At 69.2% G+C, this 54,546-nt stretch carries 55 protein-coding genes (1 of these 55 only partly in view); 19 read left to right on the top strand and 36 right to left on the bottom strand.

Annotated elements, in window-relative coordinates; translation table 11 throughout:
- From ACK4I0_RS02930 to ACK4I0_RS02910, 5 genes are all read right to left on the bottom strand, one after another.
- Positions 1 to 267, bottom strand: partial view of a NifU family protein gene (locus ACK4I0_RS02930; protein ID WP_409607830.1) — the 5' end (the start) only. It extends 297 nt beyond the left edge of the window; only the first 267 of its 564 coding nucleotides appear in the window; the start codon lies at positions 265 to 267; its stop codon lies off the left edge, out of view.
- Positions 268 to 354: 87 nt separating this feature from the next.
- Positions 355 to 816, bottom strand: coding sequence for a universal stress protein (locus tag ACK4I0_RS02925; RefSeq protein ID WP_409607828.1), 462 nt, complete (start codon positions 814 to 816; stop codon positions 355 to 357).
- A gap of 88 nt (positions 817 to 904) precedes the next feature.
- Complete coding sequence (locus tag ACK4I0_RS02920; RefSeq protein ID WP_409607826.1) at positions 905 to 5,758, bottom strand: NAD-glutamate dehydrogenase; 4,854 nt, start codon at positions 5,756 to 5,758, stop codon at positions 905 to 907.
- 163 nt (positions 5,759 to 5,921) lie between these two features.
- Positions 5,922 to 6,764: an outer membrane protein gene (locus tag ACK4I0_RS02915; RefSeq protein ID WP_409607824.1), complete on the bottom strand. Its 843-nt coding sequence runs from the start codon at positions 6,762 to 6,764 to the stop codon at positions 5,922 to 5,924.
- 280 nt (positions 6,765 to 7,044) lie between these two features.
- Positions 7,045 to 8,187, bottom strand: coding sequence for an AI-2E family transporter (locus ACK4I0_RS02910; RefSeq protein ID WP_409607822.1), 1,143 nt, complete (start codon positions 8,185 to 8,187; stop codon positions 7,045 to 7,047).
- Positions 8,188 to 8,246: 59 nt separating this feature from the next.
- Between ACK4I0_RS02910 and ACK4I0_RS02905 the strand changes: the two genes are divergently transcribed.
- Entirely contained in the window at positions 8,247 to 9,818 is a 1,572-nt protein-coding gene (locus ACK4I0_RS02905) for a helicase HerA-like domain-containing protein (RefSeq protein ID WP_409607820.1), read from the top strand.
- 167 nt (positions 9,819 to 9,985) lie between these two features.
- On the opposite strand, the gene ACK4I0_RS02900 is transcribed toward ACK4I0_RS02905, so the two are convergent.
- The 3 genes from ACK4I0_RS02900 to ACK4I0_RS02890 all read right to left on the bottom strand — a co-directional run bounded on the left by ACK4I0_RS02900 (position 9,986) and on the right by ACK4I0_RS02890 (position 12,269).
- Positions 9,986 to 10,993 carry an MltA domain-containing protein gene (locus ACK4I0_RS02900; protein WP_409607818.1) on the bottom strand — a complete coding sequence of 336 codons (1,008 nt, stop codon included), beginning with the start codon at positions 10,991 to 10,993 and terminating at the stop codon, positions 9,986 to 9,988.
- Between the two features lie 116 nt (positions 10,994 to 11,109).
- The gene (timA, locus tag ACK4I0_RS02895) at positions 11,110 to 11,748 is read right to left on the bottom strand and encodes a TIM44-related membrane protein TimA (RefSeq protein ID WP_409607816.1); all 639 of its coding nucleotides are present in this window, start codon (positions 11,746 to 11,748) and stop codon (positions 11,110 to 11,112) included.
- A 98-nt stretch (positions 11,749 to 11,846) separates the two neighbouring features.
- Positions 11,847 to 12,269, bottom strand: a complete 423-nt coding sequence (locus tag ACK4I0_RS02890) for an HIT domain-containing protein (protein ID WP_409607814.1) — start codon at positions 12,267 to 12,269, stop codon at positions 11,847 to 11,849.
- Between the two features lie 118 nt (positions 12,270 to 12,387).
- On the opposite strand from ACK4I0_RS02890, the gene mdh reads away from it, so the two are divergent.
- The gene (mdh, locus tag ACK4I0_RS02885) at positions 12,388 to 13,350 is read left to right on the top strand and encodes a malate dehydrogenase (protein WP_409607812.1); all 963 of its coding nucleotides are present in this window, start codon (positions 12,388 to 12,390) and stop codon (positions 13,348 to 13,350) included.
- Between the two features lie 134 nt (positions 13,351 to 13,484).
- Here mdh and ACK4I0_RS02880 read toward each other — a convergent pair whose 3' ends face one another.
- The gene (locus ACK4I0_RS02880; protein ID WP_409607810.1) at positions 13,485 to 14,039 is read right to left on the bottom strand and encodes a YbjN domain-containing protein; all 555 of its coding nucleotides are present in this window, start codon (positions 14,037 to 14,039) and stop codon (positions 13,485 to 13,487) included.
- Between the two features lie 14 nt (positions 14,040 to 14,053).
- Positions 14,054 to 15,175 carry a cell division protein ZapE gene (gene zapE / locus ACK4I0_RS02875; RefSeq protein ID WP_409607808.1) on the bottom strand — a complete coding sequence of 374 codons (1,122 nt, stop codon included), beginning with the start codon at positions 15,173 to 15,175 and terminating at the stop codon, positions 14,054 to 14,056.
- A gap of 147 nt (positions 15,176 to 15,322) precedes the next feature.
- On the opposite strand from zapE, the gene ACK4I0_RS02870 reads away from it, so the two are divergent.
- Both ACK4I0_RS02870 and rarD read left to right on the top strand, forming a co-directional pair.
- The gene (locus ACK4I0_RS02870) at positions 15,323 to 16,369 is read left to right on the top strand and encodes an aspartate-semialdehyde dehydrogenase (protein ID WP_409607806.1); all 1,047 of its coding nucleotides are present in this window, start codon (positions 15,323 to 15,325) and stop codon (positions 16,367 to 16,369) included.
- A gap of 1 nt (position 16,370) precedes the next feature.
- Complete coding sequence (gene rarD / locus ACK4I0_RS02865) at positions 16,371 to 17,315, top strand: EamA family transporter RarD (protein WP_409607804.1); 945 nt, start codon at positions 16,371 to 16,373, stop codon at positions 17,313 to 17,315.
- Here the strand turns inward: rarD and galU are convergent, their stop codons facing one another.
- The 3 genes from galU to ACK4I0_RS02850 all read right to left on the bottom strand — a co-directional run bounded on the left by galU (position 17,316) and on the right by ACK4I0_RS02850 (position 20,099).
- A complete protein-coding gene (gene galU, locus ACK4I0_RS02860; RefSeq protein ID WP_409607802.1) occupies positions 17,316 to 18,194 on the bottom strand; it encodes a UTP--glucose-1-phosphate uridylyltransferase GalU in 879 nt (292 codons plus the stop codon).
- A 110-nt stretch (positions 18,195 to 18,304) separates the two neighbouring features.
- Positions 18,305 to 18,832, bottom strand: coding sequence for an FKBP-type peptidyl-prolyl cis-trans isomerase (locus ACK4I0_RS02855; RefSeq protein ID WP_409607800.1), 528 nt, complete (start codon positions 18,830 to 18,832; stop codon positions 18,305 to 18,307).
- A gap of 55 nt (positions 18,833 to 18,887) precedes the next feature.
- A complete protein-coding gene (locus tag ACK4I0_RS02850; RefSeq protein ID WP_409607798.1) occupies positions 18,888 to 20,099 on the bottom strand; it encodes a threonine ammonia-lyase in 1,212 nt (403 codons plus the stop codon).
- Positions 20,100 to 20,245: 146 nt separating this feature from the next.
- Between ACK4I0_RS02850 and ACK4I0_RS02845 the strand changes: the two genes are divergently transcribed.
- Both ACK4I0_RS02845 and ACK4I0_RS02840 read left to right on the top strand, forming a co-directional pair.
- The gene (locus ACK4I0_RS02845) at positions 20,246 to 20,752 is read left to right on the top strand and encodes a hypothetical protein (RefSeq protein WP_409607796.1); all 507 of its coding nucleotides are present in this window, start codon (positions 20,246 to 20,248) and stop codon (positions 20,750 to 20,752) included.
- Positions 20,753 to 20,836: 84 nt separating this feature from the next.
- Positions 20,837 to 21,037, top strand: coding sequence for a hypothetical protein (locus tag ACK4I0_RS02840; protein ID WP_409607794.1), 201 nt, complete (start codon positions 20,837 to 20,839; stop codon positions 21,035 to 21,037).
- A gap of 19 nt (positions 21,038 to 21,056) precedes the next feature.
- Here the strand turns inward: ACK4I0_RS02840 and ACK4I0_RS02835 are convergent, their stop codons facing one another.
- From ACK4I0_RS02835 to otsB, 9 genes are all read right to left on the bottom strand, one after another.
- Complete coding sequence (locus ACK4I0_RS02835; RefSeq protein ID WP_409607792.1) at positions 21,057 to 21,590, bottom strand: GNAT family N-acetyltransferase; 534 nt, start codon at positions 21,588 to 21,590, stop codon at positions 21,057 to 21,059.
- Positions 21,591 to 21,757: 167 nt separating this feature from the next.
- Entirely contained in the window at positions 21,758 to 22,042 is a 285-nt protein-coding gene (rpmA, locus tag ACK4I0_RS02830; protein ID WP_409607790.1) for a 50S ribosomal protein L27, read from the bottom strand.
- Positions 22,043 to 22,110: 68 nt separating this feature from the next.
- On the bottom strand, positions 22,111 to 22,665 hold the full coding sequence (gene rplU, locus ACK4I0_RS02825; protein WP_409607788.1) for a 50S ribosomal protein L21: 555 nt from the start codon (positions 22,663 to 22,665) through the stop codon (positions 22,111 to 22,113).
- A 152-nt stretch (positions 22,666 to 22,817) separates the two neighbouring features.
- Positions 22,818 to 23,588: a lysophospholipid acyltransferase family protein gene (locus tag ACK4I0_RS02820; protein WP_409607786.1), complete on the bottom strand. Its 771-nt coding sequence runs from the start codon at positions 23,586 to 23,588 to the stop codon at positions 22,818 to 22,820.
- A gap of 46 nt (positions 23,589 to 23,634) precedes the next feature.
- Positions 23,635 to 24,693 (bottom strand): GGDEF domain-containing protein, encoded by a 1,059-nt coding sequence (locus tag ACK4I0_RS02815; protein WP_409607784.1) that lies wholly within the window; start codon positions 24,691 to 24,693, stop codon positions 23,635 to 23,637.
- Between the two features lie 92 nt (positions 24,694 to 24,785).
- On the bottom strand, positions 24,786 to 26,327 hold the full coding sequence (locus ACK4I0_RS02810) for a DEAD/DEAH box helicase (RefSeq protein WP_409607782.1): 1,542 nt from the start codon (positions 26,325 to 26,327) through the stop codon (positions 24,786 to 24,788).
- A gap of 145 nt (positions 26,328 to 26,472) precedes the next feature.
- A complete protein-coding gene (locus ACK4I0_RS02805) occupies positions 26,473 to 27,882 on the bottom strand; it encodes a trehalose-6-phosphate synthase (protein ID WP_409607780.1) in 1,410 nt (469 codons plus the stop codon).
- A gap of 4 nt (positions 27,883 to 27,886) precedes the next feature.
- Positions 27,887 to 29,689, bottom strand: coding sequence for a glycoside hydrolase family 15 protein (locus tag ACK4I0_RS02800; protein WP_409607778.1), 1,803 nt, complete (start codon positions 29,687 to 29,689; stop codon positions 27,887 to 27,889).
- The gene (gene otsB, locus ACK4I0_RS02795) at positions 29,686 to 30,459 is read right to left on the bottom strand and encodes a trehalose-phosphatase (RefSeq protein WP_409607776.1); all 774 of its coding nucleotides are present in this window, start codon (positions 30,457 to 30,459) and stop codon (positions 29,686 to 29,688) included. The genes ACK4I0_RS02800 and otsB overlap by 4 nt, the downstream gene beginning before the upstream one ends.
- A 186-nt stretch (positions 30,460 to 30,645) precedes the next feature.
- Here otsB and ACK4I0_RS02790 point away from each other — a divergent pair, with 186 nt between their 5' ends.
- The 8 genes from ACK4I0_RS02790 to ACK4I0_RS02755 all read left to right on the top strand — a co-directional run bounded on the left by ACK4I0_RS02790 (position 30,646) and on the right by ACK4I0_RS02755 (position 37,361).
- Positions 30,646 to 31,641: an SIS domain-containing protein gene (locus ACK4I0_RS02790; protein ID WP_409607774.1), complete on the top strand. Its 996-nt coding sequence runs from the start codon at positions 30,646 to 30,648 to the stop codon at positions 31,639 to 31,641.
- Positions 31,642 to 31,722: 81 nt separating this feature from the next.
- Positions 31,723 to 33,030, top strand: a complete 1,308-nt coding sequence (locus ACK4I0_RS02785) for a glycosyltransferase family 4 protein (protein WP_409607772.1) — start codon at positions 31,723 to 31,725, stop codon at positions 33,028 to 33,030.
- Positions 33,027 to 34,322, top strand: coding sequence for a glycosyltransferase family 4 protein (locus ACK4I0_RS02780; RefSeq protein WP_409607770.1), 1,296 nt, complete (start codon positions 33,027 to 33,029; stop codon positions 34,320 to 34,322). Before ACK4I0_RS02785 ends, ACK4I0_RS02780 begins: the two co-directional genes overlap by 4 nt.
- A gap of 47 nt (positions 34,323 to 34,369) precedes the next feature.
- Positions 34,370 to 35,518, top strand: a complete 1,149-nt coding sequence (locus ACK4I0_RS02775; protein ID WP_409607768.1) for a polysaccharide biosynthesis/export family protein — start codon at positions 34,370 to 34,372, stop codon at positions 35,516 to 35,518.
- A gap of 6 nt (positions 35,519 to 35,524) precedes the next feature.
- Positions 35,525 to 36,106: a hypothetical protein gene (locus tag ACK4I0_RS02770; protein ID WP_409607766.1), complete on the top strand. Its 582-nt coding sequence runs from the start codon at positions 35,525 to 35,527 to the stop codon at positions 36,104 to 36,106.
- Complete coding sequence (locus ACK4I0_RS02765) at positions 36,103 to 36,507, top strand: acyl-CoA thioesterase (protein WP_409607764.1); 405 nt, start codon at positions 36,103 to 36,105, stop codon at positions 36,505 to 36,507. Before ACK4I0_RS02770 ends, ACK4I0_RS02765 begins: the two co-directional genes overlap by 4 nt.
- 57 nt (positions 36,508 to 36,564) lie before the next feature.
- Positions 36,565 to 37,128, top strand: a complete 564-nt coding sequence (gene def / locus ACK4I0_RS02760) for a peptide deformylase (protein WP_409607762.1) — start codon at positions 36,565 to 36,567, stop codon at positions 37,126 to 37,128.
- Positions 37,128 to 37,361, top strand: a complete 234-nt coding sequence (locus ACK4I0_RS02755) for a hypothetical protein (protein WP_409607760.1) — start codon at positions 37,128 to 37,130, stop codon at positions 37,359 to 37,361. Before def ends, ACK4I0_RS02755 begins: the two co-directional genes overlap by 1 nt.
- A 13-nt stretch (positions 37,362 to 37,374) precedes the next feature.
- On the opposite strand, the gene ACK4I0_RS02750 is transcribed toward ACK4I0_RS02755, so the two are convergent.
- The 3 genes from ACK4I0_RS02750 to ileS form a co-directional block, all read right to left on the bottom strand.
- Positions 37,375 to 38,271 (bottom strand): dienelactone hydrolase family protein, encoded by an 897-nt coding sequence (locus ACK4I0_RS02750; RefSeq protein ID WP_409607758.1) that lies wholly within the window; start codon positions 38,269 to 38,271, stop codon positions 37,375 to 37,377.
- Positions 38,272 to 38,347: 76 nt separating this feature from the next.
- Positions 38,348 to 38,935, bottom strand: a complete 588-nt coding sequence (locus tag ACK4I0_RS02745; protein WP_409607756.1) for an alpha-ketoglutarate-dependent dioxygenase AlkB — start codon at positions 38,933 to 38,935, stop codon at positions 38,348 to 38,350.
- Between the two features lie 117 nt (positions 38,936 to 39,052).
- Positions 39,053 to 42,016, bottom strand: a complete 2,964-nt coding sequence (gene ileS / locus ACK4I0_RS02740) for an isoleucine--tRNA ligase (protein WP_409607754.1) — start codon at positions 42,014 to 42,016, stop codon at positions 39,053 to 39,055.
- 238 nt (positions 42,017 to 42,254) lie between these two features.
- On the opposite strand from ileS, the gene ACK4I0_RS02735 reads away from it, so the two are divergent.
- On the top strand, positions 42,255 to 42,770 hold the full coding sequence (locus tag ACK4I0_RS02735) for a DUF3828 domain-containing protein (protein WP_409607752.1): 516 nt from the start codon (positions 42,255 to 42,257) through the stop codon (positions 42,768 to 42,770).
- Here ACK4I0_RS02735 and ACK4I0_RS02730 read toward each other — a convergent pair.
- Genes ACK4I0_RS02730 through ACK4I0_RS02720 form a run of 3 tightly spaced genes read right to left on the bottom strand, consistent with a single transcriptional unit; the run spans position 42,739 to position 45,072 of the window.
- On the bottom strand, positions 42,739 to 43,701 hold the full coding sequence (locus ACK4I0_RS02730; RefSeq protein WP_409607750.1) for a bifunctional riboflavin kinase/FAD synthetase: 963 nt from the start codon (positions 43,699 to 43,701) through the stop codon (positions 42,739 to 42,741). The genes ACK4I0_RS02735 and ACK4I0_RS02730 overlap by 32 nt on opposite strands.
- A 1-nt stretch (position 43,702) precedes the next feature.
- Positions 43,703 to 44,164 (bottom strand): MaoC family dehydratase, encoded by a 462-nt coding sequence (locus ACK4I0_RS02725; protein ID WP_409607748.1) that lies wholly within the window; start codon positions 44,162 to 44,164, stop codon positions 43,703 to 43,705.
- Positions 44,165 to 44,202: 38 nt separating this feature from the next.
- Complete coding sequence (locus ACK4I0_RS02720; RefSeq protein WP_409607746.1) at positions 44,203 to 45,072, bottom strand: TIGR01459 family HAD-type hydrolase; 870 nt, start codon at positions 45,070 to 45,072, stop codon at positions 44,203 to 44,205.
- Positions 45,073 to 45,172: 100 nt separating this feature from the next.
- On the opposite strand from ACK4I0_RS02720, the gene cckA reads away from it, so the two are divergent.
- Both cckA and ACK4I0_RS02710 read left to right on the top strand, forming a co-directional pair.
- A complete protein-coding gene (cckA, locus tag ACK4I0_RS02715; RefSeq protein WP_409607744.1) occupies positions 45,173 to 47,233 on the top strand; it encodes a cell cycle histidine kinase CckA in 2,061 nt (686 codons plus the stop codon).
- Positions 47,234 to 47,304: 71 nt separating this feature from the next.
- Positions 47,305 to 49,095 (top strand): DUF885 domain-containing protein, encoded by a 1,791-nt coding sequence (locus ACK4I0_RS02710; RefSeq protein WP_409607742.1) that lies wholly within the window; start codon positions 47,305 to 47,307, stop codon positions 49,093 to 49,095.
- 4 nt (positions 49,096 to 49,099) lie between these two features.
- Here the strand turns inward: ACK4I0_RS02710 and ACK4I0_RS02705 are convergent, their stop codons facing one another.
- The 4 genes from ACK4I0_RS02705 to ACK4I0_RS02690 all read right to left on the bottom strand — a co-directional run bounded on the left by ACK4I0_RS02705 (position 49,100) and on the right by ACK4I0_RS02690 (position 50,908).
- Positions 49,100 to 50,074, bottom strand: a complete 975-nt coding sequence (locus tag ACK4I0_RS02705; RefSeq protein ID WP_409607740.1) for a DUF1176 domain-containing protein — start codon at positions 50,072 to 50,074, stop codon at positions 49,100 to 49,102.
- A 110-nt stretch (positions 50,075 to 50,184) separates the two neighbouring features.
- Entirely contained in the window at positions 50,185 to 50,397 is a 213-nt protein-coding gene (locus ACK4I0_RS02700; RefSeq protein ID WP_409607738.1) for a DUF2945 domain-containing protein, read from the bottom strand.
- Complete coding sequence (locus tag ACK4I0_RS02695) at positions 50,394 to 50,525, bottom strand: hypothetical protein (protein WP_409607736.1); 132 nt, start codon at positions 50,523 to 50,525, stop codon at positions 50,394 to 50,396. Before ACK4I0_RS02695 ends, ACK4I0_RS02700 begins: the two co-directional genes overlap by 4 nt.
- A gap of 128 nt (positions 50,526 to 50,653) precedes the next feature.
- Positions 50,654 to 50,908, bottom strand: coding sequence for an Lrp/AsnC ligand binding domain-containing protein (locus tag ACK4I0_RS02690; RefSeq protein WP_409607734.1), 255 nt, complete (start codon positions 50,906 to 50,908; stop codon positions 50,654 to 50,656).
- Between the two features lie 45 nt (positions 50,909 to 50,953).
- Here ACK4I0_RS02690 and ACK4I0_RS02685 point away from each other — a divergent pair, with 45 nt between their 5' ends.
- Together ACK4I0_RS02685 and ACK4I0_RS02680 are read left to right on the top strand one after the other, a co-directional pair.
- The gene (locus ACK4I0_RS02685; protein WP_409607732.1) at positions 50,954 to 51,763 is read left to right on the top strand and encodes an alpha/beta hydrolase; all 810 of its coding nucleotides are present in this window, start codon (positions 50,954 to 50,956) and stop codon (positions 51,761 to 51,763) included.
- Between the two features lie 67 nt (positions 51,764 to 51,830).
- On the top strand, positions 51,831 to 52,502 hold the full coding sequence (locus ACK4I0_RS02680; protein WP_409607730.1) for a bifunctional 4-hydroxy-2-oxoglutarate aldolase/2-dehydro-3-deoxy-phosphogluconate aldolase: 672 nt from the start codon (positions 51,831 to 51,833) through the stop codon (positions 52,500 to 52,502).
- Here the strand turns inward: ACK4I0_RS02680 and ACK4I0_RS02675 are convergent.
- The 4 genes from ACK4I0_RS02675 to ACK4I0_RS02660 all read right to left on the bottom strand — a co-directional run.
- Entirely contained in the window at positions 52,487 to 53,005 is a 519-nt protein-coding gene (locus ACK4I0_RS02675; RefSeq protein WP_409607728.1) for a periplasmic heavy metal sensor, read from the bottom strand. The two genes, ACK4I0_RS02680 and ACK4I0_RS02675, sit on opposite strands and share 16 nt — an antisense overlap.
- Complete coding sequence (locus ACK4I0_RS02670; RefSeq protein WP_409607726.1) at positions 53,002 to 53,436, bottom strand: hypothetical protein; 435 nt, start codon at positions 53,434 to 53,436, stop codon at positions 53,002 to 53,004. Before ACK4I0_RS02670 ends, ACK4I0_RS02675 begins: the two co-directional genes overlap by 4 nt.
- On the bottom strand, positions 53,433 to 54,002 hold the full coding sequence (locus ACK4I0_RS02665) for an RNA polymerase sigma factor (protein ID WP_409608089.1): 570 nt from the start codon (positions 54,000 to 54,002) through the stop codon (positions 53,433 to 53,435). The genes ACK4I0_RS02670 and ACK4I0_RS02665 overlap by 4 nt, the downstream gene beginning before the upstream one ends.
- A gap of 66 nt (positions 54,003 to 54,068) precedes the next feature.
- Positions 54,069 to 54,546 (bottom strand): EF-hand domain-containing protein (locus tag ACK4I0_RS02660; RefSeq protein ID WP_409607724.1); only part of this gene is annotated, 478 nt, incomplete at its 5' end.

Genomic DNA, 54,546 nt, shown 5'->3' with positions numbered 1-54,546 from the left:
ATGGTCCATCATCGTCGACAGCACCGGCGCCTTGATGGCGCTCCAATCCGGGCCGTCGGGCTTGCGCGTCACCGAGACATAGTCGGCGCCCAGGAAGACGGCCTCGACGCCTTCAAGCTCGAACAGAGCCTCGGCCAGCGGCGAACCTGCGGCGCCCGCGGCCTCGTCGATGGTGCGGTAGTCGCGCACCGCCTGGGGCGACACCTCGCGGCCGGGCAGGAACTTCAGGACGTCCGGGTTCGGCGTGACTTCGGTCTGGATGAACATGGTCGCTAAGTGCGCCTTGCCCGGCGCCTCTTCAACCCCCGATGGCCTCAGGTCGCGAGCCGCCGCGCGGCGAGCCTAGGGCCAGAACTATGCCAAGTCCTCGATGTCGGATTCGGTCAGTTCGCCCGGCACGATGGTGATGGGCAGCTTGCGGCCGGTGAAGGCGCCGCCAGCCTTCATCACCGCTGAGACCAGCGGGCCCGGCCCACGATGGCCGGCCGCCAGCACCAGAATCTTGATCTCGGGATCCTCGCCCACGACCTTGCGGATCGCGCCCTGGGGATCGCCTTTTTCGATCAGGAAGACGGGCGGCGCGCCCGAACGCTCGGCCGCCTCTTCGCCCAGGCGGTTCAGAAGCACCTCGGCCTCTTCGCGCTGCTGGCGGTCGATCTCGTCGCGCGCGCCGGACCAGTGAGCGTCCGACCCGTCGGGAATGACCCGCAGCAGCACGACCCGGCCGCCCGTCGAGCGGGCGCGCCGGCTGGCGAAGCGCAGGGCCGCATCGAACTCAGGACTGTCGTCCACGACCACCAGGAACTTGCGCGGCATCAGGGCTCCCCCGCCAAAAGGCCGCGCATCATGCCTGCGACCGGCCGCCCGCGCGAGGGGCGGCCGGTAACGCCTGCGTCAGCCGCGCTCAGCGGATAGCCTGCGCCGCGACGTCGCGGATGGCGGCGTTGGCGATGGTCAGCTTGGCGAAGGTCCAGCCCGAGCCCGAGCCCTCGATCTGATCCACCGAGGCGCGCAGGCCCTCGACCACGGCCAGACGCTCGCCGATCCAGGCGTCGACCGCAGCCTCGGCCGACTGTTCTGTAGCGCCGACGCTTTCGCTGGCAGCCTGGGCGACGGCGCGGGTCAACATCACCTGCTCGGCCATCAGGTCGCCGATCAGGCGGCGCACCGCCAAGCGGTCGTAGTGGTCCGCCGACGGCACGGTCGAGGCCGCGGCCCGCAGCCGGTCGAAGTCGAAGGCCGCGCCGACCTGGTGATACAGCCGCGCCATGGCCGGCGCCTGCCAACCGGCTTCGCGCGCCAGATCGCCGATGTCGGCGGTGGCGACCAGCGGCTTGAGCAGGGCCACCTCGGCGGCCAGCGCGTCGGGCGCGCCCAGATCGGTGAAGGCCTTGACCCGGCTCTCCAGCCGGCCCTTTTCGAACTGGCTCAGAACATCGCCGCCGGCCTGACGCAGGGCGTCGGCAGCGGGGCGATAGATGTCGATCAGCTCGCCGACCGACATGCCCTGTTTCGCCCGGCGCGCCAGCCAAAGCGTCTGACGACGCAGGACCATGGCGATCTCGGAATAGAGGGCGGTCTGGGCCTCGGCCGTGATCTTCAGATCCAGCGCCGAGACCGCGTCCCACGCCTCGTCCAGACGGAACACCCGCCGCGCGGCCTCGAACGCCACGACCAGGGCGGTGGTGTCGCACTCGGCCGAGATGCGCAGACGGTCCGGGAAGGTCGGGCCGCACATATTGACGATTTCATTGGCCATGACGGTGGCGATGATCTCGCGCCGCAGGCGGTGCCCCTTCATCTCGGCTTCGAAGCGGGCGAGCGGTGCGGGGAAGTAGCGCACCACCGTCTCCTCGAAGAAGGGATCCTCGGGGGCCTCGGACGCTACGATGTCATCCGAGAGCTCCAGCTTGGAATAGGCCAGCAGCACCGCCAGTTCGGGCCGCGTCAGGGCGGAGCCGTGGCTCAGCATCTCGGCGATGCGCAGGTCGTTGGGCAGACCCTCGACCTTGCGGTCCAGCTTTCCGGCCGCGCCCAGCGCCTGCATGAAGCGCTGCTGCGCCTCCAGACCCCGCGCGCCCTCGGCCTCGACCAGGCTGACGGCCAGGGTCTGGTCGTAGTTGTGGGCCAGCACCTTATGGCCCACCTCCTCGGTCATGGAGGCCAGCAGCGGGTTGCGATCCTCGCTCTTCAGCGCGCCCGAGGCGATCGCGCCTCCGGTCAGGATCTTGATGTTGACCTCGTGGTCGGAGCTGTCGACCCCGGCCGAGTTGTCGATGGCGTCGGTGTTGATGCGCCCGCCGTTGCGCGCGAACTCGATGCGTGCAGCCTGGGTCAGACCCAGATTGGCGCCCTCGCCCACCACCTTGGCCCGAAGTTCGCCTGCGTCGACGCGGATGGGATCATTGGCCTTGTCGCCGACCATCAGGTCGGTCTCGGCCGCCGCCTTGGCGTAGGTGCCGATGCCGCCGAAATACAGCAGCTCGGCCGGCGCCTTCAGGATCGCCTTCATCAGGCCGGCGGGGTCCAGGACCTCGTCCTCGATCTCCAGCGCCTGACGGATTTCGGGGCTCAGCTCGATCGACTTGGCCGAGCGCGAGAAGACGCCGCCGCCTGATGAGATCAGGCTCTTGTCGTAGTCCTGCCAGGACGAGCGCGGCAGTTCGAACATCCGCTTGCGCTCTTCCCACGACCGGGCCGGATCGGGATTGGGGTCGATGAAGATGTCGCGGTGATCGAAGGCGGCGACCAGCTTCGTCGCCTTGGACAGCAGCATGCCGTTGCCGAAGACGTCGCCCGACATGTCACCCACGCCGACGGCGGTGAAAGGCTCGGACTGAATGTCTTTGCCCATCTCGCGGAAGTGGCGCTTGACCGCCTCCCAGGCGCCGCGCGCGGTGATGCCCATGACCTTGTGGTCGTAGCCCGCCGAGCCGCCCGAGGCGAAGGCGTCGTCCAGCCAGAAGCCGTAGGATCGGCTGACGCCATTGGCGATGTCCGAGAAGGTCGCCGTGCCCTTGTCGGCGGCCACGACCAGATAGGGGTCGTCATCCTCCCAGGCCACGACATGGGCAGGCCTGACCACCGCGCCGTCCGCGGTGATGTTGTCGGTGATGTCCAAAAGGCCCGACAGGAAGGTCTTGTAGCTGCGGATCGCCTCGGCCTGCACCGCGTCGCGGTCGCCGCCGCGCGGCAGCTGTTTGGGATAGAAGCCGCCCTTGGAGCCGACGGGCACGATCACCGCGTTCTTGACCTGCTGCGCCTTCACCAGGCCCAAGACCTCGGTGCGGAAGTCGTCGCGGCGGTCCGACCAGCGCAGACCACCCCGCGCCACCGGGCCGAAGCGCAGGTGAACGCCCTCGACGTGCGGCGCCCAGACGAAGATTTCGCGATAGGGCTTGGGCAGCGGCAGGTCGTCCAGCTCGCGCGAGGCGATCTTGATCGAGATGTGCGGCTTGGGCGCGCCGCTCTCGTCGGTCTGGAAATAGTTGGTGCGCTTGATGGCGCCGATCAGCGAGGCGATGCGGCGCAGCGCCCGGTCGTGATCCAGGCTCTTTACGTCCTGAAGCAGGCCGACGATCTTGTCCTGCAGTTCGGCGACGGACGCCTCGCGGTCCTGCACCGATCCGCCGTCCGGGCCGAACTTGGCGTGGAACAGCGACAGCAGGGCGCGCGCGACATCGGGATACTCCCGCAGAGCCTCTTCCTGAACCGCCTGGGTCGGGTCCATGCCGGTCTGTTGGCGATAGTGGGCCAGGGTCCGCACCAGGGCGGCCTCGCGCCACGGCACGCCCAGCTCCAGCACCAGGCGGTTGAAGCCGTCGCTCTCGGCCGTGCCGGTCCACACCGCCGAGAAGGCCTCTTCGAAGGGGCGGGCGATGTCGTCGAAGCTCAGCGATTCACCCCGCGGATCTTCCAGCAGGAACTCGTGAATGTGAATGGGGTCGTCGCCGGTGGGGCGGATGGCGTGGCCCCACTCCTCAAGCGTCTTGAGCCCCATGTCCGCCAGGATCGGCAGGACATCCGACAGCGGCACGGCCTCGCCGCGCCGATAGAGCTTGAAGCGGAACTGCAGGCAACTGTCGCCGGCGTTGCGGAACGCGCGCACCGCCACCGGCTCGCCGTCGCCATGGTCGCCCGAGGCGTTAAGGCGATCGATCTGCTGCAGATCCTGAACCGCCTCGGCGGCGTCATAACGGTCGCGGTAGCCCGCGCCGAAGCCCTCGGCCCATTTGGCGCTCAGCGGTCCGACCGAAACCTCGTTGAAACCGCCACGTCGCAGGGCGGTCTCGAACCGGTCGATCCAGCTGCGTCCCGCCTCGGCGACCTCGGCCTCCAGGGCGACCGGATCGGGCGTGGCGTGATCGCCCGGCGAAACGCCGATGATGTAGTGGATGCGCACCAGCGGCTGGTCCGACAACTGCGGATACCAGGCGGACAGACGCCCGCCCCAGGCGCGCGCCAGGATGCGGCCGATGCGCTCGCGCACCGACGCGTCGAACCGCTCGCGCGGGATGAACGCCAGGACCGAGACGAAGCGGTCGAAGGGGTCCTTGCGGGTGAAGATCTTGATGCGCGGCCGATCGTACAGGTGCAGCACGCCCAGCGAGATGTTCAGCAGCTCGTCCTCGCCGATCTGGAAAAGCTCGTCGCGCGGATAGTTCTCCAGGATGTTCTTCAGGCGCTTGTGGTTGTGGCTGCCTTCGGCCTTGCCGGCGCGGGCCAGGGCGTTGGCGACCTTGCGCCGAACCAGCGGCACGTCCTTGGCCGTCTTGTCGTAGGCCTCGGCCGTGAACAGGCCGACGAAGCGGGTCTCCCCCGCCGCCTTGCCGTCCGCGCCGTACCGCTTGACCCCGACGTAATCCATGTAGGCCCGGCGGTGGACTCGCGAGCGAAGATTGGCCTTGGCCACCGTCACCGGCTCGCTGAGGTCCAGCTGGCGCTGCATCTGCCGGGTCAGCACCGCTGGCTCGGACGCGCGGCGCAGAACCGTCCGCTCGGGATCGACCAGCACCCCCAGACCCTGGGCGGACTGGCTGAGCGGGGCCTCGGCCTCATAGCCGCCGTCGGCGCTGCGCGGATACTCATAGTCCCGCGCGCCCAGGAAGACGAAGTGGTCCGCCTTTAGCCAGCGCAGGAACTCGACGTTCTCATCGAGCACGGCCGGGTCCAGGCCGGGGGGCGGCGTGCTCTCAAGCCGGCGCACGGCCGCGCGCATCATCTCCAGCATGGCGCCGTGATCGGCGACGGCCGAGCGCACATCGGCCATGGCCTGAGCCAGACCCTCGCCCAGAACGTCGCGGCGCTCCTGCGGCAGGGGGTCGATGACGACCACGATCATCGACTCGCGGCCCTCGCCCCGATCGATGATGGGATGGAACAAGGCGCGCACGCTGACGCCCGCATCGGCCAGCTCGCCCATGACGCTGTCCACCAGGAAGGGCGCGTCGTCCTGAATGATCTGCACCAGATCGTAGCCGGTCGCACGTCCTTGGGCCCCCGCCAGCGGGCCGACCGCGATGCTGGCCGCGTCGCCGACCTTGCGCGCCTGAACAGTCTTCCAGGCCGTCGCCAGCAGGGCGGCCAGGTCTTCGCCGGCCAGATCCGGCGTCTCGTCGGCCTCGTAGTCCTCGTGCGCCTGGGCCAGGAACGCCCTCGCGGCCTCGCCCTGCCCGCCTCCGGCCGCCGCGAAGGCCGTCTCCAGCGCCTCCAGCGTCAGAACCGGGGCGGAGGCGGAAACGGTCGGGGCGGCGGACATCAGCACGGCTCGCAAGGGGCGCGGCCAAGGCCGCTGGACAGGGCGGCGCACGACAGGGGCCGCCTGTGTTGACTAGGACAGGTCATCGCGCGCGGGAAGCCTCAAAACGGAAAGAGCCGGCCCCTTTCGAGGCCGGCTCCGCACCGTTCGACCGATCCGAGGATCAGAAGCGGTAGTTCATGCCGATCTTCACGGCGTGGACGCCCATCCGGCTGTTGCTGCGGATGATGTCCGTGCCGCCGGTGTTCGGGGCCAGGATGAACGGGTTGCCCGGGGGGGTCGTGCCGGTGTTGCCGGCGCGCACGACATACTCGCCCGCGTCCAGCGAGGTGTAGACGTATTCGCCGCCCACGGTCAGGTTCGGGGCCAGGGCGTATTCCACGCCGCCGCCCGCCTGCCAGCCGTCAGCGCGGTCATCGTCTTCCTGGACGGTGAAGCTGTTGGCGGTGTTCGACGTCTCGAAGCGGTTGTCGATCTTGCCCCAGGCGTAGCCGCCGGTGGCGTAGATCAGGGCCGGACCGACCGCGTAACCGGCGCGCAGGCGCGCGGCGGCCAGATTGTCCAGCTTGCGCGTGAAGGTGTAGTTGGCCGGGGTGGTCGAGAAGCCGGTCACGGCGTCCTTGACGTTGGTGGCCGAAAACTCACCCAGGCCGCCGACGACGAAATTGCCGAACTGCCAGTCATAACCGGCGCGGATGCCGGCTTCGACGCCGCCGTCATTGTCGTTGTCGCAGCCCTGAGGCGCGGACGGGCCATTGGCGCGGCCGCCGCAGAAGCCGGGCGAGAAGGCGTCGGCGCCGGTGCCCGACAGGGTCACCTGTTCGTTGAACTGGCCGTCCAGGTTGCGGTCGAAGCGCAGAACTTCGTCGTCCTGATCGTTGGCCTGGTTCCAGCCGCCGTAGACGCCGACATAGGCGCCGCTCCAGTTCGGGCGTTCCTGAGCCATGGCGCCGCCAGCGCCGGCGGCCAGGGCGAGTGCGAGTGCGGCGGTGAGAGTCTTGTTCATTCCATAATCCTTTTTTGTCCCCGCCCTTCCGGGGCCTCAAACCGTCGAGCGCGGATACCGTTCCGCCTCCCGGGGTTGCACGTGTCTGCCTGTGGCCCGCGCGCCACAATGGCCAAGTCATTGTCGGACAACGAAAAGGCCGCCGAGCTTTCGCTCGACGGCCTTCGTGAAGCCGGCGCCGGGAGGGGGAGGGAGGCGCCGGTCCAGAAAACGCCGGGTCCGGGAGGGGGAGGGAAAGGCCCCGGCGTCTGACATCTAGATGGGAGGTCTAAAGCCGCCTTCAAGGGCTGTCGGAGACCGGCTTTTGCGACCTTCCGCCGCGCCCTTTCGGGTCGGGCGTTTCCGCCTTGGCGCCACGCGGCTCGGCATAGGGCTCGCCGTCGCCGGACAGCAGCACCGCCACCCAGCGCGAGCCCTTGAACTCGGCCAGGATGGCCATGGCCATGACGGCCAGGGGCGTGGACAGGAACATGCCGATCACGCCCCACAGATGCCCCCACAGCGCCAGCGACAGGAGCACCACCACCGGGTCGATGTTCTGATTGTCGCCCTGCATGCGCGGCTGAATCCAGTTGCCGACGATGAACAGGATGGCCTGGAGCCCCACCAGCAGGATCAGCGCCGGGCCATAGCTGTCGAACTGAACCAAGGCGAACAGCGGCGGCGCCAGGCCCGAGATCGCCCCGCCCAGGATCGGGATGAAGCCGACGATGAAGATGACGAAGGTCCAGAACTCCGCGTTCTGCAGGCCCACCGCCTTCATCAGTCCCCAGGCGACAGCGCAGATCATCACCCCCGTCACGGCCTGAATCCACAGATAGCCCTCGACCCCCGACCGGACCCGGCCGAAGACCTCGACGGCCTCGCTGCGGCTTGTCCGCTCGGGGAACATGCCGACGATCTTCTTTCGGAAGCCCGCTTGGGAGGCGAGCAGGAAGCCCAGATAGATCAGGACGAAAAAGGCGCCCGAGGCGATGCCCTGCACCTGGAAGGCCATCTGGGTCAGATAGCCGCGGAGGTCGATGCCGTTGATCAGATCCATGGCCGTCGGCGGCGTGGCGACGCCGAATAGCCGCGACACGTCGGCCAGAATCTGATCGATGCGCGGCCCGATATTGGCCGTGACGCCGGACGCCTCGCTGAAGAAGCCCGCCGCGCCGTTGATGATGATGGCGATGGAGGCGAAGAAGCCGAGGACCACCAGGATCAGGGCCGCCGCCCCGGCGAACCGGTGCGGCAGGGGCGTGCGCCGCTCGATCGCCCGCTTCACCCCGTCGATCATGATCAGCAGGAAGATGGCCATGGCCAGCGGGGTCAGAATGTCCCGCAGCCAATAGAGCGCCGCGCCCCCGGCGACGACGGCGAGCACGACGAGCGCATTCCTCGACACGGTCGAAGCCGGCACGGCGATTGGCGATTTCATGACGGCGTTCCCCAACGGCGAATATGGCGATAAGCCTAGCCGATCCACGGAGACGCGCCATGCCCGCTGACGGTTCCCTTCCCGGTCTTTTCCTGGGTCAGTCCGACGACGGCCAGCCGCAGGTTCTGCTGTGGAACCGGGCCAACCGGCACGGCGTCGTCGCCGGCGCGACCGGCACGGGCAAGACCGTCACCCTGCAGATCATGGCCCAGGGGTTTTCCGACGCCGGGGTCCCGGTCTTCTGCGCCGATGTGAAGGGCGACCTGTCGGGCGTCAGCCAGCCGGGCGCGGCCAACGAGAAGCTGGCCGCCCGGGCCGCCTCGATGAATCTGACGCTGACGGGCAAGGCGGCGCCGGTCGTGTTCTGGGACCTGTACGGCCAAAAGGGCCATCCAATCCGCACCACCGTCAGCGAGATCGGCCCGGTGCTGCTGGCGCGGATGCTGGACCTGAACGAGGTGCAGGAAGGCGTGCTGTCGGTGGTCTTCCATGTGGCGGACCAGGAGGGCCTGCTGCTGCTGGACCTGGGCGACCTGCGCAGCCTGCTGACCTATGTGGGCGAGAACGCCGAGCGCATCGGCCGCGAGGTCGGCAATGTCGCCCCGGTCTCGATCGCCGCCATCCAGCGCGCCATCCTTCAGCTGGAGCAGCAGGGCGGCAAGGGCCTGTTCGGCGAGCCGGCGCTGAGGCTGGAAGACATGATGCGCACCGGTCTGGACGGTCGCGGCCAGGTGAATGTGCTGGCGGCCGACCGGCTGATGAACAGCCCGCGCTTGTACGCCGCCTTCCTGCTGTGGCTGCTGTCGGAGCTGTTCGAGCAACTGCCCGAGGTGGGCGACCCCGAGAAGCCGCGCCTGGTCTTCTTCTTCGACGAGGCCCACCTGCTGTTCAATGACGCGCCCAAGGCGCTGCAGCAGAAGGTCGAGCAGGTGGTGCGCCTGATCCGCTCCAAGGGCGTCGGCGTCTATTTCGTCACCCAGAACCCGGCCGACATCCCCGACACGGTCCTGGCCCAGCTGGGCAACCGCATCCAGCACGCGCTGCGCGCCTACACCCCCGCCGAACAGCGCGGCCTGAAGGCGGCGTCCGAGAGCTTCCGGCCCAACCCGGCGTTCAGTACGGCAGAGGCCATCCAGGCCGCCGGCGTCGGCGAAGCCCTGGTCTCGACCCTGGACGCCAAGGGCGCGCCGACCGTGGTGGCTCGCACCGCCATCCGCCCGCCCGACAGCCGCCTGGGCCCCGCCACCGAGGCCGAACGCGCGCAGATCATGGCCTCAAGTCCCGTGCGCGGCCTCTATGACGTCGCGGTCAACCGAGAGTCGGCCGAGGAAGTTCTGGCCCTGCGTCGCGGTGCCGCCGACCAGGCCGCCGCCGACGCCAAGCTGGCGGAGGCCCGCGCCAAACAGGACGCCCAGGCCGCCAAGGAGGCCGAGAAGGCGGCGGCCGGCCGCGCCAAGGAGCAGGCGCGCCATGATCGAGAAACGGCCCGCGTCCGCACGCCCGCCGCGCCGCGCCGCTCGACCCGAGAGACGCCGATCGAGGCCATGACCAAGTCCGTCCTGCGCACGGCCGGCTCTACCCTCACCCGTGAAATCCTGCGCGGCGTCCTGGGTGGAATGAAGCGGCGGTGAAGTCTTCCCTCTCCCGATGGGAGAGGGCTTGAGCGCTCAAGAGCTTAGCGATTGGTCGGGCGAAAGGGCGCAGGCCAACGTCGAGCCAGCGGCTTTGCCGCCCCAGCGCGCCGCCCCTCATCCGGCGCTGCGCGCCACCTTCTCCCATCGGGAGAAGGATCGTCGGATCAGCGGGGAACCAGCCGCCACATCCTGAGGGGATGGCGGACCGCCCCGGCTTCTGAGCCCGCCGCCTCGCCCCGGCCCATGTAAAGGTCGGCGCGGACGGGGCCCCGGATGGCCGAGCCCGTGTCCAGTGCCGAGACCAGGCCGCGATAGCTGGCGCGCGCGCCGGCCAGATTGCCGCCGTCGGCGTCGATCCAGACCAGGTCGCCATAGGTCCAGTGCGCCGGGTCCACCGCGATCGAACGGCGCGGCGGCAGGGGCACGGCGGCGGCACCGGCCGGATGGCCGCCGTCGTCGGGCTGAATGTCGAAGAAGATGTAGCGCGGGTTCAGCGCCGTGACGGCGCGCGCCTCAGGGCCGCGATGGGCCGCCAGCCAGGCGCGGATGGCGTCGCCGGAGGTGCCGTTCTGCGGCAGCAGGCCGCGCTCGGCCATCGGCCGGGCGATGCCGACGAAGCGGTGGCCGTTGTCGGCGGCATAGGCGGCGCGCGCCCTGCCCCCGTCCTCGAACGTCAGATAGCCCGACCCTTGGATCTGCATGAAGAACAGGTCCTCGGCCTTCATCCAGGCCAAGACGGGGGTGGGCGGCGGTCCGGCCTCGATCTCGGCGCGCGTGGCCAGGACCTGACCGTTGCGCCAGCCGTCGGGCCGGGCGAGAACGGGCGTGTCGAACTCGCGGTCCGCGCGGCGGCGCGCCGGATATTCGGGCGCGAAATAGCTGGTCAACAGGCCGGGGCGCCCGTCGTCGGTGCGCGCTGGCACGGCCGAGAAGTTGGCCTCGAAGAAGGCGCGGGCGTCCGACTGCGTCAGGCGGCCCCGCGCCAGGTCGCGACCGCTGGCGCAGACGCGACGGGCCGTGGCCTCGCGGGCCACGCCGCATCCCGCGACATAGGCCTGGAAGCCCGCGAGGTGATCTTCGTCGCCCCAGCCCGGCAGAACCGCAGGACTGATCGTACCGGCCGGGGGCGGCCCGGAGGGCGTGTGGGTTGATGGCGGAACGCCCGGCCCCAACCCGCCTGGTCCGAGCCCGCCCGGTGATGTCTGAGGGGGTGGTGCGCTGGCGCAGGCGGCGGCGAGCGCGCCGATCAGCGCGGCCGTCAAACGTCGCCAGGGCCGCTGCGCGGGGCTCACGCCGTGGCGGGCTCGACCCGGGCCAGGACCCAGTTGGGGTTGGCGTCGCCCAGGGTGCGCTCGAACGTCCAGACCTCGGCGGTGCGGCGCTCTTCGACGGCCTCTTGGCCGCCGGACGGCGTCACCTTGCTGCGCAGCTCGGCCAGGAAGCGGACGCGGGCGCGGGCGCGGTCCCCCTCGGCGTCGGCGGATTCCAGATCGGCGCGGGGCGGATGGGGGAACTCAACCAGTTCGGCGTCGCCCCGCGTCTCGCGAGCCGCGATGCCGGCCTCGAAGGAGTCCATCACATGCGGCGCCAGCAGCGGACGCAGCGCCTCCCGGTCGCCGGCGGCGTAACCGCGCACGATCGTCTCATAGGCGGTGCGGGCGCCCTCCAGGAAGCGCGAGGGATCGAACGCCGGATCGCGAGACTTCAGGCCGGACGCGGCCAGGGCCAGGGCGGCGTCGGCCGGGGTAGGCTTGGCGGCGGCGGCCTGATTGGCCGTCTGCGACTGACCCAGGCCGGGCATGGGCTTGGCGTTCTTGGCGTCCTCTTCCGGCTGGCGGCCCACGCGCTTGCCCAGGACGTTGTAGAGCTGGAACAGGACGAAGGCCGCGATGACGGCGAAGAAGATCAGCTGAAATTGAATCGGCACTTGGCTTTCCCGGCGCAAAGGCGCTTCGCTTCAGGATTAGGGACTGACAGTGACCGGCGCAAGGCGAAGCCCCCCTGCGGCCTGCCGCCGCATGGGCCTCAGCGAAAGGGCTGGCGGATCGCTTCCAGAAGCCGAGAACGCATGTCGCCGGGCCACGGACGCGCCCCCGCCCGGCCCCACACCGGATCGGGCCACAGCCCGTCGTCGCGGCGACGGCCCACGACATGAACATGCAGTTGGGCGGTGACATTGCCGATGGCGGCGATGTTCAGCTTGTCGACCGGACGATCCAGCGCCTGGGCCAAGTCTCGGATCAGCGTCCCGGCCCTCACCTGTTCCCCCATCAGCACCTGTCGCTGCTGCTCCGTCAGATCGTCGATCTCGACCGCATCGGCGACGCGCGGGATCAGGATCAGCCAAGGAAAGCGGGCGTCGTCCTGAAGCCGCACATGGCACAGCGGCCAGTCCGTGGCGGCGATGGAGCCGGCTTCGAAGGCGGGGTCGGGACGAAAGTCGGACATGCGGCAAACTTGCAGCGCGCCGAACGCGGGTCTAGACCGCCGCCCGACGATTTCCTCCCCACCTCTTACTCGGCCTCAAGCCGCGCCAAGCGCGACCGGGCCACCAAAGGAGACTCTGATGGCTCGCGCGAAGATCGCCCTCATCGGCGCCGGAATGATTGGCGGAACCCTGGCCCACGTGGCCGCCCGCGAAGCGCTGGGCGACGTGATCCTGTTCGACATCGCCGAAGGCACCCCCCAGGGCAAGGCGCTGGACATCGCCGAGGCGACCTCGGTGTTCGGTCAGGACGTGTCGCTGAAGGGCGCCAACGACTATGCCGACATCGCCGGCGCGGACATCTGCATCGTCACCGCCGGCGTGCCGCGCAAGCCGGGCATGAGCCGCGACGACCTGATCGGCATCAATCTGAAGGTCATGAAGGCCGTCGGCGAAGGCATCAAGGCGCACGCGCCGAACGCCTTCGTCATCTGCATCACCAACCCGCTCGACGCCATGGTCTGGGCCCTGCAGAAATTCTCGGGCCTGCCCAAGGAGAAGGTCGTCGGCATGGCCGGCGTGCTCGACTCCGCGCGCTTCGCCTACTTCCTGGCCGAGAAGACCGGCGTGTCCATCCAGGACATCCACGCCTGGACCCTGGGCGGTCACGGCGACGACATGGTGCCGATGGTGCGCCACTCGACGGTCGGCGGCCTGCCCCTGCCGGACGCCGTCGCGGCGGGCTTCCTCAGCCAGGGCGACCTGGACGCCATCGTGGAGCGCACCCGCAAGGGGGGCGGCGAGATCGTGGCCCTTCTCAAGACCGGCTCGGCCTTCTACGCCCCGGCTGAATCGGCCATCGCCATGGCCAAGTCCTACCTGCTGGATCAGAAGCGCGTCCTGCCCTGCGCCGTGTGGCTGTCGGGTGAATACGGCCTGTCGGACCTGTACGTCGGCGTGCCGGCCCTGATCGGCGCTGACGGCGTCGAGAAGATCGTCGAATTCACCACCAACGACGACGAGAAGGCCATGTTCAAGAAGTCGGTCGAGTCCGTCCAGGGCCTGATCCAGGCGTGCAAGGACATCGAGCCCTCGCTGGCGTGATCTGAAGGGGCGCTATCGCTCGGCTCGCGAAGCCGAGCTGCTTGAGCGCGACCACCCTCAAGCAATGAGCCGCCGCCGCGGCGAATGCTAGGGCCAAAAGAATGGGGCGTCGGAGCGATCCGGCGCCCCTTTTGTCATTGCGCCGGGGGTGTCGCGGGCTGTTCGGGCACGAAATAGCCGATATGGGTGGCGTAGGCTGGCAGCAGGCTGCGCCAGACGGCGAGGTGGTCGCTCAACTGCTCGGCGCCCAGGTTCGGCAGGATGATCACGTCATACTGAACCATGCCCGTGCCCTCGCCGCCCGCCTGCGCCGGGGCGACATAGAAGCTCTTGAGGAAGCGGTTGCGGGTGTTCCACTCGTTGACCCGGGCCTCGGTCACGGCCGGGTTGCGGAAGCCCGCGCCGAACTGCAGATCGCCGCAGATCTGATTCTGGCAGCCGTTGAAGTTGAGGGTCCAGGTCAGATCGTCGGCCGTGACCCGAACCTGTGGGGCTTCGGATCCGCCTTCAAGCGGGCTGACCGTCAGGCCCTGCGCCGTCAGCCATTGGGTCACGGTCGTGATCGGCAGGCCCGTCGCGGCCGGCGCCGGGGCGGTCTGAGGGGCGGCCGCCTGAACCGCTGTCTTGCCCAGGGTCGGCGAGGCGTTGGTGGTCAGGGCCAGGGCGGCCAGGGCCATCGCGATCTTCATGCGGCGTCTCCGTGTCAGTTCGGCGAGACTAGACCGTCCTTGCGCGGGCGCGCCAGCCAGTCGGCGCTGGACATCTCGTTCAGGCGCGAGACGGTGCGCTCGAACTCGAAGGCGCCCACGCCCTCGACATACAGCTGCTCGGGCGCGGCCTGGGCCAGCACCACCAGCCGCGTGCCCGCCTCGTATAGGGCGTCGATTAGGGTCACCAGACGGCGCGCCTCGTGGTGGTTGGCCGGGGACAGCGGCGGCACGCCGTCCAGGAACAGGGTGTGGAACCGGCCGGCGACGGCCAGATAGTCCTGCGGCCCTAGCGGCCGACCGCACAGTTCGGCGAAGGTCGCGCGGGCCAGGCCCCCGACGGTGCGCTGCACCACCACCTCGCGGCCCAGCACCGGCAGGTGCGTCGGCGCCTCGGGCTCTCCGCCCTTCAGGTCGGCCCACAGGGTCTCGAACCCCTGGCGGGCCTCGGCGTCGATGGGCGGGAACCAGACGTGCGTTCCGGCCAGCCGCTCGGTGCGCCAGTCGCGTGCGCCGGCGGTCTCGACCACCGCGCACCGCTCGCGGATGATGTCGATGAAGGGCAGGAAGAGCTGGCGGTTGATGCCGTTCAGGTACAGCTGCTCGGGCGCGCGGTTGGACGTCACGGCCAGGACGACGCGCTTGTCGAACAGGGCCTCGAACAGCCGGCCCAGGATCATCGCGTCGGCGATGTCGGTGACCTGCAGCTCGTCGAAGCACAGCAGGCGCGCCTCCGACGCAATCAGGGCCGCGATCGGCGGGATGGGATCGTCGCCGCGATGGGTTCCGAACATCGTCTTGCGGGTGCGGGCGTCGCCCTCGCGCCACTGTTTCACCAGGTCGTGGACGCGCGCCATGAAGGCGTGGAAGTGAGCGCGCAGCTTGCGCGGCTCGGGGCTCGCGGCGAAGAACAGGTCCATCAGCATGGACTTGCCGCGCCCCGGCGGCCCCCACAGATAGACGCCCCGAACCTCGGGCGCGCGGCCGAACAGACCCTTCTTGTCCAGGTCGGTCTCCAGCCGCTCAAGCTCGACCAGGGTCGCGGCCTGCGCGGGGTCGGGCGCCAACACGCCCTCCTCGATGCGGATGTCGTAGGCCTTGCGTATGCGGGAAGTCATGGGCCGGGCTTAGCCAAGGCCGGCGCGAAAAGCGATTGCTTCGCGCCTGCGAAGGCCTAAATGCACAGACACTCCCGCCCTCTCCCCCGCGCTCGGGCAGCGAGGCTCCGCGAGCCAAGCGCAGCGCGTCCGAAGGACACACAAAGAATGGCCTATCGTCTCGCCGTCGTCGGCGCCACCGGCAATGTCGGTCGCGAAATGCTGAACATCCTGGAAGAGCTGAACTTCCCGGTCGAGAAGATGCACGCCCTGGCCTCGCGCAAATCGCGCGGCATGGACGTCGCCTGGGGCGACCGCACCATCAAGTGCGAAGACATGGAGACCTTCGACTTCTCCAGCGTCGACATCGTCCTGATGAGCGCGGGCGGCAAGGTGTCCAAGGAATGGTCCGAGAAGATCGGCAAGGCCGGTCCGATCGTGATCGACAACTCCTCGGCCTTCCGCATGGACCCGGACGTGCCGCTGATCGTGCCCGAGGTGAACCCCGACGCGGTCAAGGATGCGACCAAGAAGAACATCATCGCCAATCCGAACTGCTCGACGGCGCAGCTGGTCGTGGCGCTGAAGCCTCTGCACGACGCGGCAAAGATCACCCGCGCGGTGGTGTCGACCTACCAATCCGTGTCCGGCGCCGGCAAGGAAGGCATGGACGAGCTGTGGAACCAGACCAAGGCCATCTACGGCCTGGGCGACGCCCGGCCCAAGCTGTTCCCCAAGCAGATCGCCTTCAACGTCATCCCCTTCATCGGGAGCTTCCGTGACGACGGCTACACCGACGAGGAAGCCAAGATGTGGGACGAGACCCACAAGATCCTGGATCCCTCGATCAAGCTGACCGTCACCTGCGTACGCGTGCCGGTCTTCGTGGGGCACTCGGAATCCGTGACCCTGCAGTTCGATCGTCCGATCAGCGCCGACGAGGCCCGCGAACTCCTGCGCGACGCTCCTGGCGTCCAAGTGATCGATAAGCAGGAACACGACGGCTACGTCACCCCGGTCGACGCGGCCGGCGAGCACGCCGTCTATGTGTCGCGCATCCGCAAGGATCCGACGGTCGAGAACGGCCTGTCGCTGTGGGTGGTGTCGGACAATCTGCGCAAGGGCGCGGCGCTGAACGCGGTGCAGATCGCTCAGTTGCTGGACGAGACCGGCACGATCAAGCCGCGCGGCGGCTATCGCACCATCACCGTCTGACATGACCGACACCGGCGGCGCGCCCTCCACGCCTGATCCGGCGCGCGCCGCCCTGCTGGCGGGCGTGGCCTGCTATGTGCTGTGGGGCCTGTCGCCCCTGGTCTATCAACCCATGGGCCGGGTCGGAGCCGACGCCTGGGAGATCATGGGCCACCGAGCGGTCTGGGGCCTGATCTGGGCCGCCGCCCTGGTGTGGTTCGCGCGGCAGGGCGGACAGGTGCGCCGCGTGCTCAGCGAGCCGCGCACCCTGGGCTGGCTGGGGCTTTCGACTCTGCTGATCGCGGTGAACTGGGCGCTGTTCGTCTGGGCGGTGAACAATGGCCACACGCTGGAGACCAGCCTCGGCTACTATCTGAACCCGCTCCTGAACATGGCGCTGGGGGCCTGGCTGTTTCGCGAGCGGATCAGCCGCGGCGGCCTGATCGCCATCGGCCTGGCGGCCACGGGCGTCGCCCTCCAGGGGCTGGCGCTGGGGCGGCTGCCGATCGTGTCGCTGACGCTGGCGGTGTCTTTCGCCGCCTATGGCGTGATCCGAAAGCGCGTGCCGGCCGACGCCCAGACCGGCCTGTTCGTGGAGTGCCTGCTGATGGCGCCCTTCGGCCTGGCCTGGCTGATCTGGCTGCAGAGCCAGGGCGCGGGCCATGTGTTCGACAGCCCTCAGGCCGCCTTCTGGCTGTCGATGGCCGGCCCCATCACGGTCGGCCCGCTGGTGCTGTTCGCCTGGGCGGCGCGGCGGCTGCCGCTGTCGACCGTGGGCTTCCTGCAGTTTCTGGCGCCGACCATCAGCTTCTGCATCGGCGTCGCCCAGGGCGAGCCCTTCACTTGGCTGCGAGGCGTGTCGTTCGCCTTTATCTGGATCGGCGCGGGCGTCTTCCTGTGGTCGGTGTGGTTCGAACGCGCGCGCTTGCGCCGGGCCGCCCTGTCCGGCGAACCCGGCCCGCCTTGATTACAGCAGGGCGCTGATCGCCTCACGCGCGGCGTCACCCAGATCGGGACGTTTCAGCGCCAGGGCGACGTTGGCCCGCAGCAGACCGATCTTGTCGCCGCAGTCATGGGTGACGCCCTCGTACTCATAGGCGGTGAAGGCCTGATCCTGCATCAGCCGCGCCATGGCGTCGGTCAGCTGGATCTCCCCACCGGCTCCGCGCTCCTGCGTTTCCAGCAGGTCGAAGATTTGCGGCTGAAGGATGTAGCGGCCCGAGATGGACAGGTTCGACGGCGCCGTGCCCTGCGCCGGCTTTTCGACCATGCCCTTCATGGCGATCCGCCGACCATCACGGTCCTGGGGATCGACGATGCCGTATTTCTGGGTGTCGGCCTCTGGCACGGCCTCCACGCCTATGACGTTGCCGCCGACCTCGGCGTAGAGGTCCGCGAGCTGTTTCAGGGCGCCCGGTTGAGAATCCACGATGACGTCGGGCAGGATGACGGCGAAGGGCTCGTCGCCGATGATGTCGCGCGCGCACCAGACGGCGTGTCCCAGGCCCTTGGGCTGCATCTGGCGGGTGAAGCTCATCTCGCCGGCCTGGGCCAGTTCGGCGGTCATCATCTCAAGGATGTCGGTCTTGCCCTTGGCCAGAAGCTGAGCCTCCAGCTCGATCTGGTGATCGAAATAGTCCTCGATGGCCTGTTTGGCGCGGCCGGTGACGAAGACGATGTGCTCGATCCCCGCCTCGCGCGCCTCTTCGACGATGTAGCTCAGGATCGGGCGGTCGACGACGTTCAGCAGTTCCTTGGGCGTGGTCTTGGTGCCGGGCAGCACGCGCGTGCCCAGGCCGGCGACGGGCAGGACCGCCTTGCGAAGACGGGCGGGAGATTTAGACATCGGTCTTCCTGAACAGCCAAGGGGTCGCGTCTTAGCGCAAACCGCAGAGCGCCACCAACGCCGCTAGGGCCGGAGGGTTTCGGGATGTCGCCCGTTTGACCGACGCCGGCTCAGCCCGCCGCTTGGCCCACGCCACGTGTGCCGCCGCCGATCGGAGCGACATCCAGCATCTGGATGCGGAACACGAGCGCCGCATTGCCCGGAATGCGCGGGGGTCCGCCCATTTCGCCATAGCCCAGGGCCGGCGGCACATAGACCATCCACTCGTCGCCCGGCCGCATCAGCTGCAGCGCCTCGGTCCAGCCCGGCACGACGTTCTCCGGCGTTGTGACGAAGGGCCGGCCTTTGGCGAAGGAGCTGTCGAACACCGTGCCGTCGATCAGGGTGCCCTCGTAATCGACCTTCACCAGATCGTTGGAGTCGGGCTGCACGCCGCTCGCCGGGCCGGATTGAAGCACCTTGTACTGCAGGCCGCTGGGCAGGGTCTGCACGCCCTCTTCAGTCGCATTCCTGGTCAGGAAGGCCTCGGCCTCGGCCGCGTTCTCGGCCAGTTCGGCGGTCAGATCGCCTTGCGGAGCGTCGCCGCGACCGCAGGCCGCCAGGGCCAGAAAACCCGCAAGGCTCGCCGCCAGCATCATGCTGGAGCGAATATCTGAGCTCGTCTGGACTTCGCCCAGCCGAACCGATTTCGCTCTACCCCATCCGAAGCGCATAACCCTTGTCCTTCAACGCCTGCCCGATCTCGTCGGCGTGGGCGCTATCGCGCGTTTCGACCATGATGTCGAACTCCGCCCCCTTGGCCGGCACGTCCAGCGCAAGGCGGTTGTGGACCACGTCGATGATGTTGCCCCCGACGCCGCCGATCACGGCCGCCATGGCCGACAGGATGCCGGGCCGGTCGTCCGACAGGATGCGGTAGACGGTCAGCCGCCGCTCTCGCACCAGCTCGCGGTTCAGCACCACGGCCAGCATGCGCGCGTCGATGTTGCCGCCCGTCAGCTCCAGCCCCACGCGCTTGCCCTTGAACCGCTCGGGATGAGCCAGCAGCACCGCCAGCCCCCCCGCTCCGGCGCCCTCGACCACGGTGCGCTCCATCGTCGCTAGATAGGACACGCCGCGCTCGAAATCGGCCTCCTCGCAGACGAAGACCTCGTCGATCAGCCCGTCGGCCAGGGCGAAGGGGATGTCGCCCACGGCCTTGATGGCGATGCCCTCGGCGATGGTCTGGCCGCTGCATTTGGGCGCATCGCCCTGCCGCTTGGCGGTGAAGGACGGATACATGGCCGCCTCGACGCCGTGCACCTCGATCTGGGGCCGCATCGCCTTGGCCGCGATGGCGCAGCCGGCGATAAGACCGCCGCCGCCGATCGGGATGATCAGGGCGTCGAGGTCCGGCGCGTCCTCCATGAACTCGATGCCGCAGACGCCCTGGCCGGCGACGATGCCGGGATCGTCGAAGGCCGAGACGAACACATGGCCGTTCTCGACCTGCAGCCGGCGCGCCTCCTCGGTCGATCCCGAGAAGTCCAGGCCGTGGATCACCACCTTGGCGCCGTGCTGGCGCGTGCCGTTGATCTTGGCGAAGGGGGTGCCCTCGGGCATGACGATGGTCACCGGCACGCCCAGCCGGCCGCCATGATAGGCCAGGGCCTGGGCGTGATTGCCCGCCGAGGCCGCCACCACGCCGCGCCGCCGCTCATCCTCGGTCAGTTGCAGCAGCCGGTTCAGGGCGCCGCGCTCCTTGAAGCTGCCGGTGTAATGCAGATTGTCGAACTTCAGCCAGACATCGGCGCCGGTCAGCTCCGACAGGCGGCGCGAGTGGCGCACGGGCGTGCGGTCGACCTGGCCGGCGATCCGGGCCTGGGCGGCGCGGATGTCGTCGAAGGTCACGAGGGGGGCGGTCATGCGCGGGCGGTTTCCTGATGCGGGTTCGGGTCTTGGCGCCCGGTCCGATCCGGTTGTGGCGCCCGGCCGCGCAGCCCGCAACCTTGACCTCGACCCGCGCGCGGCGTGATAGGATCATCCGGCCTGTCAGAACCGGAGCACCCGCCATGACCGTTCGTCCCCTCGCCGCCGCCGCCCTGCTCGCCGCCGCCCTCGCGGCCTGCGCGCCCCTGCCGCCGGCCGGCGGGTTCGGTCCGCCCTCGGGCGCCTTCAACGTCCAGGACTTCGCCTGGTCGGCGCGCGGCGGCCAGGCCTCGGTCGAGGGGCGGATCACCTATGCGCCGGGCGGCCAGCGCCACGCCTGCATCCGCACCGCCGCCCTGACCCCGGACACCCCCTACACGCGCGGCCGTTTCCAGACGCTGTACGGCTCGACCACATCGGCCGCCATTCCGGCCTCGGTCGTGCGCGCCCGCACCGTGGCCGATCCCAACGCCGACTATCAGCAGTACGTCCGCGAGGCGCCGTGCCAGGATGGGCGGTTCTCGTTCACCGGCTTGCCCGACGGCTCGTGGTTCGTGATTGCGCCTGTCCGTGCCGAGGGTGGAGAACCCATCGCCCTAATGCGGCGCGTGACGACGCGCGGCGGACGGATGACCAGCGTCGAGATGTGAGGCGAGCGGTCAATATGACCGCGTTCGCCATCCTTTGGCCTCACCCCGCCCGTTGGTGACGCCCTCAGTTTCGGGGAGCGTCCCATGTCGCAGCACAACATCGTCGGCTCGGAAGTCTTCGGCCGCCGTCCCATCGTCTATCTGCGGGGCATGAAGTCCGGCAACTTCCGCCGCCGCAAGGCGCGGACGGTCTTGATCACCGTGGTGGTGGCGACGCTGGCGGCCGCCTTGGGCGCGGCCGTGACCTTGGCCGCGCTGGACCCCGCCGTGGCGGCCGCCATCTGACGACCGCTGGCCTTACCCGCTAGGCCAGCCACACCATCCGACGCACTTCGGCCTGTTCGCCGCGCGCCAAGCTGAAGGCCGGCCGCGTTTCGCCTGTGTAGAGGAAGCCCGCCTTCTCCAGCACCCGTCCCGAAGCCGGGTTGTCGATGAAGTGCCCCGCCATCATGGCCCGGCGCTTCCAGCGCTTGCCGGCCCAGACCAGAGCGCCCTGCAGCGCCTCGGTCGCGAAGCCGCGCCCCCAGAACTGGCGCCCGATCCAGTAGCCGGCCTCGGGAGCCATGTCCTCGGTCTCGAACAGGCCGATGACGCCGACGGGGCCCAAGTCCTCGTGCTCGATGACGAACGCCACGGCCTTGCGGGGGTCCTGGGACGCGACCTGCAGCACAAAGGCCTCGGCGTCGTCGATCCTGTAGGGATGCGGCATGCGAAGGGTCATGCGCGCCACGTCGGCGTCGTTGGCCATGGCGGCGATGCGGCTCGCATCCTGGGCGCCGGGCGCACGCAGGGTCAGACGCCGCGTCTCGACGACGGGAGAGGTTTCGATAACGCACATGGTTCGCTCGCCCCTTGGGGTGTCCGCCTCCTTGGAGGGCTCGGGCGGACTTCGAGGCGGGAACGCAAACGGGGAGCCTGGTGATCCAGACTCCCCGCGGAATATTTTCCCTGGTCCGGATCGGCTGCTTGGAGGAGCAACGCGATCCGAAAAATCCGGGCTTCGCGCTACTCGGCGGCCATAGCCTGAGCGTCGTCGTTGGCCGCAAGAATCGACACGTAACAACGACCACCGCGTTTGGTGTCGAACTTCACCGAGCCGTCCACGGTCGCGAAGATGGTGTGGTCGCGGCCCAGGCCGACGTTCGTGCCCGGGTGGAACTTGGTGCCGCGCTGACGCACGATGATGTTGCCGGCCAGCACGCGCTCGCCGCCATACTTCTTCACGCCAAGGCGCTTGGATTCAGAGTCGCGACCGTTGCGCGACGAACCGCCGGATTTCTTGTGAGCCATGGGTCTGCTCCGTTACTTCCTAAGTGCGCTAACGCGCTTCGCGCTGCTTGAGCGCGATATTAAATGTTTCAGGCTTCGTCGGTCGAAGCGGTTTCGGTCTTCTTGGCCTTGGGCGCGGCCTTCTTGGCGGGCACCTTTTCAGCCGGAGCGGCTTCGGCGGCGTCAGCCTTGGGGGCGGCGGCCTTCTTGGCCTTGGGGGCCGGCTTGGCCTCTTCGGTCTCGACCGTGCGCGGGGCCAGGCCGCGAGCGCGGGCGTTCATTTCCGCCTTGGTCATCAGCGAGACTTCGCCGTCCCACTTGGCGGTTTCGCCGGCGCCTTCGATGCCGGTGATGCGCAGGACCGATTCCATCTGGCGGTGACCGCCGGTGCGACGATAGCCCTGACGACGGATTTTCTTGAAGATCTTGATCTTCTCGCCCTTGCGGGTTTCGACCAGCGTGGCCGCGACCGACGCGCCGTCGATCAGCGGGCCGCCCAGGGTCACGCCCTTGTCGCCGCCCAGCATCAGGACTTCGCCCAGGGTCACGGCGGCGCCGGCCTCGCCGTCGATCTTCTCGACCACGATGGTGTCGCCCGGTTGGACCCGGTACTGCTTGCCGCCGGTTTTGATCACCGCGTACATGGTTGGCCTCGGCTTGAACGCAAAAAGAGTGCGCCCGCAGGAGAACCCCCGCGGGCGAAGAGCGGCGACATATACGGACCGAGGCGTCCGAGTCAACGCGAACGGGGCCGAAAACCCGTCAATTCCGACACTGAAGGGCGCCGACGACGCCGTCAGGCCTCGGCGCGGGCCTTCTCGTCGGGCGTCGCGACCTGCCGCGCGAGTGTCACGGGCTGTCCGGTCGCCTCGGCCACCAGCTCGGCCGTGCGCGCCTCGATCGCCGTCTCCAGCCGCGCCATGAACTCCGCCTTGTCCAGGCCTGTGGGGATGGGATCCAGGAACTCCAGCGTCGCCGTGCCGGGCGTCTTGCGAAACGCCTCCTGGGCCCAGAACAGACCCAGATTGGTGGCCACCGGAACCACCGGCATGTCGAAGTCGCGGTACATGTGCCAGACCCCGGTCCGATACCGGAACTTCTCCCCCACCCTCGCCAGATTGCCTTCCGGGTAGATCAGGATGCGGCGGCCTTCGCGATGGGCGTCGGCGGCGCGGTGCTTCAGCGCCTCGCGCGCCTTCTGGCCTCCGCAATTGTTGACGACGATGGCCCCCAGCTTGGTCAGCACCGCGCCCAGCAGCGGAAACTTCTCCAGATGGTCGCCGGTGACGAAGGCCAGGTTGTCGATCCGGTCATAGACCGAAAACCCATCGCCCCAGCTCTGATGCTTGGCGGCGACGATATAGGCGCCGGCCGGCAGCCGCTGCTCGCCGCGATACTGGATGCGGATGCCCGCCAGCACCCGCATGGCCTGGACCATGCGCCGCACGTAGCGCCGAATGATCCATCCGGTGGGGCCGCGTCCCGGCAGGAGAGCGGCCGCCACGGCCGCCAGGGTGTAGCCGATCGACAGCAGCCAGTAGGCGATATTGAAGGCGACGCTTCTCATCGGACGATCCTGCCCCGCCGCCGGCTGCGACGACAGAGGCTTTCGATCAGGCCGCGACGGAGTCCACGGCGTCGGCGTCGGTGATCCGATTGCGGCCGCCGCGCTTCGAGGCGTAGAGCGCCTCGTCGGCGCGCTCCAGCAGGGTCGAGGCGGTGTCGCCCTTGCGATGCTGGGCCAGGCCGGCCGAGATGGTGATGGCGCCCAGTTCGTCGTTGGTCGAACGGCGGCGCAGGGCGCGGCTGCCGATCTCTTGCCGCGCGGCGTCCAGCGCCTCCATGACCTTTAGCCGGTTTTCGGCCGGGAAGATCAGGGCGAATTCCTCGCCGCCGTAGCGCGCCGCGACGCGCGGATGGCGCGCCAGACGGTTCAGCACGCTGGCGACATAGCGCAGCACCTGATCGCCGGTCTGATGGCCCCAGGTGTCGTTGAAGCGCTTGAAGTGGTCGATGTCGATGACGGCCAGGGTCATGGTGCGTTCGGCGGCCTCGGCCTCAACGCAGGCGCGCACCAACTGCTCGTCGAAGGCCTTGCGGTTTGCCAGATTGGTCAGGGCGTCCGTCATAGCGTCGCGCCGCGCCTGCTCCAGATGCTCGCGCAGTCGGGCGATCTCGCGGGTGGAACTGTCCAGGCGCTTCTCCAGCCCGGCGGTTTCGCGCTGAACCTTGCGGGTCGCCGTGGCCAGGCCGGTGACGATCTTCTTGAGCCGGGACGGGTCGGCCGCGCTGGTCATGTCGCGCCCTGCGTCGGACAGGGTCGCGCCATAGTCGGCATGGGTGCGGTGCGCGGCGGCGATGGCTTCGGCGACGGTGCGAAGTTCGCGGTCGAGCACCACGCCGGCGTCACGGATCTCTTCTGACAGGCGGCCGCGCGGCAGATATTCGGCCGCCAGCATTTCGGCGGTGGATTCGCTGAACGGTTCGCCGGCGCCCAGCACGCGCTGGATCTCGCGGCCCAGCGGACCTTCGGGATCACCCAGATAATGCAGCCACAGTTCGAAGTTCAGCGGCGTCGGCCAGACCCCGGCCTGCTCCATCTCGCTGATGGTGCGCCGGGCCAGACCGTAGGCCTCGGGGCCTCGAACCGCAGTTTCGACCTGTGTGGTCATGAACAGTCCTCGCTGCGCCGGAACAGGCGCGGGCGGGACGTTAGGTCAGCTTCCGTAACATGGGGTAAACCCCGTGCGGCGGAAAATAGAATTCAACCTCTGATTGGAGCCGGCCGACGCAGGAAGGCCGGGATGTCGTCGCCGAAGCCGCGCGCATTCTGGCGCTCGGGCTCGGGACGGCGTTGCTCGCCGCGACGGTCCGACTGACGCAGTTGCGGCTCCTGAACCGGTCGAGCGGCGGAGGCGGCCTCGACGAGCGTGGCGGCTTCCTTGCGAGCGGCGACCTCGACCGGCGCGGCATCGGCGGCCGGCTTGCGGCGCGAGCGGCCGCGCTTGGGCGCCGGCGCCTCGGTTTCGATCGAGGGGGCGGCTTCGATGGCGGCGACAGGCGCCGCTTCGGCCGGAACGGCTTCGGCGCGCGGCTTGCGGTCGCGTCCGCCGCGTTCGCGGCCGCGTCCACGACGCTCGTCGTCCCGCGGACGGTCCTTGATCGAGGCGAAGTCGATGCCGTCCAGCGACAGTTCGACCGGATCCTTCTTGATCAGCTTCAGCACCTTGTCCAACGACTTGTCGTCGGCGGGGGTGACGATCATGAAGGCTTGGCCCAGCTTGCCGGCGCGGCCCGTGCGGCCGATGCGGTGCACATAGTCGTCGGCGTGGTGCGAGACGTCGTAGTTGAAGACGTGGCTGACGTCGGGGATGTCCAGGCCGCGCGCGGCGACATCGGACGCCACCAGGATCTTCAGCGCGCCTGAGCGGAAGTCCGCCAGGGTCTTGGTGCGCAGCGACTGGTCCAGGTCGCCGTGGATCGGCGCGGCGTCGAAACCGTGGGTCTTCAGCGACTTGGCGACGATGTCGACCTCGCTCTTGCGGTTGCAGAAGACGATGCCGTTCTTGACGTCCTCGCGCCCGACCAGGGCGCGAAGCGCTGTGCGCTTTGCCTTGGGGTCCGAAGTAGGGATGCGCACCACATACTGAGTGATGGTGTCGGCGGTCATGGCCGGACGCGAGGCCTCGATCCGAGTCGGATCCTTGAGGAACTGCGTCGTCAGGCGGGTGATCTCGGGCGGCATGGTGGCCGAGAAGAACAGGGTCTGGCGCTTGGGCGGCGTCAGTTTGAAGATCTTCTCGATGTCCGGGATGAAGCCCATGTCCAGCATCCGGTCGGCTTCGTCGACGACCATGATCTCGACGCCGTTCAGCATCATCTTGCCGCGTTCGAACAGGTCGATCAGGCGGCCGGGCGTGGCGATCAGGACGTCGACGCCCTTGTTCAGCGCAGCCACTTGGTCGCCCATCGAGACGCCGCCGATCAGCAGCACCCAGTTCAGCTTGGTGCCCTTGGCGTATTTGGCGAAGCTCTCTGCGACCTGGTCGGCCAGTTCGCGGGTCGGGGCCAGCACCAGGGCGCGCGGCATCCGGGCGCGGGCGCGGCCCGAGGCCAGGCGGTCGACCAGCGGCAGGGTGAAGGCCGCCGTCTTGCCGGTGCCGGTCTGGGCGATGCCCAGCACGTCGCGGCCGGCGAGCGCCACGGGAATGGCCTGGGCCTGAATGGGGGTGGCTGTGGTGTAGCCGGTGTCGGCGACGGCCTGCAGGGTCGTGGGCGAAAGGCCCAGTTGGGTAAATTCAGTCATGAAACCTATGGGAACGAATGGTCGCGTTGCGGACCTCGGAACCGCCCAAATGTTCAGGGGCGAACGGGCGGCGCGCATCGCAGACCTGTCCCGGGGTTGGGGCGCATATAGAAGCCCCTAGGAAATAGTCAAGTATTCCGCCCGATCAGGCCGCGTCGAAAACCGGCAGCTCCTTGACGCGCGGCGCCGACATCAGCGCCTGCACGAAGTCGTCGCGCCAGATCGACACGTCGGTGTCGCGCACCACCTTCATCAGCGCCTCCCATTTCCGAATGCGCTCGGCTAACGGCATGGTCAGGGCGTTCTTGATGGCGTCCGATAGTTCTTCGCGGCTGAACGGATTGACCAGCAGGGCCTCGCCCATCTGCTCGGCCGCGCCAGCGAAGCGCGACAGGATCAGCACGCCGGGATCTTCCGGGTTCTGGGCCGCCACGTATTCCTTTGCCACTAGGTTCATGCCGTCGCGCAGGGGCGTCACCAGACCCACCCGCGCGGCGCGATAGATGCCGGCCAGCTGGTCGCGGCGATAGGTGCGGTTCAGATAGCGGATCGGCTGCCAGTCCATGTCGGCGAACTCGCCGTTGATCCGCCCGGCCAGGGCGTCCAGCCGCCCGCGAATGTCCTGATAGGTGTCCACGTCGTCGCGCGATATCGGCGTCACCTGCAACAGGAAGACGTCGCCGCGCATGGAGGGATTCTTGTGCAGAAACTCCTCATAGCCGACCAGCCGCTGCTCCAGACCCTTGGAATAATCCAGCCGGTCCACCCCCACGATCATCGAGCGGAAAACCGCGGACGCCGCCATCCGGTCATAGGTGCGCGCGCCAAGCGTCGAGTTTCGCGCCTCCAGGAATCCGTCGACGTCGATGCCGATGGGAAAGACTCCGACCTGGACCTGACGGCCAAAGCATTCCAGCCCGTTTTCGCCGGTCACATCGCCCTTGGCCTCGCTGACCACATAGTCGGTGAACAGGTCCATCCACTCGCGGGTGTGAAAGCCGATCAGGTCGAAGTCGAACAGGCTTTCGACCAGCCGCCGATGATACGGCAGCGTCACCAGCAGCTGGCGCGCCGGCCACGGCGTATGCAGGAAAAAACCGATGCGGTTAGTCACGCCCAACCGCCGCAGATCCCGGGCCAGCGGGATCATGTGATAGTCGTGAATCCAGATCAGGTCGTCGGGCTCGATCAGCGGCGCCAGCACCTCGGCGAAGCGCGCATTGGTCCGCTCGTAACCCTCGCCGAAGCTGCGCTCATAGGCGGTCAGGTCCACCCGATGGTGGAACAGCGGCCACAGCGTCTTGTTGGCGTAGCCGTTGTAATATTCGTCGACGTCCTGGGCTTCCAGATCGACGAGGGCGACGGTGACGCCGGCGCGATCCTCGAACTTGGCCTCGGCCTTGAAGGTCTCCACCGTCTCGCCCGACCAGCCGAACCAAAGGCCGTCGTATTTGCGAAGGGCGGCGGACAGGGCCATGGCCAGTCCGCCCGCCGATCCGGCGGCGGGGTCCTTGGGCGCGGAGACCCGGTTCGAAACGACGATCAGACGCGACATGGTTTCAGCGGGCTTCCGTCCAGGAACGGCTCAGCAGCACCGCGCAGTTAATGATGCCCACCAGCGAATAGGTCTGCGGATAGTTCCCCCACAGTTCACCCGTCTCGATGGCGATGTCCTCGCTGAGCAGGCCTGCAGCCGTGCGTCGGTTCAGCATCTCTGCGAAGATTTCGCGCGCCTCTGCGGTGCGGCCGTTCAGATGCAGGGCCTCGATGAACCAGAAGGTGCAGAAGTTGAACGCCGTCTCCGGCTCGCCGAAGTCGTCCGGCTCGACATAGCGGAACAGGTGGCTGCCCTTCTTCAGGTCGCGCTCGATGGCGTTGAAGGTCTGGACCTGGCGGGGATCGGCCGGATCGAGGAAGCCGAGGTCAGTCATCTGCAGCAGGCTGGCGTCCAGCTCGGTCCCCCCGAAGCTGGCGCCGAACCGGCCCTCCTCGGGCAGGAAGGCCTCCTTTTCGATGCGGGCGCGGATTTCCGACGCCCGTTCGCGCCAGACCTCGCCGCGAGACTGCAGCCCCAGATGATCCGCCGCCTTGGCCAGGCGATCGCAGGCCGCCCAGCACATGACCGAGGAATAGGTGTGCACCCGCGCGATCGTGCGAAACTCCCACAGGCCCGCGTCGGGCTGATCGTGCATCGCGTAGGCCCGCTCGCCCACCTTCTCCAGCGCGCAGAAATCCTCGACGGATCCGGGCCGCAGCAGGCGATGGTCGTAAAAGCTCTGCACAAGCGGCAGCACGATCTGGCCGTACACGTCGTGCTGCAGATGCTCGCGCGCCTGGTTGCCCACGCGCACCGGCTTCATGCCGCGATAGCCCTCGACGGTCTCGGTGATGCGCTCGTCGATGTCCTCTTCCAGACCCACGCCGTACACGGGCTGCACATGGCCGCCGCCCGAGGCGTCGACGAGGTTGCGCAGATAGACGAGGTAGTTCTCCAGAATGTCGACCGCGCCCAGCCGGTTCAGCGCCCGCACCGTGTAATAGGCGTCACGGATCCAGCAGTAGCGATAATCCCAGTTGCGCCCGCTCTCGGGGAACTCGGGCACCGAGGTCGTCATGGCGGCCACGATGGCGCCGGTCTCCTCATAGGCGCAGAGCTTGAGCGTGATCGCCGCGCGGATCACCGCCTCCTGATAGTCCAGCGGCAGATACAGGGTGCGGACCCAGTTCTTCCAATAGGACGCCGTCTGTTCATAGGCGGCCGTAACGCCCGACAGCACGGGCTGGTCGTAGCCCTCGTCCGGCCCCAGGAAGAAGGCCATCTCGTTTTCCAGCCGGAACGTCCGCTCGTCCAACACGTGCGAAACCGGGCAGTTGGTGGTCAGCCGCATCACCACGTCGCTGCACAGATAGCGGATGTGGTTGGAGCCCGAGGTGATCTTGGCCCGGCGCGCGCCCCAGTCCGCCGACGGCCGCAGACGGATGGTGATCCGCGGCGCGCCCTCCAGCGGACGGATCAGCTTGCCGAAGGCCAGCGGGCGATAGGTGCGGCCCTGCTTGGAATGACGCGGGGCGAAATCCAGGATCTCCACCGACGCCCCGTCTTCGGCGGTCAGGACGGTGCGCAGGATGGGCGTGTTGCGCACGTAGGCCTGGCTGACGTGCTTCACATCGGCCAGTTCGACCGACCAGAAACCATGCTGGGGATCGTCGCCGTCCATCAGAGCCGAGAAAATTGGATCGCCGTCCACCCGCGGCGCGCAGGCCCAGACGTGGCGGCCCTGTCGGTCGATCAGGGCGCTCAGCGCGCAGTTGCCGATGGGGAAGAGGTCGAGGTTCGCCTGGGTTCGTTTCGTCTCGGTCATGCTTCGACCTCCAGTCGTTCTAGCCAGTCCATGACGGCGTCCACGCCGTCCAGTCGATAGCGGGCGGCCGTGGGGCGCGCGGGTCCGACCAGGACGCCGAAGCCGCCCAACCGTTCCGCCGCCTCGAAGCCGTGCTCGTCGGTCAGGTCGTCGCCTAGCATGACCGGAACGGCGCCCGCGAACGGCGCCTCGGCCATGAAGGCGGTCACCGCCGTGCCTTTGTCAGAGCCCGGCGTCTTCAGCTCTAGCACCATGTGGCCAGGCTGAAGGGTCAGGCCGGTGCGGTCGGCCAGATCGCCGGCGAGGTCGGCGGCCGCCTCGGCCTGATCCGGCGCCTGGCGGTAGTGCAGGCCCGCCGACACGCCCTTGTCCTCGACGATCAAACCCTCGTCGCGCTCGGCGAACTGCTGAAACGCCTCCAGCGCCTCGGCCACGCCGGCGTCCGGCGCGCCGCGCACGATCGAGCCGTCGCGTCGGCGCCGCTCCAGTCCGTGCACGCCCGAGGCGGAGCGGCTGGCCCCGTCGGCGATACGGTCGATCTCGGCCAGGGTGCGCCCGCTGACGATGGCCAGCCGACCGTCCAGGCGGGCGTCCAGAGCCTTGAGCACCGCCGTGCGCCGCGCGTCGGGCAGCACCGCGTCCGGCGTCGGCGCCATGGGGGCCAGCACCCCGTCCATGTCCAGGAACAGGGCCGGTCGCGTCAGGCGCGCAGGCGGCGCAGGCAGGTTCCCTGCCGAGGACGGTTCGACGATGGCGGTCGCTGGCGGCATTCCGGCTCTTCTTGCTGATCCCCGGCCAGCCTAACGCCCTTGGGCCTGCAAAGTTGACCCCCCGTCGCGCATTTCTTCGCATTTGCGGCGCCACATCGGCCTGGGCCGGCCGGTGGGGGTCCGGCATTGGCCTAGCCGCTTCAAGGGTCTATCTGCGACGGATCGACCACTGCCAAGGCCCGCCCCATGAGCTTCGACATCGCCTCGTCGCCCCCTGAGGACATCGCCCGGATGACCGAGCGCGCCCGCGAGGTCGTCCAGCTGAACATCGAGGCCCTGACGGCGCTGGAGCGCGCAATCGACGTCAACATCGCGCGCGCCTGCGACATCATTCTGGGTCGGCCGGGCTATGTGGTGGTGACCGGCATGGGCAAGTCGGGGCACATCGGCAACAAGATCGCCGCCACCCTGGCCTCGACCGGCACCAACGCCTTCTTCGTTCACCCGGCCGAGATGAGCCACGGCGACCTGGGCATGCTACGGGCGGATACGACGCTCCTGGCCATTTCAAATTCGGGCGAGAGCCGCGAGCTGCGCGATCCGCTGCTGTTCTGCCAGCGCAGCGGCATCCCTGTGATCGGCATCACCCAGCGCGCCTCCAGCTTCCTGGGGCGCAACTCGGCGGTCTGCCTGACCATGCCCAGCGTGGCCGAGGCCTGCCCCAACGGCCTGGCGCCGACCACGTCGACGCTGATGACCCTGGCCATGGGCGACGCCTTGGCGATGGTGCTGATGGACCGCCGCGAGTTCACCCGCGAGGCGTTCGGCCTGCACCACCCCGGCGGCTCGCTGGGCATGAGCCTGCAAAGCGTCCGCGAATGGATGGGCGACAACGCCGCCGCTCCGGCCAGCGTGCCGCTGGACGCGCCTTTCACCGACGTAGTCTCCGCCGTCACCGAGGGACGCAAGGGCGCGGTGGCGGTTCTGAACCCCGATCAGACCCTGGCCGGGATCGTCACCGACGGCGACATCCGCCGCGCCTTCGCCCAGGACATCGCCGCCCTGAAGGCCGAGGACATCATGAGCCGCAGCCCCATCATCGTCGATCCGGATGCCCGCATGAGCGACGTGGTCGACCTCTTGGCTTCCAACAAGATCGCCAATCTGTTCGTGGTGCAGGACAACCGGCCGGTGGCCATCGTCCATATCGCTGAGCTGATGCAGGCCGGCTATGTCTCCTGACACCTGTGGTTGACCCAATCGGTCGCCGCCTTTAGGCGTCGCGCCCTTCCTGAAGCTCGGCCAAAGCCCTTGAAACGATCCATGAGCTCAATCTGCATCGACGGCTTCAACATCGCCCTGCCCAAGGGCTCCGGCATCGCCACCTACGGCCGCAACCTGCTGCCCAACGCCCGCGCCCTCGGCCTTGGCACGCAAGTGCTCTACGGCCCGCCATCGTCGCGCTCGAAGTCCAACACGCTCAATGAGGCCCTGTTGGCCGACGCCGACCGTCCGCCGGCCAAGCAAAAGCGGTTCGAGCGGTTCAAGCGCACCTGGATGAGCCGGATGGGTCACGACGCCCACCCCATTCTGCCGTCCGGCGAAGTGATCTGGCCTTCGCGCGGCGGCGGTCGTCCAGCGGCGGATTATTTCTGGGCGGCGCGCGACCTGTTCTCGGTCTCGCACCGCGCCTTCCAGGCGTATGGAACCGAGACGCCCGTGCGGTTCGACGCCACGTCCGAAGCGCCCGCGCCCAGCGTGATGCACTGGACGGCGACCCTGCCGCTGTACGCCAAGGCCGTGCCGAACGTGTACACTATCCATGACCTGATCCCCCTTCGCCTCCCGCACACCACGCTGGAGAACAAGGACAAGTATCTGGACCTGTGCCGCAAGATCGCGGCGCGCGCCGACCACATCGCCGTGGTGTCCGAGACGACCCGCCAGGACGTCATCCGCCTGTTGGGCGTGGCCGAGGACCGGGTCACCAACACCTATCAGGCCGTCGACCTGCCCGAGAGCCTGACCAGCCGCAGCCAGGCCGATGTGACGCTGGAGTTGGAAGGCGTCTTCAACTTGGGCTGGAAGGGCTACTTCCTGCACTTCGGCGCGATCGAACCCAAGAAGAACCTGGGCCGTATCGTCGAGGCCTATCTGGCTTCGGGCGTGACAACGCCGCTGGTCATCGTCGGCGGCCGGGCCTGGCTGGACGAACCGGAAACCGCGCTGCTGAATCAGGTCAAGCGTGACGGCGGCCCGATGGCCGACCGCATCCGCCAGTACGAATACATGTCTTTCTCCATGCTGATCAGCCTGATCCGCGGCGCCAAGGCCACCCTGTTTCCGTCGCTGTATGAGGGCTTCGGCCTGCCGGTGCTGGAGTCCATGGCCCTGTCGACCGCGGTGCTGACCTCGACCGGCGGCTCCCTGCCGGAAGTGGCGGGCGATGCGGCGCTGAGCGTCGATCCCTACGATGTCCAGGCCATGACGCGCGGCTTGCAGGCGCTGGACGCCGACGAAGCTCTGCGCGACGACTTGGTCGCCCGAGGCCTGGTCCAGGCCGGCAAGTTCACGCCCGCCGCCTATCAGGATCGGCTGCGCAATCTCTACAGCCGCGTCGGGGTTCTGTGAGCGTCCGCGTCCTGTTCGACGTCAGCCGGCTGCTGAGCCGGACGGAACGCCGCGTCCCGACCGGTGTGGACCGCGTCTGCCTGGCCTATGCGGAATGGCTGCTGGATCATCCCGACGTCGAGATGCGGGCCGTTCGCTGTCTCGACGATCGCCTGGTGGCGGTTGACGACGATTGGTTCCGAGCCTGCGCCCGACGCATGCGCGAACAATGGAGCGGCGCCTTTTTCGATCGCTCGCCGACCGACCACGAGGCGCGGCTGCTGGCCGCCGTGCGGTCGCCCGAGCGCCCCGACGCCTCGGTGATCAGTCCGCCACCCGCCACCGACGCCAAGCCCTCGCGCCTGAGAGTGGTGAAGCAGTATTTCCGTTCGCGCCGGCGCGCCGAGACGCCTGAAGGCGACCTCTATTTCAATGTCGGCCACACCAGCCTCAACACGCCCGACATACTGGCGGACCTGCAGGCGGCGGGCGTGCGGCCGGTGGTCATGATCCATGACCTGATCCCCATCACACACCCCGAGTTCTGCCGCCCGGGCGACGGCCCCAAGCACGAGCGGCGGGTGCGAAACGCCCTGGCCCACGCGGGCCAGATCATCGTCAACTCCCATTACACCGCCTTTGAGCTGTCGGCCTTCGCGCGCAGGGAGGGCTTGCAGGCCCCGCCGATCGAGGTCGCGCACCTGGGGCTCGAGCCGGTTTTCCGCGCGCCAGCGCCCGCGGCGCCCGCCCCGCCCTACTTCCTGCATGTCGGCACCATTGAGGCCCGCAAGAACCTCGCCTTCCTGCTGACGCTCTGGCGCCGGCTCGAAGAGCGGATGGGCGACGCCGCGCCTCGCCTGGTTCTGATCGGCCGATACGGCTGGGAGAACGAGGCCGTGCTGGATCACCTTGAGCGGTCGCCCAATCTGCGCGGGCTCGTGCATCAGGCCGCCAATCTGCCCGACCAGGCCTTGGCCGAACTCATCCGCGGCGCGCGGGCCCTGCTGGCGCCGTCGGCGGTCGAGGGTTTTGACCTGCCGGCTGTCGAGGCCTCGGCGCTGGGCGTGCCTCTGATCGCCTCGGACATTCCTGTCCATCGCGAACTGGTGCCCCACGCCCTGCTGATCGATCCGCTTGACGGGCCCGGCTGGGTCAGCGCCCTGGAAGCCGCGACCCGTGTCGCGCCGGCCACGCCTCCGCCCTATTCCGCGCCAGACTGGAACCAGCACTTCGCCCGCGTCGCTGAGCGGGTCGGCCTCACGCCGTCCATGCAGTCTCCGGCGCCACTGGCCCCCGGCGGCGAAGCCCGGTAAATCAATCCTCTCCGCGTCCTGCGGAGCTCACGAGAGACGCCGCACTCATGATGCGCTCCACCATCTGCCTGCTCGCCATCACGGCCGTCCTGGCCGGCTGCTCGACCCTGCCGCGCGACGGACCGTCCGGCCGGGCGATCGACGACGGCGCCACGACGCCGGAGGCGCAGGGCTCCTACGCCATAGTTCCGCTCGACTACACGGCGTCGGAAATCATCAAGGCTGTGCCGGTCCAGTTCCTGGGCACCCTGGCCCAGGCCGACAGCGACGCGCCGACCGATCTGATCGGTGTCGGCGACACCCTGGCCGTGTCCATCTTTGAGCCGTCGGGAACCCTGTTCGGCGGCGGGGGCAGCCAGACGCGAATCCAGGCCGGCACTCAGTCCCTGCCCCCCATCACCGTCGATCGCCAAGGACGTGTGGCCATTCCCTTCGCCGGCCAGATCAGCGTCCAGGGCCTCAGCTCAGGCCAGGCCGCCGACGCCATCCGTCGCGCCCTGATCGGCCGCGTGGCCAATCCTCAGGTGGTCGTGTCGGTCGCGGATAGGGTGTCCAGCGCCGTCACCGTGCTGGGCGAAGTGCGTCAGCCCGGCCGGCGTCCCCTGTCGGTGAACTCTGACCGCATCTTGGACGTTATCGCCGCCGCCGGCGGGCCTTCGCGCCCCATCGAGGACGTCGTGGTGGCCGTCCAGCGCCAGGGCGAGACCTTCACCGCCCCCCTGTCGGCGGTGACCACTCAGTTCGATGAGAATGTGCGGCTTCGCCCCGGAGACCAGGTCAATCTGCGCTATCAGCCGCGCCGCTTCTCGACCTTCGGGGCGCTCAACTCCATCCGCGAAACCGAGATGGGCGCCGGCGAGGTCACCCTGGCCACGGCGCTGGGCCGCGTCGGCGGATTGAACGCCCAGCAGGCCAACGCCCGTTCGGTTCTGGTCTTCCGTTTCGAGCGGCCCGAGGTCGCCCGCGCCCTTGGCGTGACCCAGGCCCCGACCCCGCGCGGCGTGCCGATCGTCTATCGCCTGAACCTGGCCGAGGGCGGGGGCTTCTTCGTCGCCTCAAACTTCGAGATCGAACCGGACGACGTGGTCTATGTTTCGCGCGCCGGCGCGGCCGAGGCCCGCACCTTCTTCGAGTTCGTGCAGAGCTTCACCCGCGTGATCTACGACATCTCGGTCACCAGCACGCTGAGCCGATAGACGACGGTGGCCGGCTGGCTGTCACGGCTGTTCTCGCGGCCTCGTCTGGAAGAACCGGACAGCGACCCGTTCGAGGCCGCGGGCGACCGCCCCACCGTCGAGGCTGACGCCCTGGACGGCTTGCTGGCCGAGATCGAGCAGGCCGCACTGTCGATCTATGCGCGCCATGGTCTGCCGACCACGCCGGGCGACTACCGCCGCGGGCCCGGCGAAGACGGCTGGGTGTTCCTGGCCGAGCGGCTGACGCCCGATCAGAAATTCGCCCTGGCGCTGGAGCACCCGCGCGAGGCGGGCTGGCGGTTCGCCGCCCGCAACGACCTGGGCGCAGGGGATTCGAACATCCCCGAGTTGGTTCAGGCGTCCGCCGCCCTGTCCGGCTGCGCCTGGCTGCGCGCCCGGCGCGGCGCCGCGCCGGCCGAGACACTGTCGGCGGCGCTTAGGTTGGGGGCGCTGTGGCGTGACATGACGCATGCGCAGGCGCTGCTGCCGGATACCTCCCTGACCCTGACAGCGGTCGACAAGCCAGCCCGTGCGCGCAAGAAGGCGGCCCTCCCCTCCCCGTCGTCGAAGTCCGATCCCGAGCCATGACCGAGCCCATCTCCTCCGATCCCGAAGGCCAGCTGGTCGGGCGCGTCATCGCCATGCCCGCCGACACCAACCCCGAGGGCGACATCTTCGGCGGCTGGCTGCTGGCCCAGATGGACCTGGCGGGCGCCACGCCGGCGTTCGAACTCGCGGAAGGCCGCTGCGTGACCATCGCCCTGGACGGCATGGTGTTCCACCAGCCGGTGTCGGTCGGCGACGAGGTTTCCACCTACGCCCGCGTGGTCAAGCGGGGCCGCACCTCGATCCGTGTGCATGTCGAGGCCTGGAAGCGGTCGCGCAACCAGACGGGCTCGGAACTCGTGCGCGTCACCGAGGGGGTCTTCACCTACGTCGCGATCGACGACGAACGCCGCCCGCGCCTTCTGCCCCCGGCCCAGGATTAACCCAGCGCGACGCTGGGAAATCTTGACCCCGCCGGTTCGTCGTCCTACCTCGCGGTCATGGCCGTCCAACGCATCCTCACCATCGACAACGCCGCCGACCTGGCGATCCTGAAGCAGGTGTCCAAGCCGGTGGAGGGCGTCGACGACGCCGTCCGCACCCTCATGGACGACATGCTGGACACCATGTACGACGCGCCCGGCATCGGCCTGGCCGCCGTGCAGATCGGCGAGCTGAAGCGCGTCATCGTCATGGATCTGGGCGACAAGCCTGGCGTCGAAGAGACCGAGGAAGAGGACGCCGAGGCGCGCCGCAATCCGCGACACTTCGTCAATCCCGAGATCCTGTGGTCGTCGGACGAGATGTTCACCTACGAGGAAGGCTGCCTGTCGATCCCCGAGTACTTCGACAAGGTCGAGCGGCCGGCTCGCGTGCGCATCCGCTATCTGAACTATCAGGGCGAGACGATCGAGGAGGAGGCCGAGGGTCTCTACGCCGTCTGCATCCAGCACGAGATGGACCATCTGAACGGCGTGCTGTTCATCGACCACCTGTCGCGCCTGAAGCGCGAACGCGCGGCGGCCAAGTGCAAGAAGGTCGCCCGCGAGCGGATGGCCGCCTGATGGCCCGCTCTCGCCTGACCCGCCGCCGCGACCGCGTCATCGACGCCTCGGGCCGCCGCCGCCTGACCCGCAGTGAAAAGGTCGGCGTCGCCAGCCTGGCAACCCTGATCGGCGTGGCGGTCGCCGGGGCCGTGGCCGGCATCATCCTGGATCGCCTGCTGACCTTCGACGACGCCTTCGACGCGGGCGGCGAATGGGACGAAGGCGGCGGCGTCTCGACCCGCTGGGACTGACGCCGCCCTTCCATCAAGCTTTCAGTCTGGCCTCGAACAGGGCCAGCAGCTTGGTCCAACCATCCTGAGCGTCCGCCGCGCGGTAACTCGCCCGATAGTCGGCGTGGAAACCGTGCGGGGCGGCCGGATAGACCACGATCTCGCTGTCGGTCTTGTCCGCGCGTTGCAGGGCGGCGCGCATGGCCTCGACCGTGTCCAGCGGAATGCCCTGGTCGGCCTCGCCGTACAGGCCGAGCACCGGCGCCTTGAGATCGGCGGCGATGTCGACGGGCCACGGCTTGCCGGCCTCGCGCTGTTGCTCGGTGGCGTTCGCGGCGGGGGCCAGGCGGCCGTACCAGGCGACTCCCGCGCGGATGTTGGCGAAGCGGGCCGCGGCCTGCCACACCACCTTGCCGCCCCAGCAGAAGCCGGTGATGCCGATGCGCTGATCGTTGGCCCACGCGTGGCGACTGGCCCACTCCAGGCTGGCGGAGATATCGCCCATCACCTGCTCGTAGCCCGCCTGGGCCACGATGCGCTGGATCTCCTGCATGTCGCTGAGCGGGGCCGGGTCGGCGGCGCGCACGAAGAACGCCGGGGCGATGGCGGCGTAGCCGGCCTTGGCCAGGCGGCGGCACACATCCTGGATATAGGCGTGCAGGCCGAAGATCTCAGACGCCACCAGCACCACCGGATACGGTCCCTCGCCCGCCGGCCGCGCCACATAGACCGGCAGGTCGAAGCCGTCGGGCGCCTGGACGCTGACCGTCTCGGTCGTCAGACCGTCGGTGTCGGTCGTGACGGGCTGCGCCTCCTGCGCCAGGGCGGCGGGCGCATAGCCGGCGAAGATCGCCGCCGCGAGGCCCAGCGACCGGCGGCTGAGGTTGAAATCTGCGGGTTCGGAGCCTTCGGGTCGGGTCAGCATGGTCATGAAACGCCTCGTCGCAAAGGGTGAGGCGCGGACCTTGGCCCGGCGGGGGCGGCCGGTCGAGTCACGATGTCGGGCGTCAGGCCGCGCGACGCAGGGTCAGGTTCAGCCGGCCGCCGCCCGGGACCAGGCTCGACGAGCCCGCCAGCACCCGGTCCACACCATGGCGCGCCAGCCGCGTGGGGCCAGTCAGGGCGCAGACGTCGCCCGACGCCAGCCGAACGCTCGTCGTCCGCCCGCCCTCGGCCGGGCCGATGCGGAACACGGCCGTATCGCCCAGCGAGATCGACAGCACCGGCGCATCAAGGTCGCCCTCGTCCCTGTCCTGATGCAGCCCCATCTTGGCCGGGCCGCGATACAGGTTCAGCAGACAGGCGTCCGGCGGCTGGGCCCAGCCGGTCAGTTCGGTCCAGAGGTCAATAAGCCGGGCCGGCATGGGCGGCCAGGGGCGGCCGGTCTCGGGATGCGTCGCCTGATAGCGATAGCCGCCCCGGTCCGACACCCAACCCAGCGGACCGAGACTGGTCTGCTGCACCGAGAAGGGCTTGCCGCCGGGCGTGACCGGCTGAACCCACGGGGCGTGCTCGACGGCGGCCAGCACCTCGGCGACGAGCGAGGTCTGTTCGCTGGTGGACAGCCGGCCAGGCCAGAGCTTGAAGCCGATCACGCCTCCCTTCCCCCTCGAGAGGGGAAGGGCCGGGGATGGGGGTGTAGGCAGGACATTGACGACTGTGCCCACACCCCCACCCAACCCTCCCCCCTCGAGGGGGAGGGCTCATGCGCGTTAGCCCTGCGCCGCATCCCAGGCCCTGACCGCATCGGCGTCGCGCGCCGACAACTCGGGATATGCAGGGTCCGATCCCACGTCCGGCACCCGGCGCCACGAGCGGGCGCACTTGGGGAGGCTTGAGGCCGTTACCGCAGTTTCAATGTGGGCGTAATCGTCGTCTTGAATGGCTTTCTCAGAAGCCGGCCCTGATGAAACGCTAGCCTCGCTGACGATGAAGACCTCCGCCGGATCAAGCCCGTCGAATGCTTCCAGATAGCCTTCGACACTCGGGTCCAAGTACACGCGCACGGTCGCGTCCAGGCTCGACCCGATACGCTTGAAACCGCGCTCATACTCGAGCTGCGCGTTTACCGCTTCTCGCACCTTCCAGACCTTCGCCCACCGCTCTGCCTCGGCCTCGTTGCGCCAGTCGCCCGGCGTCTCCGGGATCACCCGGTCGCAGTTGCTCCCACCCTCGGGGAAGCGCGTCGTCCAGGCCTCTTCCATGGTGAAGGGGGTCAGGGGCGACAGCCAGGCGGTCAGGCGTTCGAACACCGCGTCCATCACCGTGCGGGCGGCGCGCCTGCGGATCGCGTCGGGGCGGTCGCAGTAGAGGCTGTCCTTGCGGATGTCGAAATACAGCGCCGATAGGTCGCCCGAGCAGAACTCCAGCACCGGCCGCACCACGTCCTGGAAGCGATAGTCGCGGTAGGCCTGGCGCACCTGGCCATCCAGCTCCCACAGGCGGTGCAGGATGAAGCGCTCCAGCGGCGGCATCTGGTCCAGCGGCAGGCGTTCGGCCTCGTCGAAGTCGGCCAGGGCGCCCAGCAGATAGCGGACCGTGTTCCTCAGCTTGCGATAGGCGTCGACCGTGGTCTGCAGGATCTGTTTTCCGATCCGCTGGTCCTCGGCGTAGTCCACCAAGGCGACCCACAGGCGCAGGATGTCGGCGCCACTCTCCCTGATGACCACCGCGGGGTCGGTCGTATTGCCCCGCGACTTGGACATCTTCTCCCCGTTCTCGTCCTGGGTGAAGCCGTGGGTCAGCACGGCCTCATAGGGGGCGCGGCCACGGGTGCCCGAGCCTTCCAGCAGGTTGGACTGGAACCAGCCGCGATGCTGGTCGGACCCTTCCAGATACAGGTTCGCCGGCCAGTGCGACGGGCGGTCGCCGCTGTAGCCATGCGCCGGGTCGCGCGCCTCCAGGGTGAAGGCGTGGGTGCAGCCGCTGTCGAACCAGACGTCCAGGATGTCCTCGACCTTTTCGTATCGAGCCGGATCGTGGCTGCCCAGGAAGTCGCCGTCAGGCGTCTCGAACCAGGCGTCGGCGCCGCCCTCGGACACGGCCTTCAGGATGCGGGCGTCGACTTCGTCGTCATGCAGCGGCTGGCCGGTCTGGCGGTCGACGAACATGGCCAGCGGCGTGCCCCAGGCGCGCTGGCGGCTGATCAGCCAGTCGGGGCGGCCCTCGACCATCGAGCGGATGCGGTTCTTGCCCGCCGCCGGGTGGAAGGCGGTGGCGTCGATGGCGGTCAGGGCCGTCTCGCGCAGCGTCTCGCCCGACTTCAACGGCTCGTCCATGCGGATGAACCACTGGGGCGTGTTCCTGAAGATGATCGGGGCCTTGGAGCGCCAGCTGTGCGGATAGGAGTGTTCCATCCGCCCGCGCGCCAGCAGATTGCCGGCCTCGATCAGCTTTTCCATAACCGCGCCGTTGGCGGGGCCGAATTTGCCGGTCTTCTTGCCCTCGGTCTCCAGCACCTTGAGGCCGGCGAACAGCGGGACGTGCTCATAATAGGCGCCGTCCGGATCGACCGTGTCGGGCACCTCGCGATGGCCGTGGGCCTTCCACACCTCGAAGTCGTCGGCGCCGTGGCCGGGCGCGGTGTGCACAAAGCCCGTGCCGGCGTCGTCGGTGACGTGATCGCCGGCCAAGAGCGGCACGGAGAAGCCGTAGCCCGGGTCCAGCGCCGCCAGCGGATGGGCGCACTCCAGCCCCGACGGGTCGATGGCGTCCACGCGGTCGAAGGCGCTGACCTTGGCGGCCTTCAGCACATCGGCGGCCAGCTTGTCGGCGATGATGAAGCGGTCGCCCGGCTTGGCCCAGGGCTCGAACTCCAGCCCGTCTTCCATGGCCGTGACCTCATACAGGCCGTAGTCGATGTCGGGGCCGTAGGAGATCGCGCGGTTGGCCGGGATGGTCCAGGGCGTGGTGGTCCAGATCACCACCGACGGGGTCGAATGGCGGAAGGCGAGCAGGTCGTCCGGATGGCTGTCCGAAGCGCCGATGATGGGGAACTTGACCCAGATCGTGGGTGAGACGTGGTCGTGATACTCCACCTCGGCGTCGGCCAGGGCGGTGCGTTCCACCGGGCTCCACATCACCGGCTTGGAGCCGCGATACAGCTGGCCCGAGTTCTTGAACTTGTGGAACTCGGCGACGATGGCCGCCTCGGTGCCGAAGTCCATGGTGGCGTAGCGGTTGTCCCAGTCGCCCAGCACGCCCAGGCGCTTGAACTGGTCGCGCTGCACGTCGATCCAGCCGGCGGCGTACTCACGGCAGGCGGCGCGGAAGGCGGCCTTGGATACCTCGTCCTTGCGCTTGCCCTGGCTGCGGAACTTCTCCTCGATCTTCCACTCGATCGGCAGGCCATGGCAGTCCCAGCCGGGCACATAATCGACGTCCTTGCCCAGCAGGAACTGGCTGCGGACGACGAAGTCCTTGAGCGTCTTGTTCAGGGCGTGACCGATGTGGATGTCGCCGTTGGCGTAGGGCGGGCCGTCGTGCAGCACGAATAGTTCGGCGCCCTGCGACTGACGCAGACGGCGCAGGCGGCCGTACAGGTCGCCCCACTGGTCGATGATCTCCGGCTCCTTCTTGGGAAGGCCGCCGCGCATCGGGAACGGCGTCTCGGGCAGGAAGACGGTCTCGCGGTAATCGCGACCGGTGGGAGCATCGGGGGTCTGGGCGTCGGCCATGAATTCGGTCTCGGGCAAGGGGATCGTGCGCTTGGTTTGAAGGTCCGCCGTCTGGCGGCAACCCGGCGAGCGCGAGGCCTTGGGCCCTGCGGCGCTACGCCGGGCGGCTAATCGAAATCAGGCGATGGACGCGCGCGGTCATGATGGATGGGCGATAGCAGGGGCCGCCCGCCCGCGCCAGCCTTGCGGCCTGTCTTGCGCTTGCAGATAGTCAGCGCTGCACGTTCAGGAGACCGCCATGCGCCGCGCCGCCGTCATTGCTTTCGCCGCCCTCGCCTGCGCCTGTTCCGAACCGGCTCAGAACGCCGAGCCGGCGCTGACCGCCGAGGCCACGCCGGCGCTGACCGGCCGCGAGGCGGTGTACGAGGCGGCTCGGGGCACGCCCGAGGCCTTTGTGCGGGCTCTCTACGCCTCGTATGCGCACCCCGAGGCGCCGCTGCCCGCCGGTCGCGACCCGCTGTATTCCCGCACGATGAACGCCTTGATCGGTCTGGACAGCCGCCAGCGCCGCATCCTGTCGGTCGACCCGATCTGCCAGTGCCCGCCGGGTTCGACCGACGTGGCGCTTCAGTCGGTCAGCATCGCCGACGAACAGCCGACCACCGCCCGCGCCCAGGTCGCCTTCACCCAGGGCGGCGAAACGCGCGCCCAGACCCTGTCGCTGATCAAGGAAGGCCCACTGTGGCGCATCGAGGACGTCCAGCCCGAAGGCGGCCGCTCCGTCAGCGAGAAGCTGATGGCGTCTGTCGACTAAGCGCCGCTCGCGCGGCTTGCGCGTCGGCGTCGATCTGGACCTTGAGGGCGTCCAGGCCGTCGAACTTCAGTTCCCCGCGCAGGAAGGCCACCAGTTCGGTCTCGACGACCTGGCCGTAGAGGCTTTCGTCGAAGTCGAACAGCCAGACCTCCAGCAGGGGTTCGGGCGTTTCGAACATCGGCCGGACGCCCAGATTGGCGACACCGTCGATCAACCGGCCATCGGCCAGGCGCGTGCGCGTCGCATAGACCCCATAGGCCGGGCGCATATAGTTGCCCATGCGGACATTGGCGGTCGGCACGCCGATGGTGCGGCCGCGCTTGTCGCCGTGAACAACTTCGCCCGCGATGGCAAAGGGCCGCCCCAGAATGGCGGCAGCGCGGTCCATGTCGCCGGCCGCCAGCGCCTCGCGCACCGCGCTGGACGACAGTTTCAGCCCCGAGGCGTCGTCGATCCGCTCGGCCACCGAGACAGTGAACCCCAGGTCGCGGCCATAGGCCTTCAGCGCCTCGGGCGAGCCGCTGCGGCCCTTGCCGAAGGTGAAGTCGAAGCCGACGGCGGCGTGGACCACCCCGAGGCCCTCGGCCAGCACCCGCCGGGCGAAGTCGGCGTCGCTCATGGCCGCCATCTCGGCGTCGAAAGGCAGAAGATACAGGCGCTTCACGCCCAACGGCGCCAGGGCTGTGGCCATCTGGTCGGCGCTCATCAGGCGAAAGGGCGCGGCCTCGGGCTGGAACCAGCGGCGCGGGTGGGGATCGAAGCTGACGACGCCCAGCGGCGCGCCCCGGGTTCGCGCAGCCTCGGCGGCCTGGGCGATCACGGCGCGGTGGCCGCGATGCACGCCGTCGAAGGCGCCGACCGCCACGGCCGCGCCCTTCAGCTCGGGGCCCAGCCCACGCCAGTCGCGGACGATCTGAACGCCCTGGCTCACCTCAGCCGCGGGCCGGACGGCGGCGGCGCGGCACGCGCACCACGGCCTCGCCCTCCATGATGAGTTCGCCGTCGACGTAACCGTCGCAGCGCAGGGCCACGCGCGCGCTTTCCGGATCGATCGAGGCCACCGAAATGCGGGCCACGACTGCGTCGCCGATCCGCACCGGCTTGTGAAAGGCCAGGGTCTGGGAAATGTAGATCGAGCCGGCGCCGGGCAGGATGGTCCCCACCACCGCAGAGCCGAACGAGGCGCTCAGAAGGCCATGCGCGATCCGCCCGCGATAGGCGGTCTTGGACGCAAAGGCCTCGTCCATGTGCACGGGGTTGAAGTCGTCGGAGGCCTCGGCGAAGCGCGCGATGCGGTCCTCGGTCACGTCCACGACCTTCTCGGCCGTCATGCCCACGAAGAGTTCGTCGAGGATGTAGCCGCCCGACGGATGTTGCTGAACTGTCTCAACCATGGGCGGTCCTTAGACTCGGTGCGACGAAATGGCGAGCCTCACCAGCGCAGGTCGAGGGCGGCGTAGCGGGCGTAGGCCGTCTCCGCCTTCAGCAGTTCGCCGGCCCGCGCCGGGTCCAGGGCCCCGTCCGCGCCGCGCGCCTTGTCGCCGTGAATCCCCTGCGCGATGAACAGGCAGTCCAGAGCCTGGGCGTTGGCCCCCAGCACATCGGTCACGACGCCGTCGCCGATGCACAGCACCCGCGAGCGATCGACCGCGCGGCCCAACAGCGCCTGCGCCTCCTTCAGCGCCAGATCATAGATCGGGCCAAACGGCTTGCCGGCCATGACCACCCGGCCGCCCAGCGCCTCGTAGAGGTCGGCCAGCGCGCCGCCGCAATAGATCAGCCGGTCGCCCTTCTGGACGACGCGGTCGGGGTTGGCGCAGATCAGCTCCAGATCGCGTTCGACCGCCGGGATCAGGCGCTCGCGATAGTCCTCGGGCGTTTCGGTCGCATCGTCGCGCGGGCCGGTGACCGAGACGAAGGCCGCGTCGCCCGCGCCCTCGGCCAGGTCCAGCCCCAGGCCCTCGTACAGCGGCCAGTCGCGATCGGGCCCGATGATCCAGGCCGGCCCCGGCGCGCGACGCGCCAGTTCCGCCCGCGTGGCATCGCCCGAGGTGACGAAGGCCTTCCAGCTGTCGCGCGGCACGCCCAGCCCGTCCAGCTGCGCCACCACGTCGGACGAGGGACGCGGCGAGTTGGAGATCAGCACCACATGGCCGCCCGCCGCATTGAAACGCGTCAGGGCCTCGCAGGCCTCCGGCCAGCTCTCGCGGCCGTTGTGGATCACCCCCCAGACGTCGCACAGCAGGATGTCATAGTCCCCGGCGACGGCGGACAGGGCGGGCAGCGAATGAGGCAGGGTCATGGGGCCTGATAGCCGCTCGTTCCGGCGGAGAGAAGCGCGCCGCGCGTCGCACGGCGAACGGGCGTATGCTGTTCGATCTGATTCGCGCCCGCGAGGTCCGATGGCCGCCGCCCCTTCCGACACCCGTCGTCCCGCCTTCGATCCCTGGCTGCTGCTGATGGCGGTCGGGCTGGCCGTGGCGGTCGCCGCCCTGGCCTGGCCGGCCTTTCGCGCCGGACCGCTGACCACGCCGGGCTTGATCCTGATCCTGGCCGCCGCAGCCGTCGGCCTGATGGCGCTGCTGGGCTTCTCGCGCGCCGAGCCCCGCGCGCCGTCCGGAGACGCCTCGGTCGATCTGCTGGACGCCCTGGCCGAGCCCGCCGCCCTAGTGCTGGCCGGCGGTCAGGTGCTGGCCTTCAACGCTGCCTGGGCGGCCGAGAACGGCACCATGACCAGCCTGCCGCGCCCCGCGCCCGGCCGCTCGGCCCAGGCGCTGTACATGGCCTTCGCCCAGGCCCGTCAGGGCGAGGCCGGCCGCGCCATCGTGTCGATCGGCGAGCGAGAGGTCGAGGTGGTGGTGGCCCGCGCCGGTGAAGGCCGCTTCCTGGTCCGCGCCGCGCCCGAGACCGCCCTGACGATCAGCCCGGCCGAGCCCGCCGCCGCGCCCAGCTTCACGCCCGGCGAGGCGCGCGCCATGGCCGCCGGCGCGCCGTTCGGATCCGCCGTCATCGGCGGCGAGGACCTGTTCGCCGGCCGGATCGAGGAGGCCAACCCCGCCTTCGGTCTGCTGACCGGCCCGGCTGCCGCCGGCGACGCCGCCTTCGGCCATCTGTTCGACCCCGCCGGCGTGACCGAGGCTCGCGCTCGCCTGGCCGAGGGGTCGTCGGGCCCGCTGGACCTGGCGCCGCGCGCCTGGCCCGACCGGGTTCTTCACCTCTATGTGGCGCCCGAGGGCGACAAGCGCCGCATCTGGCTGTTCGACGTCTCGACCCAGAAGTCGATGGAGCTGCAGCTGTCGCAGGCGCAGAAGATGCAGGCGGTCGGCCAGCTGGCCGGCGGCGTGGCGCACGACTTCAACAATCTGCTGACGGCCATCCAGCTGCAGCTCAGCGGCTTGCTGGAGCGCCACCCGGTCGGCGACCCCTCCTACGAGGGGCTGAACGAGATCCGCCAGACCGCCATCCGCGCCGCCGACCTGGTGCGCAAGCTGCTGGCCTTCTCTCGCAAGTCCACGGTGCGGCGCGAGCGGCTGGACCTGGCCGAGCTGGTCAGCGAGTTCGCCGTGCTGCTGCGCCGCCTGCTGCGCGAGGACGTGCGGCTGGAGACCGACCACGGCCGCGACCTGCCCGCCGTCGTGGCCGACAAGAGCCAGCTGGAAACCGCCGTCATGAACCTGGCGGTCAATGCGCGCGACGCCATGCGCGGGGTGGTCGAGCCCGGCTCGGGGGTGGTCACCATCCGCACCCGTCGGCTGGAGGCCGCCGAGGCCCGCGCCCAGGGCTGGTCTGCGGCGCCGGACGGCGAAGTCGCCCTGATCGAGGTCGCTGACACCGGGCCGGGCGTGCCGCCCGAGCTGATGGACAAGATTTTCGAGCCCTTCTTCACCACCAAGGCGGTGAACGAGGGCACCGGCATGGGCCTGGCCACCGTCTACGGCATCGTCCAGCAGGCGGGCGGCCACATTGATGTGGTGGCGTCCGAAGCGGGCGGCGCCTGTTTCCGCATCTTCCTGCCGGCCGCCGGCGAGGCTGAACTGGCGGAGGTGCAGCCCGTCGAGGTCAAGACCGCCAAGGCGCCGCGAGACCTGTCGGGCGCCGGCCGCATCCTGTTCGTCGAGGACGAAGCCGCCGTGCGCGGCATCGCCGCCCGCCTGCTGCGCCAGCGCGGCTACGAGGTCATCGAGGCGGCCGACGGCGAAGAGGCGCTAGAGCTGGCCGAGGAATGGGCCGGTCAGATCGACATGCTGATCTCCGACGTCATCATGCCCGGCCTGGACGGACCCGCCCTGCTGAAGAAGGCCCGGCCCTATCTGGGCGACGCGCCGGTCATGTTCATCTCGGGCTATGCCGAGAGCGACTTCTCGGACCTGCTTCAGGATGAAGCGGGCGTGTCCTTCCTGCCCAAGCCGCTGGACATCAAGACCCTGGCCGAGCGCGTCAAACAGCAGCTCCATTCCGGCTGAGACACCGCCGCGCCTTGCGGCCTTGCGATCCCGACGGCTAGCCTCAAGCCCAACAGGGTGGAGGACTTCCAATGATCGATCGTCGCCGTCTCATGCTTTCGGCCGCCGCGGGCGCGGCCGCGGCCGGCTTTGCGCCTCTGGCCGTGTCCATGGCGCAAGACAATGCGGACGCCGCGCTTGATCGACTGATGGATCAGTGGTTGGACGAGGATCTGGACCGCAACCCGACCTCGGCGACCGGGCTGGGGCTGGATCGCGGCGACAAGGCCTATCGCGCCTCAAGCCTGGGCGACTACAGCGTCGCGGGCCGCCAGGCGGATCGCGAGCGCGCTCTCGCCCGCTGGACCGAACTGCAGACCCTCCCCACCTCGGGCCTCAGCGAAACGGGCCGCATCAACCACGCGGTCGCGGCCTTCCGCACCGAGACGGCGGCGCGCGGCGCTCGCTTCCCCTACGGCGCGGGGGGACGCAGCCCCTATGTCGTGACACAGCTCAGCGGCGCCTATTTCAGCGTGCCGGACTTCCTGGACAATCAGCACCGGGTTGAGGACGCCGCGGGCGCCGACGCCTTCCTCGAGCGCCTGCAGGCCTTCGGCAAGGCGCTGGACGACGAGACCGCCTGCATCCAGGCCGACGCCGCCCAGGGCGTGACGCCCCCGGATTTCATCCTGGACCTGGCCACCGGTCAGATCGACACGCTCGCCGCCACGCCCGGCGAGCGGCTGGCCCTGATTCAGTCGCTGGAGCGCAAGTCCGCCGCCGCCGGCCTGTCCGGCTATGGCGCGCGCGGCGTGGCGATTGTCGACCAGGCCGTGCGCCCGGCGCTGGAACGCCAGAGCGCCGCGCTCAAGGCCCTGCGCGCCGACGCTTCGTCCGACGCCGGGGTGTGGCGTCTTCCCGACGGCCAGGCCCTCTACGCCCAGGGCCTGCGCTCGAACACGACCACCACCCTGACCGCCGCCGAAATCCACCAGATGGGCCTGGAGCAGGTCGCCGAGATCACCGCCGAGATCGACGCCATCCTGAAGGCTCAGGGCATGACCCAAGGCACCGTCGGCGAGCGCGTCCAGGCGATGAACGACGACCCCGCCCAGCTGTGGCCCGACACCGACGAGGGCAAGGTCCAGCTGATCGAATCCCTGAACCGCCAAGTCGCCGCGCTCGATCCGCTGCTGCCGCGTCTGTTCGGCCGCCTGCCGCGCTCAGGCGTCGAGGTGCGGCGCGTGCCGCCGTCGATCGAGGCCGGCGCGCCGGGCGGCTACTATCAGGGACCGCCTCTGGATGGCTCGCGGCCGGGCGCCTACTACATCAACCTGCGCTCGACGCGGAACTGGCCCAAGTTCGCCCTGCCGACCCTGACCTATCACGAGGCCTCGCCGGGCCATCACCTGCAGGTGGCGCTGCAGCGCGAGTCCGAGCATCTGCCGGCGTGGCGCCGCGCGGGCGGCTTTTCGGCCTATAACGAAGGCTGGGCGCTCTACGCCGAGGCGGTGGCGGCCGACGATCTGGACGCCTATGCCCAGTATCCGCTGGGCCGCGTCGGCTTCCTGATGTCCTATCTGTTCCGCGCGGTGCGCCTGGTGGTCGACACCGGCCTGCACGACCAGCGCTGGAGCCGTCAGCGCGCTATCGACTACATGGCGGCCTCGGGGGCCAAGCCGCGCGATGCGGCGACCAGCGAGATCAACCGATATTGCGTCTGGCCCGGCCAGGCCTGCGCCTACAAGGTCGGCCACACCGTCATCGCCCGCCTGCGCGAGCAGGAGGCGGCCAAGCCCGACTTCGACCTGCGCGCCTTCCACGACAAGGTCCTGGAGGCCGGGTCCATGCCGCTGGCGGTGCTGGAAAGCCGCTTCGCCTAGCCGGTCAGCGCGTCCGCCAGGTGGTCGGCCAGGCCTCGGGCGGGGCGCCCCAGCATTCCCGCATTTCGCTTTCTTCCAAGAGGGCGAAGGCGTCGCCGGTCCAGACCCAGCGCGACAGGATTCCGCAATCGCCCAGGCCCCGCCCCTTGGCGAAGGCCGTCAGGGTCTGGGTCGCCGGATCGAACTCGCCGTTGACGGTTTCCTCGGCGGGCTGGCGCGATCCCGGCAGGCTGAGGAGCCGCGACTGGCCGCCCGCAGCATCCGTCACCGTCCAGACCTGACCCACATTGTCGGCGCCGACGAAACAGGGGACCGACCACAGATGCCTTCCGTCGGGCAGCCGCCACCCTTCGTCCGGGATTTCCAGGTCCTTGCGGTCGGCCATGTCGGCGCGGCAGGCCACGACCTTGAGCAGCAACTCTGCGGCGGCGGGCGCGCGCCGGCCTTCCAGCGGAGCCGCACTTCCTGAAGCCCGGGGCGCGGGCGGCAGCGCAGGCGCGGGCGGGACGCTGCTCGCGGCGCGCTCGCCCTTGCGGAACAGCGCCGCGGTCGAGCCCAGCCGCTCCTGACGTTCGTCAAGCCAGAGCAGAGCCGCCGCCCCGCCCGAAGGCGACAGCACCACGGCCTGATCACCGGCCACCAAGCGGATCGACCGGCTTCTGGCCAGGGCGTCGATCAGGCCGCCCACATCCTCGGTGACCACGCCCTCAGAGCCGAGGTCGCCGCCATCCTGAGCTTGCGACACGCCGGTCGACCAACGTCGCCCATCAACCTCGATGACCAGCGGGCCCGCCGTCTCCTCCCACGCGGCCAGCCCGGCCCAGACGCTGGGCATGGCGTCCGGTCCAGCGGGCATGGCGATGCGGAGCCATCCGGTTTCGCCGTCCACGGGTCCAGCGAAGGCGAAGCAGTCCCGTCCGTTGTCACAGACCGCCAGCCAGTCCCGGAACTTGCGCGTCTCGGTCAGAGGAGAATTCAAGGTGCTCGCCGCCGGAGGAGGCACCGAAGGCCCCGTCGGGCGCTCGGTCGCATCCTCCGCCTGGCCGCAGCCCGCCAGGGCCGCAAAAAGAGCCGCCGCCGCCAGCCGCCTCACGCCTTGCGCAGCTCCTGCGGCGTGTGAGCCGCGCGCGCGCCGGTCTTGTCGCTCTCCACCAGATATTCGGGGTGATCCTTGGACGCGGCCACCTTGTGTCCCTTGATTTTCGTCTCGGACGTGAGCTTGCGCACGACCTTTCCCTTGGTGGTCCCCTGGCTGTGGTCCCAGCGCACGGCGTCGCCGGCCTTGAAAGTCTTTTCCGTCATGATCGAGGCTCCAGAACCCGGTGATGTTCAGCGAGCAGCGCCGTCATCAGTTCCACGTCCGCCACCACGGGCGGCTCCCCGAACGTCCTGATCCACTCGGCCACCAGGGCCTCTACTGTATCCGTCACGCATCCCCGCATCAGTTGAACACCCTTCCACACCCCTCAACGAGGTCGGCGTGATTCGCGTTCAGCTTCGCCGTGGAAGGCGATTTGGAGGCAGGGTTAACGTCGCTGCGACAGGGACGTCGGCGCCCTTAGTTCGAGGGCAGAAAGGGCGAGAAGGTGATGACGGTGAAGGTGTCGCGGATGTGCGGGCGGGTCTGCACCACCTTGGTGACGAAGCTGCCGATGTCGGCGTCCTTGGACAGGTTGAACTTGGCCAGCAGGTCGTACTGACCAGACGTCGAATAGACCTCCGAGACGTTCTCGACATTGTCGACCATGTCCGCCGCCACGTCGTTGGCGTGGCCCAGCTCGCATTTGATGAAGACGAAGATGGCGGTCATCATGGCGGGGGCTCCGGTTCGCGTGGCCCCTGATTAGCGGAGGTTGGCGTGGCGGGTAAGGGCGAAGCGGTCCTGGACCTCGAGGCCGAGTACAACAATCGCGCCCGCTGTCCCGATCATCCCGTCGTCATGGCGCGCTGGAAGGCCTTGGCCGAGGCCGCGCGCGGGGCCCATCCGCCGGTCGAGATCGCCTATGGCGACGGCCCGCGCGAGCGCATGGACCTGTTTTCGGCGGGCGAGGGGCGGCCGGTGGCGGTCTTCCTGCACGGCGGCTACTGGCAGGCGCTCGACAAGAGCTGGTTCTCGGGCGTCGCGCCCGCGCTTCTGGCCCATGGCGTCGGGCTGGCCGTGCCGAGCTACGACCTGGCCCCCTCGGTGCGGCTGGGCGCGATCCTTGCGCAGGTCAGGGCGGCGATCGACGCCGTACGAGGGCTGAACGCCGGCGCGCCACCCCTGGTCTTCGGCCACTCGGCCGGCGGGCACATGGCCGCGGCCATGCTGAGCGAGGGGCGCGCCGGCGCGGCGGTGGCGATTTCCGGTGTGTTCGACCTGACGCCGCTGATCCCGACGACGCTGAACACGACGCTCGATCTGGATGCGGCCGAGGCCTCGGCCCTGTCGGTCACGCAATGGCCGGTTCCGGCAGGCGCGGTCCTGGACTGCCTGGTCGGCGGCGACGAGAGCCCGGAGTTCGTTCGCCAGAGCCGCGAAATGGCCGCCGACTGGGCCGCGCGCGGCGTCCAGACGCGGTTCGAGGCCCTGACCGGCCTGGATCATTTCACCGTCCTGGACCCGCTGTTCGACGCCGACAGCGCCCTGGTGCGGCGGCTTGTGAAGCTGGCCGGTCATCAAGCGTGAAGGCCTGATCGGTTGACGCCTTGGCCCGCGCGCCGCAGTCAGGGATGAACAGACCGGAGACCTTCCCATGGCCCATGACCGCCTCAGCGTCCTGACCGCCCTCGAGACCCAGGGCGTCGCGCCGGTCTTCTATCATCCCGATCCCGAGGTCTGCCTGAACGTCATCCGCGCCTGCGCCCGCGGCGGCGCGCCGGTGGTCGAGTTCACCAATCGCGGCGACTTCGCCTGCGACCTGTTCGGCGAGATCAACCGCGAACTGATCCGCACCGATCCGCAGGTCGTGCTGGGCATCGGCTCAGTGGTCGATGCGGGCACGGCGGCGCTGTACCTGAACCGGGGTGCGCGCTTCGTGGTCAGCCCCTGCCTGGTCGAAGAGGTGGCGCGGGTCTGCAACCGGCGCATGGTCGCCTATTTCCCCGGCTGCGGCTCGGTGACTGAGATCGGCCAGGCCCATGAACTGGGCTGCGAGATCGTCAAGCTGTTCCCCGGCGCCTCGGTCGGCGGCGCGGACTTCGTCAAGGCGGTGAAGGGGCCGATGCCCTGGGCCAAGATCATGCCGACCGGCGGGGTCGAGCCCGACGCGTCCTCCATCGCCAAATGGTTCGGCGCCGGCATCACTGCCTGCGGCATGGGCTCCAAGCTGATCACCGACGACGCGATCAAGGCCGGCGACTGGGCCGCGATCGAGGCCAAGGTGCGCGGCGCGGTTCAGGCGATCGCGGACTACCGCGCCGGCTGATCCGGCGCGGGCTCGGCCGGGGGCGGCGAACTCGTCTCCGCCGCCTTCTTGCCGTTCCGATGGCGCGCCAAGAGCGGCGACAGGGCTTCGCGGTCGGCCTGATCCAGACCCGACAGAACCTGAACGGCGCCGGTCTCCAGCCGCGCGCGGCCGCGCATCTCGGCCAGGCGCGACTCTTCCAACAGGGCCTGCACGCCAGCCTGGTCGAAGCTCGGGTCGCCCGCGCGGGCGATGGCTTCGCGGCGGGCGGCGCGGGCGGCCTCGAAGTCAGGCTTGGCGGCCAGGGCCGAGGCGCGCAGAGCCTGGCGCACCGGCCCCTGTTGCGCCGGCTCCAGCTGTTCGATCAGGGCCATGGCGGGGCTTTGACGCCCGCCGCGCCGTTCGGTCTCGGCCTGGCTTTCGGCGCGCTGCGCGCCGACCCAGATCACCAGGCCGACGGCCAGGGCGAACAGGTTCAGACCGATCGAGGCGATCAGGGCGATCTTGAGCGCGCGAGGGGTCATCCGCTTGTTCCCAGAACTTCGGCGTCGTCCACGGTGGACAGGGACGCCTGATACAGCACCGTGTCGGCGCGCACGGCGGCGGTCAGCTTGTCGTTCAGGCCGACGCCCGCCACGACGCCGGCGCAGGCCGCCGCCGCCCAGCCGGCGCCCGCCAGCCAAGCCAGGCCGCCCCAGCCCCAACGCCGCAGATTGCGCGGCTTCAGGCCCTGCGACAGGGCCGAGCCGACGGCGCGGTCGATCTGGGCGCGAGAGGCGGTCAGGCGAGGCGACGCGTCCAGGGTCTCGTCCAGAGCCCGCGCCTGGGCCAGCAGGGCGCGGGCCGGGGCCGAAGTCGACAGCAGGCGTTCGGCGGCGGAGCGCTCGCCTTCGGGCCAGCGGCGCGGCTCCGCGCCATAGGCGGCGATCAACTGTTCCAGCCGGTCATGGGTCACCGATGGTCTCCTTCAACTCCCGGGGCGATGTCGGCCAGGGCCTGTCGCAGGGCGCGGCGCCCACGCGACAGAAGGCTTTCCAGCGCCTCGACGCTGACGTCCATCAGGCCTGCGGCCTCGATGTTGGTCAGTTCCTGATAATGGCACAGAACCAGCGCCTCGCGCTGACGCTGCGGCAGAGCCGCGAGCGCAGCATCGACCCTGCGGCCCGTGTCGGCCGCAATGAGACCCCGGTCGGGCGCCGGGCCCTCGTCCGGACGATCCGGCGGCGTCTCGGTCGGGACCTCGCGACGACGCCGCAGGCGGTCGTAGCAGAGGTTCAGCGCCACCCGGTGCAGCCAGGTGTCGAACTTGGCCTTGCCCGGTGTCCAGCGCGGGGCCTGGCGCCAGGCGCGAATCAGAGCCTCCTGAGCCACATCTTCGGCCTCGGCCGCATCGCCCAGCATTCGGCCGGCCAGCGCCAGCATGCGTGGAAGCTTGCGCGCCACCAGCGCCTGGATGGCCGCGGCGTCGCCGCGCCCTGCGCGACGCACCAGATCCTCGTCGGGGTCGGCGATCCGAACCAGTGCGACCTCCCTCGACCCTTGGAAAAAGGGCGGACGTGGCTGAAACCGCCGTCCCCGACATCATCCTTACTCCGAACCGGGCGCCGCTGGCGACGCCGGACGCGCACCGCGCCTGTCGCGACGCTGCTCGCGCATCTGAGTCATGGCCGCGCGGCGCTCCTGGGCGGTGACGACGCCGTCGTTATCGGCGTCCATCCGAGCGAACTGCTCGGCGGCCCGAGCGCGGGCGTCCTCAATGCGCAGGGGCTCGGCCGCACGGCTGTTGACGCGACGGTCCATGCGCTTGGCCCGTAGTCCCGCGCGTTCGGCCCCAGCGCGCTGAGGCCGGTTCAGGAACTCTTCGCGGCTCAGCACGCCGTCGCGATTGGCGTCCAGCCGATCAAACGCCTGGGCGGTGCGCTCGGCGCGTCGGGTCTGCATGGCGGCGCGGCGTTCCTCGGCCGTGACCACGCCGTCGTTATTGGCGTCCAGAGCCTGCAGCCGTTCGACACGGCGCTGGACGAAGTCGGCCTGGGCGACGGGTTGCGCGCGCTCGGCGGCGCGC

The organism is Brevundimonas sp. (assembly GCF_046295775.1).
Taxonomy (GTDB): Bacteria; Pseudomonadota; Alphaproteobacteria; order Caulobacterales; family Caulobacteraceae; genus Brevundimonas.
Note: the sequence above shows the minus strand (reverse complement) of the source record. Positions and strands in the feature narration are given on the sequence as shown.

Excerpts from the sequence above, each read along its gene's own strand:
- ACK4I0_RS02925 (WP_409607828.1), bottom strand. The coding sequence starts at position 816 with ATGCCGCGCAAGTTCCTGGTGGTCGTGGACGACAGTCCTGAGTTCGAT.
- ACK4I0_RS02920 (WP_409607826.1), bottom strand. The coding sequence starts at position 5,758 with ATGTCCGCCGCCCCGACCGTTTCCGCCTCCGCCCCGGTTCTGACGCTG.
- ACK4I0_RS02915 (WP_409607824.1), bottom strand. The coding sequence starts at position 6,764 with ATGAACAAGACTCTCACCGCCGCACTCGCACTCGCCCTGGCCGCCGGC.
- ACK4I0_RS02910 (WP_409607822.1), bottom strand. The coding sequence starts at position 8,187 with ATGAAATCGCCAATCGCCGTGCCGGCTTCGACCGTGTCGAGGAATGCG.
- ACK4I0_RS02905 (WP_409607820.1), top strand. The coding sequence starts at position 8,247 with ATGCCCGCTGACGGTTCCCTTCCCGGTCTTTTCCTGGGTCAGTCCGAC.
- ACK4I0_RS02890 (WP_409607814.1), bottom strand. The coding sequence starts at position 12,269 with ATGTCCGACTTTCGTCCCGACCCCGCCTTCGAAGCCGGCTCCATCGCC.
- mdh (WP_409607812.1), top strand. The coding sequence starts at position 12,388 with ATGGCTCGCGCGAAGATCGCCCTCATCGGCGCCGGAATGATTGGCGGA.
- ACK4I0_RS02880 (WP_409607810.1), bottom strand. The coding sequence starts at position 14,039 with ATGAAGATCGCGATGGCCCTGGCCGCCCTGGCCCTGACCACCAACGCC.
- zapE (WP_409607808.1), bottom strand. The coding sequence starts at position 15,175 with ATGACTTCCCGCATACGCAAGGCCTACGACATCCGCATCGAGGAGGGC.
- ACK4I0_RS02870 (WP_409607806.1), top strand. The coding sequence starts at position 15,323 with ATGGCCTATCGTCTCGCCGTCGTCGGCGCCACCGGCAATGTCGGTCGC.
- rarD (WP_409607804.1), top strand. The coding sequence starts at position 16,371 with ATGACCGACACCGGCGGCGCGCCCTCCACGCCTGATCCGGCGCGCGCC.
- galU (WP_409607802.1), bottom strand. The coding sequence starts at position 18,194 with ATGTCTAAATCTCCCGCCCGTCTTCGCAAGGCGGTCCTGCCCGTCGCC.
- ACK4I0_RS02855 (WP_409607800.1), bottom strand. The coding sequence starts at position 18,832 with ATGATGCTGGCGGCGAGCCTTGCGGGTTTTCTGGCCCTGGCGGCCTGC.
- ACK4I0_RS02850 (WP_409607798.1), bottom strand. The coding sequence starts at position 20,099 with ATGACCGCCCCCCTCGTGACCTTCGACGACATCCGCGCCGCCCAGGCC.
- ACK4I0_RS02845 (WP_409607796.1), top strand. The coding sequence starts at position 20,246 with ATGACCGTTCGTCCCCTCGCCGCCGCCGCCCTGCTCGCCGCCGCCCTC.
- ACK4I0_RS02840 (WP_409607794.1), top strand. The coding sequence starts at position 20,837 with ATGTCGCAGCACAACATCGTCGGCTCGGAAGTCTTCGGCCGCCGTCCC.
- ACK4I0_RS02835 (WP_409607792.1), bottom strand. The coding sequence starts at position 21,590 with ATGTGCGTTATCGAAACCTCTCCCGTCGTCGAGACGCGGCGTCTGACC.
- rpmA (WP_409607790.1), bottom strand. The coding sequence starts at position 22,042 with ATGGCTCACAAGAAATCCGGCGGTTCGTCGCGCAACGGTCGCGACTCT.
- rplU (WP_409607788.1), bottom strand. The coding sequence starts at position 22,665 with ATGTACGCGGTGATCAAAACCGGCGGCAAGCAGTACCGGGTCCAACCG.
- ACK4I0_RS02820 (WP_409607786.1), bottom strand. The coding sequence starts at position 23,588 with ATGAGAAGCGTCGCCTTCAATATCGCCTACTGGCTGCTGTCGATCGGC.
- ACK4I0_RS02815 (WP_409607784.1), bottom strand. The coding sequence starts at position 24,693 with ATGACCACACAGGTCGAAACTGCGGTTCGAGGCCCCGAGGCCTACGGT.
- ACK4I0_RS02810 (WP_409607782.1), bottom strand. The coding sequence starts at position 26,327 with ATGACTGAATTTACCCAACTGGGCCTTTCGCCCACGACCCTGCAGGCC.
- ACK4I0_RS02805 (WP_409607780.1), bottom strand. The coding sequence starts at position 27,882 with ATGTCGCGTCTGATCGTCGTTTCGAACCGGGTCTCCGCGCCCAAGGAC.
- ACK4I0_RS02800 (WP_409607778.1), bottom strand. The coding sequence starts at position 29,689 with ATGACCGAGACGAAACGAACCCAGGCGAACCTCGACCTCTTCCCCATC.
- otsB (WP_409607776.1), bottom strand. The coding sequence starts at position 30,459 with ATGCCGCCAGCGACCGCCATCGTCGAACCGTCCTCGGCAGGGAACCTG.
- ACK4I0_RS02790 (WP_409607774.1), top strand. The coding sequence starts at position 30,646 with ATGAGCTTCGACATCGCCTCGTCGCCCCCTGAGGACATCGCCCGGATG.
- ACK4I0_RS02785 (WP_409607772.1), top strand. The coding sequence starts at position 31,723 with ATGAGCTCAATCTGCATCGACGGCTTCAACATCGCCCTGCCCAAGGGC.
- ACK4I0_RS02775 (WP_409607768.1), top strand. The coding sequence starts at position 34,370 with ATGATGCGCTCCACCATCTGCCTGCTCGCCATCACGGCCGTCCTGGCC.
- ACK4I0_RS02765 (WP_409607764.1), top strand. The coding sequence starts at position 36,103 with ATGACCGAGCCCATCTCCTCCGATCCCGAAGGCCAGCTGGTCGGGCGC.
- def (WP_409607762.1), top strand. The coding sequence starts at position 36,565 with ATGGCCGTCCAACGCATCCTCACCATCGACAACGCCGCCGACCTGGCG.
- ACK4I0_RS02755 (WP_409607760.1), top strand. The coding sequence starts at position 37,128 with ATGGCCCGCTCTCGCCTGACCCGCCGCCGCGACCGCGTCATCGACGCC.
- ACK4I0_RS02750 (WP_409607758.1), bottom strand. The coding sequence starts at position 38,271 with ATGACCATGCTGACCCGACCCGAAGGCTCCGAACCCGCAGATTTCAAC.
- ileS (WP_409607754.1), bottom strand. The coding sequence starts at position 42,016 with ATGGCCGACGCCCAGACCCCCGATGCTCCCACCGGTCGCGATTACCGC.
- ACK4I0_RS02735 (WP_409607752.1), top strand. The coding sequence starts at position 42,255 with ATGCGCCGCGCCGCCGTCATTGCTTTCGCCGCCCTCGCCTGCGCCTGT.
- ACK4I0_RS02725 (WP_409607748.1), bottom strand. The coding sequence starts at position 44,164 with ATGGTTGAGACAGTTCAGCAACATCCGTCGGGCGGCTACATCCTCGAC.
- ACK4I0_RS02720 (WP_409607746.1), bottom strand. The coding sequence starts at position 45,072 with ATGACCCTGCCTCATTCGCTGCCCGCCCTGTCCGCCGTCGCCGGGGAC.
- cckA (WP_409607744.1), top strand. The coding sequence starts at position 45,173 with ATGGCCGCCGCCCCTTCCGACACCCGTCGTCCCGCCTTCGATCCCTGG.
- ACK4I0_RS02710 (WP_409607742.1), top strand. The coding sequence starts at position 47,305 with ATGATCGATCGTCGCCGTCTCATGCTTTCGGCCGCCGCGGGCGCGGCC.
- ACK4I0_RS02700 (WP_409607738.1), bottom strand. The coding sequence starts at position 50,397 with ATGACGGAAAAGACTTTCAAGGCCGGCGACGCCGTGCGCTGGGACCAC.
- ACK4I0_RS02690 (WP_409607734.1), bottom strand. The coding sequence starts at position 50,908 with ATGATGACCGCCATCTTCGTCTTCATCAAATGCGAGCTGGGCCACGCC.
- ACK4I0_RS02680 (WP_409607730.1), top strand. The coding sequence starts at position 51,831 with ATGGCCCATGACCGCCTCAGCGTCCTGACCGCCCTCGAGACCCAGGGC.
- ACK4I0_RS02675 (WP_409607728.1), bottom strand. The coding sequence starts at position 53,005 with ATGACCCCTCGCGCGCTCAAGATCGCCCTGATCGCCTCGATCGGTCTG.